Below are 54,025 nucleotides of genomic sequence, written 5' to 3'. Positions count from 1 at the left end.
CGCAGGGTCAGCCGCTCGGTGGTCAGGGTGGGGATCACGCTGCATCCCCTTCGTGCCGCCAGACCTGCGCGTCGTCGTTCAGTTCGGCCTCGGCCTGCGGGTCGCGCTTTGCGCCCATATGGCCCATCATCGTGATCGCGCGGGTATTGGCCGGGTCGATATAGCTGACCAGCGACGTCAGCCCCAGCGCCAGACCGGCCCAGTCGCGCGCGGCCAGCGCAGCTTCTTGCGCGAAACCGCGCCCCTCGGCCGCTTCGGTGAACAAAAAGCCCAGCTCGACCTCGTGATCGCCCGGTTCCAGCCCAAGCAGGACAAAGCCCAGCACCGCGCCGGTCTCTTTCGACGTCACGGTCCAGCCGCCATGCCCCTGCAGCATCCATCCCGCCGCCATCTGAACGAAATCCAGCCACGCCTCGTCGCGGTCCATCGGACCGCCAACATACACGCCGCGCGCCCCGCAAACGATGCCCGCATAGACGTCGAAATCGCCCACCTGCGGCGCGCGCAGGTCAACGCGCTCGCCGCTCAGGCTGGGAACCAGCGCCGCGAAGTCCGCAGCGAAATCGGCCTTGGCGCCAACGGGCGGGGTCTCGTAATGGGCGGCCATCACAGATCCTCCGGCGACGGGTGGCGATAAACCAGGCACGGGGTGTCAAAGGGCGGCGTGACGGTATCATCCAGTACACAGCCCAGCCGTTCGGCCAGCGCGCGCGAGCGGGTGTTTTCCGGCACGATATACGAGATCGCCGTGGTCCAGCCCAGCGTGCCATAGGCGTGCAGCCGCGCGGCGGTGGCGGCCTCGAACGCGTAACCTTTGCCCTCGGCATTGCCATACATGGCCCAGCCCAGCTCGGGCTCGTTCCAGGTTTCGGGGTAATGCGGCCCGATCAGCCCGATCGGCGTGTCGTCGCCCTTCCGCGTCACGGTCAGCATCGAGAACCCACGCGTGGCCTGGCTGCCCCAGCGCGCGGTGAACTTGCGCCACGCCTCCATCCGGGTGTTCGGCCCGCCCATGTATTTCGACCGGTCCGTGCCCAGAAACGCCGCCTCAACCTCGAAATCCTCGGGCTTGGGGCCGCGCAGGATCAGGCGTTCGGTCTCGATTTCGGGGAAGTCCAGAACCACACGCATCACGCAGCCCCCTTGTTGTGGCGGAAAACGGCGGTGTCTTCCACGGTGTCGCCATCGGCGCGCGGGGCGGCGTTGTCTTCCACCGCGCCCAGCCGTTTGGCCAGCGCCTGCGAGCGTGCATTGTCGCGGTGGATATAGCTGACCATCATGTCCAGCCCGCCCGGCCCAAACGCCCAGTCGCGCACGGCCTTGGCAGCCTCAAAGGCCAGCCCCTTGCCCTCGTGATCGGGATAGATCATCCAGCCCAGCTCGATCTCGGGGAAATGCACTGGTTTGTTCACGCCAACCTGGCCGATATTTTCGCCGGTGTCGCGCAGGTCCACCGCCCAAGCGCCAAAGCCCAGCAACGGCCAGCTGCCCACATCTGCGGCAAACATGCGCCACGCCTCGTCGCGGTCAAACGGCCCCCCCATATAGCGCGCCCAGCTGTCGCCCAGCCAGCGCTGCATCGGGGCGAAATCATCAACCCGATGCGCGCGCAGCGTGACGCGGTCGCAATTTATGGTGGGGGCAAGGGTCATTTCTTTTTACCAAACCCGCTCAGCCCCGGAGGCAGTGCGCCGCCGCCCAGCCCGGGCAACCCACCTGGCAGACCGCCGGGCAATCCGCCGCCCGCGCCCATCTGCTTGGCCGCTGCTTCCAGCGCCTTGGGGTCCATCGACGACGGGTCCATACCCGCGGGCATCTCGGGGCCGCCCTTGCCGAACATCGCCTTCATGGCCTGTTTCAGCATGCCGCCCTTGCCCATCTTCTTCATCATATCCGCCATCTGGCGGTGCATTTTCAGCAGCTTGTTCAGCTCTGAAACCTCCAGCCCCGCACCGCGCGCAATCCGCTTCTTGCGGCTGGCCTGCAGCACCTGCGGATTGGCGCGCTCCAGCTTGGTCATCGACTGGATCAGCGCAATCTGGCGCTTCAGGATCTTGTCGTCGAACCCGGCATCCTGCACCTGCTTGGCCATCTTGCCCATGCCGGGCATCATGCCCATCACGCCTTCCATGCCGCCCATCTTGATCATCTGTTCCAGCTGCATGCGTAGGTCGTTCATGTTGAACCGGCCCTTCTGGAACCGTTTCATCATGCGCTCGGCCTGCTCAGCCTCGATGGTCTCCTGCGCCTTTTCCACAAGGCTGACAATGTCGCCCATGCCCAGAATGCGGCCCGCGATCCGTTCCGGGTGGAACTCTTCGATCGCGTCCATCTTCTCGCCCAGACCGACAAAGCGAATGGGCTGGCCGGTCACGGCCCGCATGCTCAGCGCCGCACCACCGCGCCCGTCGCCATCCATCCGCGTCAGCACCACGCCCGAGATGCCAATCCGGTCGTCGAAATTCTGCGCCGTGTGCACCGCGTCCTGACCGGTCAGCCCGTCCACCACCAACAGCGTCTCGCGCGGGGTGGCCACATCGCGCACCGCCTCAACCTCGGCCATCAGCTCGTCGTCAATCGACAAACGGCCCGCGGTGTCCAGCATATAGACGTCATACCCGCCCATCGCCGCCTGCTGCTTGGCGCGCTTGGCAATGTCGACAGGTTTCTGGCCGGCCACAATCGGCAGGGTATCTACCCCGATCTGCGCGCCCAGAATGGCCAGCTGTTCCATCGCCGCCGGGCGGTTCACGTCCAGCGAGGCCATAAGCACCCGCTTGCCGTTCTTTTCTTTCAGCCGCTTGGCCAGCTTGGCGGTGGTTGTCGTCTTACCGCCGCCCTGCAGCCCCACCATCAGGATCGGGGCGGGCGGGTTGTCGATCTTCAGCGCGCCGGGGTCTTCGTCGCCGGTCAGGAAATGCACCATCTCGTCATGCACGATCTTGACGACCTGCTGACCCGGCGTGACCGACTTGGTCACCGCCTGCCCGGTGGCTTTCGCCTGCACCGCCTTGATGAAGTCGCGCGCCACCGGCAGCGACACGTCCGCCTCCAGCAACGCCACCCGCACCTCGCGCAGCGCGGTTTTCACATCGTCTTCGGACAGAGCGCCCTGCTTGGTCAGGCGATCAAAGACGCCTGACAGGCGTTCGGATAGATTTTCAAACATGCCCGGGCCTCCTTACAGCCGTTGACCTTTGCCCGTCCAACCTAAGAACGAACGCTCCAAACGCCAATCTCCCCCGTGGGCGCAACGCGCTGACGGGGGGCGATCCCTGCATAGGCAATGGGACCGGAAGCATGGCAACTTCCGTGAATTTGGTCGCGATTTAGGCGGGTTCGCGCGCAGAGTCAAGCCAAGGGACGGTTGAACCCACCACCGGCCCTGCGGCAGCTCGCAGCAGAGAGACCTGCCGTAGGTATCCCACAGAACCCACTGTCCACGATTGTTTTGCGGCGAAAAATTAGCAAAGAGCCCAAATGTCTGGCTCCGCGATGCCTGCAGATGGCAGTTTTTTTGATGAGGTTGTCTTCGACGCCAATATCTGTTGTAAGTTGCGGCGAGAGCCCCACCTGTTTGCCCCAGAAAAACAAGAGGTCTGGCGATGCTTCTTTTTCGACTGACTGCCCTTGCGCTTGTTTTTGCGTCCTCCGTTCATGCTGAAACCTACGAGGTCAAGACAACAGGGTACGGGAAGGCAAATGACTTTTTCGACCCGCTGAGCGGTGAACTCCAACGGTACAAATCTGAGCTTTCCTATGACCGTTTTGACGGTACTGACGAAAATGCGCCATTGGTGCTCGTAGGTGGGCGTTGCTTTGGTAGTTTCGTTATCGTTAGAGGCGAACCGCGAGGGGGCGGTAACTGTGTATTTGTCGACAAAAACGGCGACAAAGTCCTCCAAGAATGGCGTCTCGACGAGGTTGACTTGGGGATAGGCCGAGGTACGTATTATTTTGTCGGGGGTACAGGCGCACATGTCGGGATTTCCGGTCGAGGGTATTATACCAACGAAGCCGTTGCACGAACCGGAGAAACAAAAACGACAATCGTCGGTACAGTTTCTTGGCCGGACGATTGATTGCTTTAACAAGTAACAAACTCACCTTTGCACGAATGAGTTGAGCACCACCATCACGCGAAAGCTGACATTGGCTCGCGCCGCCCAAATGGCGGGTTTGACCCGCATAGCTGACCAAACGCACAGCCTCTTCACCCCCGCTCCTTCCGTGAATTTGTGGAAATCCGCCGTCTTGCCTCGCCTTTTCAACGGCATTCAGAGACGAAGGTCTGAACGCGGCTCGCGATGACTGGTGGCCAAGGCAGCATCGCCGCCGCCGATCTTGTGGCACGAAAATTGTAACCCGACAACGCCTGCAAAAGCTTGGTCATTTGACACCCAGAGGAACCGAGATTGCAGGCAAACCGATGCAAACCTTTGCAGAAGTCGGCGATAAGATCTTGAAGCCAAATTCAGAAAGCGAACGAAAACACTCTAACGCTTGCTCGTGAAGGTGTTCTAAGGGCGCTTTCCCCAAGCGGCCATTCGGGTGCGGCGCGAATTGGTTGTTTCGATGCGCGGTCTGGCATTGTTCTACGTTGTAACCGACGGAAAACATGCGTGAAACTGTGTTGGCCGGGGTCAAATCACCCAAGAGGTTTTCTTGCCGGTTCATGTTCCCAAGCCGGTTCTGCGCCCGATTTGACCGATGCAACGGCGTGTACCAATGGCCGCACATCTCCTCACTTCGTCCTCTTTGTGTCTAGATTTCCATCAAAACCTGAGGGAATGTTGACGGCACGAAGCTTTGAGCCTCAGGCCTTGACAATTGATAAGGGCGCCGTCTAGTAGAAGTAGTTGTGCGACGATGCACACCAAATTCACCAAGCGACTCAGCTGGACGTTGACGCCCTTTCGGGTCGCTTTTTGATTCCTATACTCAAGCTTCTCGCATGGACCTGCGTTCGGACTGGTTCTCATAAGGGAGCTTATTCACATGAAAAATACTCTGAAAGATGTACTGGGCAGGTTGAGCCTGACATCCGTAATTGCGCTGGCCTCGTCTGCCGCCTTTGCAGATGTGAAGGTCGGCGCGATCTTTGATCTGACCGGTGGTCTCAATATCTATGGCATTCAGCAAAACAATGCGCTGAACCTCGCCATCAAGAACGTCAACGCCGCGGGTGGCGTAAATGGCGAAACCGTGACTGTCGTGGGATATGACGCGCAGTCTGAACTGTCCAAATACACTCAGTTTGCCCAGACCTCCGTTCTGCGGGACGGTATTTCGGCCATGTTTGCCGGGCTTACCAGTTCGTCGCGCGAAGCCATCCGCCCGATCTTCCGCGAAGCCAACATTCCCTATTTCTATTCCTCGCTTTATGAGGGCGGCGCATGTGATCGGCAGACTTTTGTGACCGGGTCATCGGCGTCTCAGCAGTTGAATGTCCTGATGAATTGGGCCGTCGAAACCTACGGGCCGAAAATCTATATCATGGCCCCTGACTACAATTTCGGGACCATTTCCGGCCACTGGATCCACAAATTTGCGGCGGACAACGGCGCAGAAGTGGTGGGCGAAGACTACCTTGCACTGTCGGTGACGGACTATGCGCCGACAATTCAGAAAATTCAGGCTGCAAGCCCGGATGTGGTTGTGGCGCTGCCGGTGGGCGCAGCGCAGACCGGGTTTTTGGAGCAGTTCGCCGCGGCCGGACTGAAAGACACGATTGGCGTTGTGTCAACCAACTATGGGTCGGGCAACCAGCAGGTGGTTGTCTCTCCTCAGGCCGGGGAAGGGTTGGTTTCGGCAATGGGGTATTTCCCATCGGTTGAAAGTGACGCCAACGCCGCTTTCAAGGCGGCATGGGAGGCCGAATACGGCAGCGATACACCCATTGTGGCGGGTGCCGTTGACGTTTGGAACGCCGTGCACCTTTGGGCGGCGGCTGTAAACAAAGCTGGAACTGCGGACACGGAAGAGGTCATCGCCGCGCTGGAAAGCGGGCTGACTTTCGAGGCGCCAAATGGCACCGTGACATTGGAGCCGGGCTCGCATCACCTGCGTCAGGACGTCTACATCGCGCGCGGCAACGCCAACAGCGGGTTCGACATCGTGCAGACGTTTGAGGATTCCGCGCCGACCTATGAGAACGAGATGTGTGACCTGATCGAAAACCCCGATCTGGCAGAGCACTTCATTCCTGAAGGCTAATAAACAACAGAAACATAGAGGTGCGCCTGTGACAGGCGCGCTCTCTTTGGGAGGTTTTTATGGAACCCGATTTTTTGGCGACGGTCTTGCTGTCGTCTTTGTCCAGCGCATCCATTCTGCTGATCGCGACACTTGGCCTTGCGGTTGTCTACGGCTTGATGGGCGTCATCAACTTGGCGCATGGCGAGTTTCTGATGGTGGGGGCCTATTCGGCACTGACGGCGACGCAGATTGGCCTGCCATTTCTGCTTGCTATCCCCTTTGCCGTTTTCATGACGATGCTGATTGGCGCGGTGGTTGAGCTGTTGATTATCAGGCGTCTGTATGGGCGGATTTTTGATACGATGCTGGCCACTTGGGGGCTTGGCATGGTGTTCAACCAAACCGCCGTGCTGTTGTTTGGCACGGTCTCCCCCGGCATCGGAATGCCGCAGTGGAATTTCCGGATCGGTGACTTCAGCCTGGCGGTCTACCCTTTGACGATGATCGTGGTGGCCGCCCTTCTGCTGGCATTTGTTTATGTTCTGATGACCAAGACGGTCTACGGCATGAAGGCGCGGGCCTCAATTCAAGAGCCGCAAATGGCGCAGGCCATCGGCATCGATTCTGCGCGGGTCAACACGCTGACCTTTGCCATCGGATGCGGATTGGCCGGGTTTGCGGGCGCGATCCTGTTGCCGATCATCCCGGCGACCCCTTCGATGGGGCTGTTCTTTGCGGTCAAGGGCTTTCTCACCGTGGTTGTTGCCGGTCCGGTCGCGCTCACGGGCACCGCGCTTACGGCGCTTGGTCTGGGCGGCGGGGCCTCTGTCACGGCAAGCTTCATGACCTCTGTCATTGGCGACGTCTTCTTCTTCTTTGTCACCGCTCTTTTGCTTTGGCTGTACCCGCTGGGTATTTCGTCAAAGTGGCGCCGCAAACTCTGAAGGGCGCGTCACGATGTTTGAAAAACTCTACAAATCATCTGGCCTGATCTTTCCGGCCCTTGCCACCATTGCCGCACTCGCGGTTTCAGGATCACTCGACGCGTATCTTGCATTTGTTGCGACGTCCTGGATCATTTTTGGCCTGCTGGGGCTGAGCCTCGATGTGATCTGGGGGCGGGGCGGGCTGCTGAGCCTGGCGCAAACCGCCTTTTACGGTCTGGGCGGATATTTTGGCGCGGTTGTTGCCATTAATATGGCGCCCACATACGGGATGTCGCTGGTCTGGGCCCTGCCTTGCAGCGCGCTCTTTGGGGCGCTGATTGCGGCGGCGCTCGGCTATGTCATCTTTTACGCCCGTATGGGCGCGCTGCAGAGCACCATCCTGTCCTATACGCTGACGCTGCTTTTGTGGTCGGTCACGCAGACCTTCAAGCTCGACGTGGGCGCGGCGACGATTGGCGGGGACAATGGGCTCTCTGGCATTCCCGGCTTTGTTCTGGGCTTTGGCGAAGAGGCGAAAAAGCTCAAACCAAACGCGGCCTTTGCGCTGGTTGTTTGCATCAGCGCCGCTGTCTACTTTGTCACCTACTGGCTGATGCGCAGCAACTTTGGCAAGATCGTCGATTGCATCCGCATCGACATTCAGAAGACCGAGCTGCTGGGCTATGACATTCGCAAAGTGCAAGTCCTGAACTTTGCCTATTCGGGGGCGGTTGCCGGGATTGCCGGGGCGCTGTTTGCACTTTGGGCGAACTATCTGAATCCTTCGATATTCTCGGTCCAAGAGGCGCTCTTGGTGCCGATTTACGTCCTGGTTGGCGGTCTGGGCACGCTGGCGGGGCCGTTTTTAGGCGCGCTGATCATCGGAGGCTTGTCCTTCTGGCTTGGCGGCGGTGCCGCGGGAGGGCAGACCACCCTGATCCTTGGGACCGTGTTGATCCTTTTGGTGCTTTTCCTTCAGAACGGTGTCCTGGGCGCGCTCGGCAGCCTCTGGCGCCGTTTTATGCCTGATCCCAACAACGCCGCGCGCCTGACCGGCGCTGTGCAAATCGACACAGAGGTGCTGGAGGACATCCTTGTCGAGGCAGAAAAAACTGCTGGACCGGCCAAAAACCTGTCCACGGACGAGGCCTTTAAAAGGTTTGGCGGCGTCATTCCCGTCAATAAAGTCAGCCGCGATTTCACGCCCGGCGAACCTCATTCATTGATTGGCCCCAACGGGGCTGGGAAAAGCTCGTTTCTCAAAACCTGCGTGGGGCTTTATCGGCCAGAAGGCGGCACCATCAGCCTGGGCGACGAAGACATCACCAAGGCCCCGGTCTTTGCACGTGTGCGCAGTGGCATGGGCATGAAGAACCAAAAACCGCAGGTTTTTGGCGAGAAAACTGTCCGCGAAAACCTGTGGATCGCCGCATATGCGCGCACCAAAGACAGCGCCAAGTCGGATGCCATCAGCGCGCAGATTTTGGGCATGCTTGGGTTGGGCGCACAAAGCGGCGTTCAGGCCTCTGCCTTGTCGCATGGCCAACAACAATGGCTGGACATTGGCATGGTGCTTTGCCTCGCGCCGCGGGTGGTTTTGTTGGATGAACCGGCCGCGGGCATGACGAATGAGGAAACGCGGGAATTGTCCGTGTTGGTCAGGACATTGGCAAAACACACAACGGTGGTGGTGGTCGAACACGACATGGAGTTTGTCCGCACCCTCGAAGGTCACGTGACGGTGCTGCACCAAGGAAAGCTGTTTGCCGAAGGCGACATCAAGACCCTTCGGGCCAATGACGCGGTCCTCGACATTTATCTTGGGAGGGGCGAACATGTTTAAAGTCTCGGGTGCAACGGGCGGTTACGGCAAAACCACCATCATTCGCGACGTGTCGCTTGAGGTTCAACCCGCTGAGATCGTCGCGCTTTTGGGCCGCAACGGTGTGGGGAAATCCACGCTGATGCGCTTTGCGACGGGGCTGGTGAAAGCACAAGCCGGAACCGTAGAGATCGCAGGCGTGGCTGCGCCGCCCGCGCCCTCAAAACGGGCCAAGATGGGCTTGGGCTATGTGCCACAGGGCCGGTTTGTGTTCCCACGTATGACGGTGATCGAAAACATCTCGGTCGCTGCTGCCTCAAACGGGTTTGACGCAAAACAAGTCGTCGCAGAGCTGTTCGAAGACTTCCCGCTTTTGGTTCCCAAGGCACATGATCTGGCGGGGGGGCTGTCTGGCGGCCAACAGCAGGTTTTGGCCTTGGCACGGGCGCTGGCCATTCGGCCAAAAATCCTTTTGCTGGATGAACCCACCGAAGGGGTGCAGCCGTCGATCATCGACGAAATGGCGGGCGTTCTGAAACGCGTCAATCAAGAGCGCGAGATCGCGATCCTGGTTGCGGAACAGAACCTCGATTTCTGTCTTTCAATCGCTGAACGCGCCTATGTCATGGAAAAAGGCGCAATCCGAATGGAAACGGACCGCGACAGCCTGCTGGCGGACAAAGTCCTTCAGCAAGAGCTTCTGGGGGTATGAGATGACAAAGTCGCTGACAGAAGATCAGGAAAAGCGCATCGCAGCCACGCTGAAACGCATCCGCGCCGGCTTGTCCGGTGCCGCAGGTGATCATTTCGGTGAACCAAGCCACCTCTTTGATCCGGAGGCCCACGATGTCGCAAAACCTCGATAGTCTTACGGATCAGATCAGGGATTTGGCGGAAGGGCGGCAAGCGCCCGTCTCGTTGGCCGAACGGGCGCTGGCCCGGGTGCAATCACACGCCGAGCTCAACGCCTTTGTCGCCATCGACGAGGAGATCGTCATGACACAGGCCAAAGCGGCCCAGCTGCGATGGCAAAACGGCGCGCCGCTCAGCCCGATTGACGGCATTCCGATTGCCGTCAAAGACAACTACCTGACGCGCGACTACGCGACGACCGCATGTTCGGACGCGGCGCCTTTGGAACCTGCCGGCGTTGATGCCACGGTTGTTGCAAACCTGCGCGCCGCGGGCGCAGTGATCTTCGGAAAGACCAACATGCACGAATGGGCCTATGGCGCGACCAACACGACATCGAATGTCGGCGTCACAAAAAACCCGCATAACCCGGCCCATATCACCGGGGGCAGCAGCGGCGGATCAGGTGCCGCTGTCGCTGCTGGCGTCGTTGCGGCCGCATTGGGCAGCGACACGGGCGGCTCCGTTCGGATCCCCTCAGCAGCCTGTGGGATCTATGGTTTCAAGCCCAGCTATGGTCGCGCGTCGCGTCATGGCGTTTTGCCCCTGAGCTGGTCGCTTGATGCGCCCGGACCAATGGCCACAGAGCTGCAAGACATCGTTCATTTGATGCCGTATTTTCTGGGCGCCGACCCCAAAGACCGCTCAACCGCGCATGCCAAGCCCTTCGGCAGCTTGCCTGACGTGGGGCCGTTGAAACTGATCAACCTGACTGGCGCGGGATTGGAACGCTCGGCCGAGGTGGATGGTGCTGTCAACGCGGCTCTGCGCCAGAGCGCGGCACAGGTTGAACAGAGAACGCTCCAAGACATCGACCGCTACTTTGCCGCGTGGGAAGCGATACTGCATTGCGAGGCGTCTGCCTATCACCAGCCCCTTCTGCAAACCCGGGCCGAGGGGTTCAGCCCAGTGACCCGCGCCCATCTAGAGGCCGGAACACGGCTGACCGGTGTTGAGCTGTTGACGGCGCAAAAACTGCGCGGAGACCTGATCAGGTATCTCACCACCGACCTTGGCGATTGGGACGCCTTGGTGCTGCCAACCCTCCCGGTGCCCGCACCTGCACATGGCGAGGACTGGCAGGAATTTGGCAACCGGCGTGTGACAACGCAAGACAGCATGACCTGGTTTTGTTGGCTCGGAAACCTCTCGGGTCTTCCCTGCGTGACACTGCCCATTGCCAAATCATCCAAGGGTTTGCCGATCGGGATGATGCTGATGGGTCGCCCCGGCGCAGACGAGGCCCTGCTTGCGGCGGCCCTGCGGATTGACCACACTCTCAAGAGCAAGGGGTAAGAAATGGAGACGGAGACTGTGAAAGTCGGTGTGCTTTTCTCCCAAACCGGGAAGATGGCGGTGACAGAGATGGCCCATATCAACGGTGTTTTGCTTGCTATTGAGGAAGTGAACACCAGCGGTGGGATCCTGGGCCGGGCAATTGAGCCGATTTTGATGAACCCCGACGGGGACGATCGGAACTATGCAAAAATGGCGACCGATCTGTTGGTCAATTATGGAGCCAAGACAATCTTTGGCTGTTGTCTCTCCACCAGCAGAAAGGCCGTTTTGCCGCTCATTGAACGGTTCGACGGCGTATTGTTCTACCCTTCGGTCTACGAGGGATTTGAATATTCGCCCAATGTGATCTACGGCGGGGCAACCCCAAATCAGACCGTGCCACCGCTTTTGGATTTTGTGTTTCAAAACCATGGTCGCCGCATTGCCCTGATCGGGTCGGACACGCTTTACGCGCGTGAGATCAACCGGGTCGTAAAGGAGTTTCTTGATGAAAGTGATGGAGAGGTTGTGGTTGAAACCTACCTGCCGTTCTCTCCGTCCGAAGGCGAGATTACCGCAGCCATCGCGCAGTGCCGTGCACAGGACACAGACGCCATTTTGTCAACCGTCGTTGGTGAGGACAGCGTGTCGTTCTACCGGCTTTATGGTAAAAGCGATCCGCGTGCAAAGGGCATCCCGATTGCCTCGTTGACGACAATGGAAACCGAATTATTGAAAGTCCCGCCCGAAGCGCGCGGTGGCCATTTATCGGTCGCCGCCTATTTCAACGCGGCAGAGACTCCGCAGAATACGGCCTTTAAACAGGCCTTTGGCAAGAAATATGGCGATGATGTTGTCCCAAGCGTTTACAGCGAGGTGGGCTATGCCTTGGTTCATTTTTATGCCAATGCGGTGCGCATGAGTGGAAAGACAGACACGATGAGCGTGCTTCAAGCCTTGTCTGGCGCCGTTTTTAAAGCCCCTGGTGGTGATCTCTTCATCGATGTGGAGACAAATCACTTGACGTTGCGACCTCATATTGGTCGGTCCCGAACGGATGGAACCTTTGAAATCGTGTGGAACAGCCCAAAGGCGGCAGCCCCTGATCCCTATCTCGTGGCCTATGACCGGTCGGTGACCTCAAGAGGCCTCGTTTGACCGGAGACGCGAGCAAAAGCCAGAACCTCATCCGCCGCCTTCGGCGGATGCGGATCCTTGTCATTCACCCCGATGACGCGGATCGCGAAGTGTTTGTTGCACATCTGAAACGGATTGGCTGTCAGGTTGAACTCATGTGGCCGTCGCCCGAAACACTCCCTTCGCACGCGGACGTGGTGCTGTTTTTGTTGGGGCAAGAGCGTGATCCCAACCTGCTGACGTGGATGGCAACCGCGGACACAATTGCACGGATCGCAATCATCAATTTTGAGACCCCGGAAATCTTGGGCGAGTTAGAGCGCCTGAACGTCCATGGTGTCATCTCTAAACCCATTCGGCCCTTTGGCGTGCTCGCGGCTCTGACGACGGCGATTGGGGCGGCGCGTCACGAGATGACCTTGAAAAACCGGATCAAGTCCCTGGATGAAAACCTGCGGTCCCGGCGAAAAGTTGAACAGGCCGTTGCCATCCTGTCAGAGCTCAAAGGCATCGACGAGCAAGCCGCCTACAAGCGGTTGCGCGACAAATCGCAAAACTCTCAAACAAGCATCGGCGAAATCGCGAGCGCACTTATTGCGGCGCACGACGTTTGATATTTGGGGGCATTGAACGGGAGGGATGCCGTTCAATGCCCCGATCCCCTCCCGAAATCCGCCGTCCTCCCTTGTCTTGCCGACAAATTGTGTCACATACCCCCATCAGAGAGCTTTGACACTGGAAGGACCCGATCATGACGATAACCAATGATGATCTTGCCGCGGCCCGCAATGCGTGGGGGGCAGGGCTGATTGCAATTGCCAAAGCTTATGACCAAGGCGGCATCGACGCCGCCCGCCCCGTGGCCGAAGAGGTGATCGATGGCGCCTATGGCTACAATCTGGGCCCGGTTCTGTTCAAACCCACTATGGCGTCGGGCGATCAGACGTTCCGGCCCACGCGCGAAGGGGCGCTGGCCTATTTTGTCGGCCACGATGCCAATTACCCGCTGGATGGCGGGTTCGGCCTGAAGGGCTGGCGGTCGATGGACAGCGTGACCTCGGCCAGTTTCATCGACGGCGATGTCGGCATGTGGATGGGCTGGATCAAGCTGACCGACAAGGACGGCAACCTGACCCAGGTCGACAAAAGTTTTGGCTACAAGAAAGACGCCGACGGCGTGCTGCGCATTGTGCTGCACCATTCGTCATTGCCCTATCAGCCCTAAGCGCAAGGAAGGACGCGCCGCGATCAGGCGGCGCGCCACTTTTCAGGCTGCAAGCGCGTTCAGCGAGGCCTGCGCGTTTTCCAGCGCCGCGTCGCGGTCCGCGAACATGGCGTCCGCGGCGACATAAGTCACATCGGTGATCCCGACAAAACCCAGCATGTGGTTCAGATAGGTTGATGCAAAGTCGATGGGCGAGTTCACCTTGGTGCCGCCCGAGGCCAGCACCACGATTGCCTTGGTATCTTTAATCAGGCCCTCGGGGCCGTTTTCGCCATACTGAAAGGTCACCTTGGCACGCGTGATCTGGTCGATCCACGCATTCAGCTGCGTGGGGATGGTGAAGTTATAGACCGGCACCCCAATCACAACCACATCGGCGGCCTGCACTTCGGCGATCAGCTCGTCCGACAGGTCGGCAATGGCGTTTTGCGCGTCCGAGCGATCCTCGGCGGGCGTGTTCACCGCAGCCAGCCACGCGTTATCGATCATTGGCACGGGGTTCTTGGCAAGATCGCGGGTTGTGACCTGCGCGTCGGGGTGGGCACCAAGAAGCTTGGCGATGGTCTGATCTGTCAGTTCGCGCGACTGCGAAGCCGCGCCGTTGATCGAGCTGTCGAGGCGAAGAATGGAAAGGCTCATGTTGGGTCTCCTGAAACTGTCCTTTCCATCAAGGTGGATACAGCCATTCAGAACACAATTCGGCAGCCGGGAACGGACTTTGTGCCTGACTGCACATCCAATTGTGCGGTTTTGCCGGCCCTAGCGGTGGCTTGGGGCGCCGCCCGTTAGGTTTCGCGTTTTGCCGGGTCAATCGCATTGGGCGCGCCCCAATCGGCCTGCAAGGCCGCGCGCAACTGCTTGGCGGCCTCGGCCCCGATCCGGTCGGCCAAGCGCAATTCAAGCGCGGCAAAAACCTCGGCTGCGGCCGTGATGTTGCGCAAACCCGCCGGGGTCAGCCGAGCAATACGGGCGCTGGCGTTGGTGGGGTCGGGCGCGGTTTCCACCAGCCCGGCGCGTTCCAGCGCGGCCACCGATTTCTGCGCCGCCTGACGGGTGGTGCCCACGCGCCGCGCCAGTTCCGAAATGCGGATACCGTCGGCCTGCAGATGCGCCATCAGCAGCGATTGCGCATGGGTCAGCTCGGGCAGACCGCGCGCGGCCAGCGACGCGCGCAGCGCGGTATCGAACCACGTGAACGCCGAAAGCAGCAGACGGGCGAGGGACGGATCGGTCATATGAGTGTCTACCATGTTGACACTTGCGACGAAAGCCCCTAAGTGACAACCTAATTGACACTTAGGGAGACGATCATGAAACCACTCTTTGCCTTCGCCGCCGCCTGGGCGGCCTGCCTTGTATCTGGCACCGCGATTGCCATCGCCATGCAACCGTTCATCGCGCCGCTTCTGGCGCCGCATATCCGCACCGAAGAGATGGGGCTGCACTTTCCCGCGCTTTTGTCGGGCTATGTGGTGCTGGCGCTGGGCATGGTCGCGCTGGCGGTGCTGACCGATGCCGCGTCGCGCAGCTGGGGCTGGGTGCTGCAAACCGGCGCGGTGCTGGGCCTGACGGTGTTTCTGGGCGATCACCTGATCACCGCGGGCTGGTCGCAGCTGGCGGCTGGGCCCATGGCGGTGTCGGGCGTGCTGGACGCGCTGTCGGTGCTGGCGGGGTTTGTCGCCGGGGTTTGGGTATTGAAACGGCAGCCCGCCGCGCATCCGGCCTGAACGCTTGTGCGCGTGGCCGGTCCGGCCTAGCCTTCGGGCAAGCGAAAGGACCGGCCATGCATGTTGTCGCGGATACCGACCAGTTGATCGCCGACGGGGTGATCACCCAGCCCCAGGCCGACGAGATCCGCGCCCGGGCGCGCGATACGATGGTGACGCTGGCAGTGAATACCCTGCTTTGCGCCGGGATCATCGCCGCCACCGCCGGGTTCATCTTTTGGCTGGCCGACGCGCTGTCGGTGGCGGTGCTGGGCGGGCTGATGCTGGCCGGTGGAATCACCATTCTGACCCGTGGCAGCGACAATTTCGCCATGTTCGGAAACGCCTCGGCCCTGATCGGGGCGGGGATGCTGATCGGCGGGGCGGCGGCCGAGTTGCTGAACAAATACGACGACATTGCCGGGCAGGTCATGGCCCTGGGCGGCGCCGTGGTGGCGGGGGTCTTTGCCTGGGCGCTGCGCAGCCCGAAATTTCCGGCAAAATTTGTGGCTGGCTCGGCGCTGCTGATGGGGCTCGCGCTGCATCTGGGCGGCGTCGCGATCGAGATGATGGACCATCAGGTCACCGGCCTGCCCAAGGCGTTGTTGCTGTTTTATGCTGCGGCGCTGGTCGCGGTGGCGGGCTGGCTGACCGATGTGCGGCTGGTGACGGCATTGGCGATTGTGCCCTTTGCCCAGATGCTGGACACCGGCACCTTTTATTTCCACGCGGCTTACGTGTTCTATTCGCCCGAGCCCACCCTTTCGATCCTGCAGATGTCGGCCCTGATCGCACTGTGCCTCTGGACAGCGCGACGCTGGCCACCGCGCCATGGCCGCCACGCGCTGATCGCGATGATGCTTGCCTTTGTGGTGGCCAATCTCTGCGCGCTGGTGGGTTCGCTTTGGGGCGACGTGGTGGGGCAGACCATGTGGGGGCCGGGCCGATGGTCGCGCAGCGAATACGATGACTGGGAAGACTATCAGGCCGCGCGTGACGCGTTCGAGGCGCAGGCGCTTGTGATCTCGGAACACGTCTTTTCGGTTCTGTGGGCCGTAGTCCTGATCGCGCTGGCCATCTGGGCCGCGCATTCCAACCGGCGGGGACTGTTCAACGCTGCGATCACCTTTGGCGCCATTCACGTTTACACGCAGTTCTACGAGAGCTTCTTTGACGAACCGCTCGCCTATGTCATTGGCGGGCTTGCCGCGATCCCCCTGGCCTGGGGAATGTGGCGGCTGAACAAATGGTTCGTGGCCACTCGCGATACGGCGTAATTCCCGTCTATCAGTACTTGATTGGTCCGATAACCGCACACGCGCCCTTGCAAAAATGAACATCGTAAGCAAGTAATTGGCTTCGGATGTGAGAGGGTGCACAGCAAATGGATATTGATAACTGGGATGAAGTGCGGACAGCCTTTCAGGTTGCGCGGCTTGGAACAGTCAGCGGCGCGGCCGAGGTTCTGGGCGTGCACCATGCCACGGTAATCCGTCATATCGACTCGCTCGAAGGGCGTTTGGGCGTGAAGCTGTTCCAACGCCACGCCCGCGGTTATACCCCGACCGAGGCCGGGCTCGACCTTTTGCAGGTTGCGCAGGCCACCGCCGATCAGTTCGAACAACTTGCCGGGCGCCTGCACGGCGCTGGCGCCGCCATGACCGGTGAGCTTGTGGTCACTTCGGTCGACAGTTTCTCGCCTATCCTGTTGCCGGTGATCGCCGAGTTTCAGGATTCGCATCCCGAGCTGAACGTGCAATACATCACCGACACCCGCGTGTTTCGCCTGGAATATGGCGAGGCGCATGTGGCCATCCGCGCTGGCAAGAAACCCGAAGACCCCGACAATATCGTGCAGCCGCTGGCCAATATCGAGGTCACCATGGGCGCCACCCGCGACTATGTTGCGAAATACGGGCCGCTGAACGGCCCACAGGATTTCCACAAACACCGCTTTGTCGGGCCAACCGACGAAAACCACCGCGCGACGTTTTACCAGTGGATGAAAGACAACCTGCCCAAGGATCGCATCTCGCTGCGCCTTTCTGATCTGCGCGACGCCTTCCAGGCCGTGCGCGCGGGGGGCGGCATCGGGTTCCTGCCCAGCTGGCGTTTTGCCGAAACGGACGAGCTGGTACCCCTGTGGGAGCCAAAGCCCGAATGGTCGGTGCCCCTGTGGCTGGTCACCCATGTCGACCTGCATCGTACCGCCAAGGTGCAAAGCTTTACCAACGACCTGAAAGCTGCTGCGAAGAACTGGCCGTGACGGCCCGCACCGAGGCGCTCAGGGGCCATGCAGCGATGCTGGCCTTCTCGGCGCTGATTGCGGGATCCTTCAGTTTCGGGGGGCGGATTGCCAACCTGATCGATCCGGTGGCGCTGACAACTGTGCGTTTCGTGATTGCCACGGCCATTATCGCCGCCGTCGTCGCGATGCGTGGCGGTATCCGCCGCGCGGATCTGGCGGCACCATGGCGCTATGTGGTGATCGGCGGCCTGATGGCGATCTATTTCGTGCTGATGTTCGAGGGGCTGAAAACCGCCTCGCCGGTCTCTACGTCGGCTGTCTTCACCCTTGCCCCGATCTTTGCCGCCGGGTTCGGCTGGCTGCTGTTGCGGCAGGTCACCACCGCACGCATGGCGCTGGCGCTGACCATTGGCGGGCTGGGGGCGCTGTGGGTGATTTTCCGGGCCGATATCTCGGCGCTTCTGGCGCTGGAGCTGGGCCGGGGCGAGGGCGTCTTTCTGATCGGGGTGGTGGCCCACGCCGCCTATACGCCGATGGTCAGGCGGCTGAACCGGGGTGAAAGCCCGCTGGTCTTTACGCTGGGTATGCTGATCGCCGCGCTGGTGGTCCTGATCGCCTATGGCTCGGACCGCGTGATGGCCACCGACTGGGCCGCGCTGCCTGCGGTCGTCTGGGCGGTCACGCTGTACCTTGCGGTCTTTGCCAGCGCGACAACCTTCGTTCTGGTGCAATACGCGACGCTGCGCCTGCCCTCGGCCAAGGTCATGGCCTATACCTATCTCACCCCCAGCTGGGTCATCGGGTGGGAGCTGATCCTTGGCGCAAAACCGCCGCCAACGCTGATCCTTGCGGGCATCGCCCTGACGCTTGTCGCACTCTGGCTGCTGCTGGCCGAGGATTGAGCCCCCTGCGCTGCCGCTGATGCAGGCAGAAGGCGCCCCGTGACCAAAGGCCCTGGTTCCCCGGTCAAAGATGCCCGGTTTTGCAGTACAGGATCGCACCGTCCCCGTCGGCAGAAACCTCGATCCGGTCGCGCCCATGCAGCCGCAGCCAGCCGCCTGCATCAAACGGCCCGTGATCGGTGACCACAGACCCCGCCAGTATCAGCAACTCGGCCCCGCGTTCCGGGTTCGGCAGCGTCAGGGTGTCGCCCGCCGGCAGGGTATAAACCGTCACAACCTCGTCGCCAAATTCGTGCAGCGTCAGGCTTTTGAACGCGGTCGGTGCGGTCGCCAGATCCCCGGCGGCAAAGGCCTGTGCCCGGAACTGCCGCGTATCGTCCTCGTCAAACTGATGCAGCTTCACGAATATTGTCGTGCCGTCCGGCCCGGCCCACGGGGTATGCTGCGTGCCGATGGGGTTGCGCGCATAGGTCCCCACCGGATAGGCGCCGTCCTCGTCATTGAACACACCCTGCAGAACCAGGAACTCTTCGCCGCCCGAATGCGTATGGGCCGAAAAGCGCGAATTGGGGGCATACCGCACGATCGAGGTCGCATGGCCGCTTTCCGCACCCATCCGGTCCAGCATCACCCGTTCCACACCTGCCATCGGCGAGGGGTGCCAAACCCGGTCCGCGGATTTGACCATCGCGTCCTTGTCAAAGTCTGCATTGATCAACATAGTTCAGAATCCTTCCGACTGGGGCCGCAGGTCCAGCTCCAGCGTCCAGCAGGATCGGGGCTGTTGCGTGAGGTTCAGGTATTGCATGGCCACGTCCTCGGGCAACAACGCGGTGTCCTCTGACCCGCCAAACCGTTCGACCGAGGGCGTGCCAAACATCAGCCCGTCAAGGATCACATGCGCCACATGCACGCCCTGCGACTGATACTCGCGCGCCAGCGATTGCGACAACCCGCGCAGCGCGAACTTGGTCGCCGCAAAGGCACCAAACCGCCCGCCGCCCCGCACAGCCGCCGTTGCGCCCGAAAACAGGATTGCCCCGGCCTGCGCGTCAATCATGGGCGGCAAGACCTGCTGCGTGGCGTGTACCGCCGACATAACGGCGCGCTGCCACAGATCGTCGAAGGTCTCGGCGCTGGTTTCAAGGAACGGCCCGATATGCAGGGCCGCCACGTTGTGAATATAGACGTCGATCCGCCCATAGGTCTGCAGGACCTGCGCAACGCTGCGGGCGACATCGGCCGCAGCGGTCAGGTCGCAGGCGATGTTCAACGCCCCCGGATGCGCCGTGCCCCGCCGTGACAGGGTCACCACCTGATACCCGGCTTCTGCAAAAACCGTGGCCAATCCACGGCCCAGACCGGGGCCGTAACCGCCGATCACTGCAACAGGTTTCTCCGTCATGCCAATCCTCCTATTTGCGCGATGACAAAGACCGTGGCGCCCCAACCGCCAAAGAAGGCAAGCGTGCGGATCACCGGAATTCCCATCGTATAGACGATATAGTGCACCACCCGCGCGACCAGGTATAACGATGCCGCGATGGCCGTGGCCCCGTTGGCCAGCCCGGTGGCCTCAACCGCCAGCAGCGCGGGGGCAAAGACCACAAGGTTCTCGATCGCGTTGCCATGGGCCGCCTTGGCCCGGTCGGCCCAGGCGCTCAGCGCCCGGTCCTCGGTGCCGGGGTTGGCCATGGCACCTGCCAGCCCCCGAACAGCGATACGGTTCAGGACGTAAGGAAAGGCCATCAACGCGGTGGCCAACAGAATAAGCGTCAAAAGTGTCATCGCGTTGGTCATTCCGTGCCTCCGTTTGCCACGTCAGAAACCGAGCCTCCCGCCTTGACGGCCTTGGCCATCGCCAGATGGTGTTCGAATGCCGGCAGAATGTCCTGGAAATGGGATTTCAGCGCCGGGTTGTCCGCCGCAGGCAGCAAAACCGTGCGCACGGCGTCAATCGCGGCTTCGTGGAAGGCCACGTCATGTTCAAGAAACGCGCCGTCAAACCTGTCGCATTCCAGCTCGGACAGGCGCGCCATTGTGGCGTCATGGGTGATCTGCGCCTCGATCCGCGCCGCGGGCAACGTGTAGGTCAGCCCGTTCTCAACCGCCAGGTCCAGTACCGTCCGTCGCACCCAAAGGTGGTCGGTTGACAGGTGCCGGGCCAACTCGGTTGTTGAGGCCGCGCAATCTTTGGAAATGGCCAGAAACGCCGTTTCGATGTCAAAGCTGTTGACCTGCGCGTAAATTGCCAGGATCTCGCTGTCCTTCAGGTCGTCGGTGCCTGCCGCCATGACCGGTGATGCCAGCAGGGTCAGCGCTGCGACAGTATACTTTCCAAATGCCATTGGGTCTCTCCAGTTGATGTCTGCACTGGATTTACTGTCGCTGATTTCCATATATAATCCGGATTAATCAAATACATTGATAGGTAAACCCTATAAATGAACCCAACCACTACACAGTTGCTGCACGCGGTCGCCGTGGCCGAGTGTCGATCATTCAGCGCCGCCGCGCGGCAATGCAAGGTCGCGCAGCCGACGATCTCGAACAGCGTGTCCGATTTGGAAGAGCTGCTGGGCAAACGCATTTTCCGCCGTTCGACCCGCAAGGTCGAAACCACCCCGTTCGGTGACGCGATCCTGCCCGCAATTGCCGAGGCCGTCGCCGCCATCGACCGCGTGACGGTCGAAGCGCAGGCCCTGATCAATCCCGCCAACCGCCTGTTGCGCGTTGCCTTCACCCCGCTTCTGGATATCGGCACCATCGACCCGCTGTTCTCGGCCTATCGGCTGAAACACCCCGACGTAGAGATCGTCTATAAGGAATGCACCCACGAAAGCCTTGCCGAACGCCTGACCCTCGAACAGATCGACGTGGCCTTCGCGCATGACATGCCCCGCCATGCCGATCTGCGCCGCTGTCCCCTGTTTGCCGACCCGTTACACTACGTTCCTGCCAATGGGCTGACCGGCGACGAAGGGGCGACAGTCACCGTCGATGCCTTTGGCGACACGCCGCTGCTGCTGACAAATGGCTCTTGCGGCCTGGCTCCCACCACCTTGCGGCTGTTTCAGCAATCGGGCACCGACCCGCACCTTTACGCAGGACGTGCGATGACCCATGCCGCGCTGAAAGACTGGGCCGAGCTGGGCCTGGGCGGCGCCATCCTGCCCAGCAGCAAGTTGGGCCCGGACCCGTCGAGGTATCCACGGGTAGTGGTGGGCGGCGCACCCCAGCGGCTGGAGTATCAGGCGGTGTGGGCCAAGTCCTCCGAGGCCACAGATCACCTCGCCATGTTCTTCCGGCAACTGCCAAAAGTATCGGCCGCCATTTTTCACCAAAACGTGGCATGAGGTCAGGCAAAGGCGCTTGCCTTTGGCTGCGTCTGCGACAACGATAAAAACCGGAGGTACGCCCATGACATTCGAGATCTGGACCATCTACGTGGCCGCCATTCTGGCAATGATGAGCACGCCGGGACCCAGCCAATTGTTGATGCTGTCCAACTCGGCCGCGCACGGGTTTCGCCGCGCGCTTGCAACGACGGCAGGGGACCTGACGGCAAATGCGTTGCAGATGCTGGCGGCTGGTCTGGGCCTTGCGGCACTGATCGCGGCCTCGGCCACGGCGCTGTCGGTGATCAAATGGGCCGGCGTGGCCTACCTGATCTGGCTGGGCGTCCGCATGATCCGGCGGGCCAAACCCGATGACCCGGATCTGACGTCGGAAAAACCGGCCGTTAGCCTGCGGAACCTCTGGATGCAGGGCTTTCTGACCTCGGCCGCGAACCCAAAGGCGGTGGTCTTCTTCGCCGCGCTTTTCCCGCAATTCATTTCCGCCGACGCGGCGTTCTGGCCACAATTCCTGATCCTTTCCGTGACCTACATCGTGGTAGATGGGATGTTCCTGTCGACCTATGGCCTGAGCGCCAGCTGGATCGCCAAGCGATTCAAGGGCAATGCCCGTGTCTGGATCGAACGGGCCGGCGGCGGGTTCATGATCCTCGCGGCCATTCTTCTGGGCCTGAAAACCCTAACACAGCGTTAGGCGTCGTCCGAAGCTTCGCGCAGTTCCCCTTCGAGGAACCGCTCGAACGCGTCCAGGTTCACGGCCTCGAATTGCCCAAAGCTCTGCATCCAGACCGATGCGTCTTTCAGCGCGTCCGGTTCCAGCTTGCACCACTTCACCCGCCCGCGCTTTTCCTGGCTGATCAGCCCGGCGCGGGTCAGGATCGTCAGATGCTTGGAAATAGCCGCCAGCGACATTTCGAACGGCTCGGCCACATCGGTGACGGCCATGTCATCCTCCAGCAGCATGCTGAGGATTTCGCGCCGGGTCGGGTCGGACAGGGCGGCAAAGATTGTGTCCAGGCTCATGTTTCGGGCCTAGCCGCGCGATAGGGGCGGGTCAAGCACGCCATTGATTGCATAATACAACTGTTGTATATAACAACCATGATGATTCCCGAAAACCTGCCCGCCTATTGGGTCAACCACCTGTCGTTTGCGATGCGCCGCGCCTTGGTGCAACGGTTCTCCGCCGCCGGGCACGATGTCAGTGCCGAGGAATGGGCGGTGCTGCTGATCCTGCAGGCCCATCCCGGCCTGACGGCCTCGGCCCTATCGGACAAGGCCTTTCGTGACAAGACAACCACCACCCGCATGGTGGACCGTCTGGCGCGCAAGGGCATGGTGACCCGCGCCCGCGATACCGACGACCGCCGCGTGGTGCACATCACGCTCAGCCCGCAGGGGCAGGCGCAGTTCGATGCGCTGGCCGCCATCGCGCAGCAGATGCTGGCGCAGGTGATGCAGGGGATCAGCCCCGCGGATCTGGCCATCGCCACGCAAACCCTGCGCCGCATGACCGACAACCTGAAAGGAGATCCGGCATGAGCTACAATTACGCCAAGTTCCAAGCCTCCGACTATGACCTCGCACATTTTCGCGGCCCGCTGCCCGGCACCAAGGCGCCCGACGCCACGCTGGATCTGGCCAGCGGTGGCCGGTCGCGCCTGCTGGATTTCGACGGGACGTTTCTGGTGCTGGAAATGGGCAGCATCACCTGCCCGTTGTTCCAGGGCCGCCGGCCGCATATGGACCGGCTTGACCTGCAGCACCCCGATATCAGCTTTGCCGTGCTTTATGTGCGCGAGGCCCATCCCGGCGCCTCGATCCCCGCGCACCAGACCCAGGGGGACAAAGCCGCCTGCGCTGCCTCTTTGTTGAGCGATGGCGAAAACCGGCGCGTGCTGGTGGATGGCATCGACGGGCAGGCCCATGACGCCTATGGCGGCTACCCGAACTCGGTCTTCGTGATCAACCGCAACGGCTGTGTTGTCTATGCCAGCGACTGGAACAACCCCACCGTCACCGCCCGCGCGCTGCAACGCCTGAAGGCGGGACAGCCGGCGGATGTTCGTGCGTGGTTCAAACCGGTGCCGCCCAGTGTCAGCCTGCGGGTGCTGGGGGCGGGGGGCAAGGGATCGATGGCCGACTTTCTGCATGGGCTGCCCCGCCTGATCTGGAACAACCTGATCCGGCGCAACCTGCGGCTGGCCCTTGGCCGCCGCGCCGGTATAGCACCGGACGCCGAGTGCTAAGGCCATTCCCTTCGCTGATACGAAATATCAGGAAATGGAATTGGCAGAAGGTGAGGTCTGACAGTAGGGTCGCACCGTAAACCCGATCACAGGTGGTGCAATGCTCAACTGGGCGCTGATCTTTGCCCTGGGCATGGCCTGGGGCTCGTCTTTCTATTTTAATGCCGTGCTGCTGCGCGAACTGGGGCCGCTGACGGTGGCGCTGGGCCGGGTGGGGGTTGGGGCGCTGGCCTGCTGGCTGTGGCTGATCTTGGCGCGCAAGTCGTGGCGGATCCCGCCGGTGTTGCTGTTGCCCATGTCGGTGTTCGCGCTGGTGCAATATGCAATCCCGCTGGCGCTGTATCCTTATGTGCAGCAATACATCACCTCGTCCGCCGCCGGTATCGTCAACGCCATGACCCCGATCATGGTGGTGATTGTCAGCCAGTTCTGGCCGGGTGGCGAGCGCGCGACATGGACGAAATCCATCGGCGTGGCGCTGGGCTTTGCCGGGATCGTCGTGCTGGTCTCGCCGGCCTTTGCAGGGCAGGGGCCGTCAAATCCCTGGGCGCTGCTGGCCACGATGGGCGCGCCGCTGTGTTATGGCATCGCGTTGAACCTGATGCGCCGCTTCGATGGCATGGACCGCACGGTACTGACGGCATGGTCGCTGTTGCTGGGTACTGCGTTTCTGGTGCCGGTGGCGCTTGGGTCCGAGGGCATGCCCGTGATCACCCGGGCCGAAACCTGGGTGGCCTTGTTCGTGATCGGCGCAATCCTGACAGCCGCTGCCTTTATCCTGCTTTTCTGGTTGATCCCTCGCGTGGGGGGCACTACCGCGTCGACCATCACGCTGATCGCGCCGGTATCGGCGGTGCTGCTGGGCGCTTACCTTTTGTCCGAGGACGTGAGCCTGCCGCAGTTGGTCGGTATGGGCATCATTCTGCTGGGCTTGTTGTTTGTGGACGGCCGCTTGTCGGCGCTGCTGCGGGGGCACCGCAATGTGCCCCCGGTGCGCTGAGAAACCGGAACGACGCGTGTCCTTCCTGTCGCCCTCTCAGCGCGGCAGATACGATTTTTCACGTGCCGTCCGTGGAATGCGGGGCGCGCAGCGGAACAGACGCCGCGCAATCATCAACCGATTGGTTGAATATGGTAACTGGGCCGCATTTGCCCGCCGGGGCGTGTGCAGGTCCGTGGGCATCCTGCCGCACCAATGGGAAACCTAAATAATATCAGTGACTTGAGGCCGGAGGATTTCCACCTCCATCCGCTTGACTCATGCGCCCACCCTTCCTAGGTTGCCGCCGAAAGTCCAAGGGGGCATTTCGCGCATGGCAGAGAACGGGAAACAAGAGCAGCTCAAGGCGCTCGAAGCCCGGATCGAGGCGGCCAAACAGGCCACTCAGCCCGCGAAACCGCACCAGGAGGAACATTATTCTCAGGCCCAGATGGCCTGGCGGATGGTGATAGAGCTTGTGGCCGGTCTGGGGATCGGCTTTGGCATCGGATACGGGCTGGACGCCCTTTTTGGTACGCGTCCTTTCCTGATGGTGCTGTTCATATTGCTGGGTTTCGCGGCCGGCGTGCAGACGATGATGCGCACCGCCAAAGAGATCCAAAACACGAATTCGGCCGCGGCCGACAAAGACGAAGAGGGCTGAGACGTGGCATCTGATGCACATGGCGACGAAGGCGGGCTGGTTTTCCACCCGATGGACCAGTTCATCGTGAAACCGCTGTTTGGCGGCGGCACTGATGTGGGGCTGTTCACCATCACCAACGTGACGCTGTGGATGGCGCTGGCCGTTGTTGCCGTGTTCGCCCTGCTGGTTGTCGGCACCAAAAGCCGCGCCATGATCCCCTCGCGCGGTCAGTCGATCGCCGAGATGGCCTATCTCTTTATCTACAAGATGGTCGAAGACGTCGCTGGCAAAGACGCGGTCAAGTTCTTCCCCTATATCATGACGCTGTTCATGTTCATCGTGATGGCCAACTTCCTTGGCCTTCTGCCGATGTCGTTTACCACCACCTCGCATTTCGCCGTGACCGCGGTGCTGGCGCTGGCGGTGTTCCTGACCGTCACCATCACCGGTTTCGTGCTGCACGGCGCCAAGTTCCTGGGCCTCTTCTGGGTCAGCTCGGCGCCCCTGCCGCTGCGCCCGATCCTGGCGATTATCGAGCTGATCTCGTATTTCGTGCGCCCCGTCAGCCACTGCATCCGTCTTGCCGGTAACATCATGGCCGGCCACGCGGTGATCAAGGTGTTCGCCGGCTTTGCCGCCATCGCCGCCGTGTCGCCGCTGGCCATTGTCGCCATCACCGCGATGTACGGGCTCGAAGTTCTCGTGGCCTTCATCCAGGCCTACGTGTTCACCATCCTGACCTGCGTGTATCTGCACGATGCGCTGCATCCCAGCCACTAAGGTCCCCGCAAACAACACTTATCTTATCTTCCAACCGTAAGGAGAATTCACAATGGAAGGCGATCTCGCACATATCGGCGCAGGCCTGGCAGCAATCGGCTCGGGCGCCGCAGCTATCGGTGTGGGCAACGTGGCCGGCAACTTCCTGTCGGGCGCACTGCGCAACCCTTCGGCCGCTGGCGGCCAAACCGCGACCCTGTTCATCGGTATCGCATTTGCAGAAGCTCTGGGCATCTTCGCATTCCTGGTTGCTCTGCTGCTGATGTTCGCCGTTTAAGCTTCCAATAACCGATCCTTACGGCCGGGTGGGCGCGCGCCGCCTTCCCGGTGTAACCCCGGTTCCTGGAGGACGACATGGCTACTGACGCACCCAAAGACGCCCACGGCGCGGCCGACGCGGCCCATGCAGCGGAATCCGCTGGCATGCCGCAGCTCGACTTTGCGACCTATGGCAACCAGATCTTCTGGCTGGTGATTGCCCTTGTGGCGATCTTCTTGATCCTGTCCCGCGTGGCCCTGCCGCGTATTGCGTCGGTTCTGGCTGAACGTCAGGGCGCGATCACCAAGGATCTCGCCGCTGCCGAAGAGCTGAAACAACAAGCTGTTGAGGCCGAAGAGGCCTATAACAAAGCGCTGGCTGACGCCAAGGCCGAGGCCGCCAAGATCGTGGCCGAAACCAAGGCCGAGATTCAGGCAGAGCTGGACGAGGCCACCGCCAAGGCGGATGCCGAAATTGCCGCCAAGGCTGCTGAATCCGAAAAGGCCATCGCGGTGATCCGCGAAGGCGCCAAGGACAGCATTGCCGCCGTGGCCAAAGACACCGCCGCCGAAATCGTTTCGGCGCTGGGCCAAAACGCCGACGAGGCCGCGCTTGCCGCCGCCATCGACGCACAGCTGAAAGGGTGAAGGACATGAAAAAGCTTTCCGTTCTCTTTGCCCTGATGGCCAGCCCCGCGTTTGCGGCGTCGGGTCCGTTCTTCTCGCTGGGCAATACCGACTTTGTCGTGCTGATTGCCTTCATCCTGTTCATCGCCGTGCTGGTCTACTTCAAGGTGCCCGGCATGATTGGCGGGATGCTGGACAAGCGCGCTGACGAGATCAAGTCCGACCTGGACGAAGCCCGCGCCCTGCGCGAAGAGGCGCAGACGCTGCTGGCCAGCTACGAGCGCAAGCAGCAAGAGGTTGCCGAGCAGGCCGACCGTATCGTTGCCCATGCCAAGGAAGAGGCCAAGCAAGCGGCTGAGCAAGCCAAGGTGGATCTGCAGGAGTCGATCGCGCGCCGTCTGGCCGCGGCCGAGGATCAGATCGCTTCGGCCGAAGCGTCCGCTGTGAAAGAGGTCCGCGACACGGCTGTCACCGTGGCTGTCACCGCCGCCGGCGACGTGATCGCCAAGCAGATGAACGCAGCGGCTGGCAACAAGCTGATCGATGCGGCCATCGCCGAGGTCGAAGCCAAGCTGCACTAAGCACTGGCGTCTTTGAAAGTTTAAAGAACCCGGGTTTCGCGACCCGGGTTTTTTAATGTCCGCGTTAAACTTTGCCGAAGGTTGTCGGAACGTTAAGACAGGCGCGGTCAACTGAGCGCGCCAATTTCCGTTGCGTCTTGGTTAAGGCTGTTTGCGCGCCGCCTCGTGCTCCAGCCGCAGCTTCGCAACCTCTTCGTTGCGGTCAGCCGCCTGCTGGTTCTTCAGCGACGCCTCGACATAGCTCAGATGCGCCGCCACCGCCTTGCGCGCCGCCGCCGGATCGCGGGCCTGCAGCGCCTCGTTGATGGCGCGGTGTTGGGCCAACAGGTCGTCGCGATTGGTGCGCTGTTTGAACATCATCTGGCGGTTATAGAACACGCCCTCGCGCAGCAATTCGAACATCGACCGCATCATGTGCAGCATGATGACATTGTGGCTGGCCTCGATGATGGCCATGTGAAACTCGGCATCCAGCCACGCCTCGTCCTTGGGGTTGCGCTTGGTGTGGGCGGTTTCCATCTTGTCGTAAACCGCTTGAATCACGGCCAAATCCGTGTCCGAAGCCTGCGTGGCGGCGCGTTCGGCCGCCAGGCTCTCCATGTCGCGGCGGAACGAGATATAGTCGAACAGTGCGGCGTCATGCTTGGCAAACAGGCTGACCAGCGCGTCTGAAAAGGCGGATCCCAGAACGTCGGCCACAAAGATGCCGGCGCCCGCGCGGCTGACCAGAAGGCCGCGATCCTGCAACTCGGCCACGGCCTCGCGCAGGCTGGGGCGCGACACGCCCAGACGGTCCGAAAGCTCGCGCTCGGACGGCAACCGCTCGCCCGGGCGCAAGATACCCTGCAGGATCAGCAACTCGACCTGGCGCACCACGGCGCCCGCCAGTTTTTCCGGTTGAACAGGTTGAAACGGCACATCCGCCCCCTTGGCAATCTGGTCTGTCAATCTGACCACATTGCCGGGGCAGGAGCAACCGTCACCCCCGCGGCCTGATCACAATGTCCACCCGCCGGTTCTGCGCACGCCCTTCGGCGGTTTGGTTCGTGGCCACCGGTTCATCTTCACCACGACCAAAGGCCCGGATACGGTTGGGCGCAACACCCTCAGAGATCAGGATCGACGCAACGCTTTGCGCCCGCTCCGAAGACAGGCGCTGGTTATAACCGGCCTCGCCGTCGCTGTCGGTATGACCAATCACTTCTACCGTTGTGTCGGCATAATTGTTTAGACTTGCGGCCAAAATCTTAAGATCGGATGTCAGCCCCGGGCTGACCTGCGCGCTGTCGAAGGCGAACAGGATGTCCTGCGGCATGGTCACGATCAACTCGTCACCGACGCGCCGTACCACCACCTGGTTGCCAAGGCTGGCCTGCAGCTCTCGTGCCTGCCGGTCCAGATCCGCGCCGACCAATGCACCGCCACCGGCCCCGATGGCAGCGCCGATCAGGATGTCCTCGGCGTCGTTGCCAACGATGGCGCCGGCAATCGCGCCCAGCGCCGCGCCCACTGCCGCACCTTCCTTGGTGCGCTTGTTCGGGTCGCTGGAGAATTCCGATGGTTCCGTACAGGCTGTTAAGCCCAAAAGCCCGGCCATGGCCAGGCAGGTGATCTTCGCTCGCATATGTTTGCGCCTCTTTCTTGGGTCCTTTCCCGAACCGTTCCCTTGCATAGTAAAGGCGCGGCAAGGGTCAACCCAAGGGGAAAAACCGGCGTCGGGCGGCAAACCGCCGATTTGTCAGCTGGCCTTGGCATCCGCTTGGGCAGCTTCCCATGCCAACATCGCGCGCTTTACCGGCAGGCCCCAGTGATAGCCGCCAAGGCCGCCGGACTTGCGCAACGCCCGGTGACAGGGGATCAGAAAGCTGACCGGGTTGCGGCCCACTGCGGTGCCCACGGCGCGCATCGCCTTGGGGTGGCCCACGGTGGTGGCGATCTCGGAATAGGTGGTCACGTGCCCGGTGGGGATGCGCAACAGCGCCTCCCACACTTTCAGCTGAAACGGCGCGCCGATCAGGTACAGCCGCGGCGCATCGGTGGTTTCGCCAAAAGCCGCCCGCGCCATGGGGCGCAGAAACGCGACATCCTCGACAAATTTGGCCTTTGGCCAGCGACCGGTCAGATCCGTCATCGTGGCTTCGGCCCCGGTTTCGGCGGCAAACCCGATACCGCAAATCCCCTTGTCGGTGCCCATCACCAGGGCCGGGCCAAAGGGGCTTTCGAACCAGCCCCAGCGGATCGTCAGCCCGGCACCTTGCCGGGCGTATTCGCCTGGGCTCATCGCCTCCCATTTCATGAACAGGTCGTGCAGGCGGCCGGGGCTGGACAGGCCGGTCTGATAAGCAGTGTCCAGCGTGGTGAACCGGTCATCCAGCAGCGCCTTGGCATGGCCCAGCGTCAGGTATTGCTGCAGCCGTTTGGGCGACACGCCTGCCCATTGACTGAACACGCGCTGGAAATGTGCAGGGCTCATTGACACGTCGGTGGCCAGTGCCTCCAGCGACAGGGGCGCACCACCGGCGTTGTCGATCGCTTCGATCGCGCGGCGGATAACCTGATAATGGTAACCTTGTTCCAGATTTGGTTCTGCGTTCATGTCGAGCCTCCGATTGATCCCCAACCTAGCCGCGCCCGCTGCCACAAACGAACCGTTTCTTGCGCATTGAATGTGAACCGGGGTGGATCGCCGGGCCCAACCCCCCTTGTCCACGCAGCGTCAAGCGGGCATATCCCCCTGTATGGCAAAGCAGCTTGGATATCATACGATCCACGAGATCTTTTCGCGCTTTCAGGCGCAAGAGGCCGAACCAAAGGGCGAGTTGGAGCATGTGAATGCCTTCACCCTTGTGGTGGCGGTGGCGCTGTCGGCGCAGGCCACTGACGTGGGCGTGAACAAGGCCACGCGGGCGCTGTTTCAGATCGCCGACACGCCCGACAAGATGCTGGCGCTGGGCGAAGAGGGGCTGATCGAGCATATCAAGACCATCGGGCTTTATCGCCAGAAGGCCAAGAATGTCATCAAGCTCAGCCGCATCCTTTCGGAACAATATCTGGGTCAGGTGCCGTCATCGCGCGCCGCGCTTGAGGCGCTGCCGGGTGTGGGGCGCAAAACCGCCAACGTGGTGCTGAACATGTGGTTCAAACACCCCGCGCAGGCGGTCGACACCCATATCTTTCGCGTTGGCAACCGCACCGGCATTGCGCCGGGCAAGGACGTGGTGGCGGTGGAACGCGCCATCGAAGACAACATTCCGGTCGAGTTTCAGCAGCACGCGCATCACTGGCTGATCCTGCATGGCCGCTATACCTGCAAGGCGCGCAAGCCGTTGTGCAATGCGTGCATCATCCGAAATCTCTGCCCGTTCGAGGAGAAGACCCCGTGAGCAAAACCTATCAGGTTGTCGGTATCGGCAACGCCATTGTCGACGTGTTGACCCAGTCCGATGACAGCTTCCTGGAGCTGATGGGCATCCAGAAAGGCATCATGCAGCTGGTCGAGCGCGAGCGCGGCGAGATGCTGTATGGCGCGATGAAGGACCGCACGCAGGCGCCCGGCGGCTCGGTTGCCAACACGCTGGCGGGGTTGGGCAATCTGGGGCTGAAGACCGGGTTTATCGGCCGGGTGCATGACGACGCGCTGGGCCAGTTTTATGCCCGCGAGATGGCGGTGGGCGGCACGGATTTTGTGAACCCGCCGGTGCCGGGTGGCGAGCTGCCGACCTCGCGGTCGATGATCTTTGTGTCGCCCGATGGCGAGCGGTCGATGAACACGTATCTGGGCATCTCGGCCGAGCTGGGCCCGGAAGACGTGGCCGATGACGTGGCCGGGCAGGCCGAGATCCTGTTCCTAGAGGGTTATCTTTACGACAAGCCCAAAGGCAAAGAGGCGTTCGAGCGCGCAGTAAAAGTGTGCCGCGATGCGGGCGGCAAAACCGGGATCGCGCTGAGCGATCCGTTCTGCGTGGACCGCCACCGCGACGATTTCCGCCGCCTGGTGCGCGAGCTGGATTACGTGATTGGCAACAGCCACGAATGGGAATCGCTGTATCAGACCGATCTGAGCAGCGCGTTGGAGCAGGCGGCGGCCGATAGCGGGCTGATTGTCTGCACCCGGTCGGGCGATGACGTGGTTCTGGTGAAAGGGGACGAGCAGGTCTCGGTCCCTGTCAACAAGGTGGTGCCGGTGGATGCGACGGGGGCGGGCGACCAGTTCGCCGCAGGGTTCCTGTACGGCTATGCCACAGGGCAAGAACTGGCGATCTGCGGCGCCATGGGCAATGCCGCGGCGGCCGAGGTGATCAGCCATTTTGGCGCCCGGCCCGAAACCGACCTGAAGGTATTGTTCCAGCAGAAAGGTCTGATCTAGGCCGCAAGGGGCTCCCGCCCCCGGAACAGCGCGGCGAAGCCGCTTGCCCGGCGTTGGGCGTGGCACGCCCTTGCGGGCGTGCGGTGGTGTTCAGGCGGCAATGGCCAGCGCGGATTTGCGGACACGGCGGCGGGAGGGATCGCCTTCCTCCAGCATGATACGGTCAGCGATGGCCGGTGACACCCGCCAGATCACCCTGAGCAGTTTGGTTTTGCCCACCCAGATCTCGGCTTTGCCGCGTTGCAGGCCCGACAGGATTGCGGCGGCGGCCTTGTCTGCGGGCATTTTGTTTTCCGGGGCGCCTTGCGACAGGGACGTGTCGACAAGGGTCATGATCGCCTCGCTCACCAGCATGGGGTCGCGGCGCTTCTGGTGGCGCAGCACCTTGGTGAAATGGCGCAGGCCCGCCTTGGTGGCGCAATAGACCGCCGCATTGCCCAGGGGCGCGATGGCCAGCCCCGAGGTCACGTTGACAATCGCGGGGGTCGGGTGACGTTCCAGTGTCGGCAGCATCAGCCGGGTCAGCGTGATGGCGGCGGTCAGGTTGATCGTGACCTCGTCGCTGATCTGCCCCTCGTTCAGGTCGCGGATCATTCCTTGATGCATCACTGCGGCATTGTTGATCAGCACGCTGCATTCGGGATGCTGGTCGGCGGTCCAGTTGGCAACGGCCCGCGCCATGCCCGGCTGGCCGAGATCGGCGGCCAGCCCGAAGACGCGGCCGGGATGGCAGGCCTCCAGCGCACACAACGCCTTGTCGTCGCGGGCAATGGCCAGCACCTTTGCCCCCCTGGCCACCAATTGGTCCGTCATCTTGCGGCCAATGCCGCGCGTGGCGCCAGTCAGCAGGATCGTGCGGCCTTTCAGGTCAATCTTCATGGCAGTTCCCGTTTTGAAGCTGTTTGATCTGCTGTTAGGGTGCCGCGACCCGGCCATCAGAAAAACTCGCGTTCCATGCTTGATCCGAAACAGGCGATTTTCCCAAGAAAACAACCGCGACAGGGGCGGTCGGCGGCGACTTATGAGGCGATCCTGGAGGCTGCGGCTCGCATTCTGGAGCGCGAAGGCCCCGAGGGACTGACGACGAATCTGGCCGCCGAACTGGCCGGGGTCAGCGTGGGATCGCTGTACCAGTATTTCCCGTCGAAAGAGGCCATTATTGCCGAGTTGATCCGGGCCATGCGCGACCAGATGCTGGCCGATTTGACCGACGCGGCCGCATCGCTGCAGGATGCACCGATCAACGTGGCGGTAGAGCGGCTGGTGGCGGCCTCGATCCGGCACCATGCCGACCGCCCCGCGTTAGCGCGGGTGTTGGAGGCGGCGCAGCCGATGTTGCCCCTGCATGCCGAAACCGCCGCGCGCGAGGCTGAGATTCAGGCGCTGATCATGCGCACCCTAAAGGGATACGGCGTGGCCGACCCGGACCAGGTGGCCTTTGACCTGATCGCGCTGACCAAGGGGATGGTCGATGCCGCCGCGCAGGCCGGCGCACAGGATTTTGCCGCCGTGCAGGCGCGGGTGGTCCGCGCTGCGCGCGGGTATCTGGGCTAGCCGAACTTGCCCGAGATAAAGGCCCTGGCCTGCGGGGTGTCGGCGTGGGTGAACATCGTCTCGGTTGGCCCGATCTCCAACAGCCGGCCAAGGTGGAAATAGGCCACCCGGTCGGCAATGCGGCGGGCCTCCATCATCGAATGGGTGATCACAACGATGGCGTGATCCTGTTTCAGGCTGGACATCAGCGCCTCGATCTTGGCCGTGGCGATCGGGTCGATCGATCCGGTGGGCTCGTCCATCAGCAACACGTCGGGCTCGGTCGCCAGCGCGCGCGCGATGCACAGGCGTTGCTGCTGACCACCCGACAGGTCGGTGCCGGTCTTGCTGTGCAGGTGGTCCTTGACCTCGTCCCACAGATGGGCGCGGCGCAGGCAGGATTGCACATGCGCGTCCAGTTCGGGGCGGTTGCGGGTCAACCCGTGCAGCCGCGCGCCATAGGCGACGTTTTCGAAGATCGAGGAGGCAAAGGGGTTGGGTTTCTGCGCAACCCAGCCAAAGCGGCGCCGGTGCAGGGGCGGGTCGATATCGGGCGCGTGGATGTCGTGGCCATCCATCAGAACCTGCCCGGTCATGCGCACGCCGCGGGTGGTGTCGTGCATGCGGTTCAGCACCTTCAGCGCGGTGGATTTCCCGCATCCGGACGGGCCGATAAAGGCCAGGATCTCGGACGGGTACAGGTCGAAATCCACATCAATCAGCGCATGTTTCTGATCGTACCAGAAATTCAGGTTCTGCACCTCGATCAGCGGGTCGGTGTTATTGCCCACCGGATGATGGATCGAGGCGGGAAGAGGGGGGTGGTCAAGCATCGCGGTCTCCGTCTATGGGATGCCGCAATTGTCGCTCAGACCGCGCGGGTGCGGTTCGATCTAGATCAAACCGGCGCGATTGTCACAAAAAGTTCACGTCAGGCTGTCGCCCCACCCGGCCTCCAGCGCCCGGCGCAGAGCGGCAGTGTCGGCGGGGCCGATACGGTTGGCCAGCTCGGCCTCGATCTCGGCCAGAACGGCGCGGGCGTCGGTAACCAACGCGTTGGCTTTGTCGGTCATCACGATCAGCTTCTGATTGCGTTTCACCGGATCGGCCTGCAGCTCCAGCAGCCCCAATTCCGCCATTTCGCGCACCGTGCGATAGACGGCCTGCCGCGAGATGCCCATGCGGTGCGCCACGGCCGAGGCATAGGTGGTGCCGCAATCCAGGTTCGAAAGCAGCGCCGTCTGCGCCTCGGTCAGCGACGGGTGGCCGCGCGTGGCCAGCCGCGCGTCCAGGCTATGCACCACCCAGGTCTGCGCGGTTTGCAACAACAACGTCATCGGCGCTGGCGGGTCCAGCTGCATTGGGCTTCTTGTAAACGAAGTTGACAAGTTGAGTGACTCCGCGCATTGTAAGCAAAGTTGACAAGTTTCGGAGGCTACCATGCCCACACTTCGCCACGTCATGCAAGTTAATGCGGCCTCGTGCCTGGGTTTTGGCGCGCTTTTTGCTGTGGCGCCCGGAGTGGTTGCGCAGGCGCTGGGCACGCCGCCGGTCTGGCTGATACTTGCGCTTGGCGTGGGTCTGATCGGTAACGGGCTGCACCTGATCCTTGCCTCGCGCCGCGCCAAGCTGCGCCCGGACGAGGTGATCTGGTTCTCCATTGGCGATCTGGCGTGGTTTTTGGGCTCGATGGGCCTGCTGGCGGCGCAGCTTTGGGTGACCACGCCGCTGGGAGTGGGGCTGACATGGGCCGTGGCGCTTGGCGTTGTAACGCTGGGCCTGACGCAACTATGGATGTTGGGACAGGGCGCGGCCGGGGTGTCATCCGGCATTTATCTGCGGCAGATCCTGCGCACATGGCTGTCGATGAAACTGTGGGTCAAGATCTGGCTGTTCTTCCTGAACGGCGTATTCTTGTGGGCCTTCACCCTCGTGCCGTCAGATTTCGCCCGCGTGACCCTGATCGGCTATGTCGCCTGCGGCCCGGTCCTGCTGGCCTTTGCCTTCCGCATGGGCGGGCTCAGCCGCGCGGCGGGCTGGGGGCACCTGATCCCCTGGGTGCCGATGGTGGCCTGGTGGCTGATCGACGGGATCGACACACCCTACAAGGCGCTGCTTCTGGCCAGCACCCTGATCTGCCTGGCCTTCGACCTGTTTGACGTCGCGCGCTACCACAAGGGTGACCGGGCGCTGATCGGGGCGCTAGCGTAGCTCTTTGCGGATCACCAGTTTCAGGCCCGACCACACGCCGTCCACCGCGCAGACTTTCACGTCGACCAGGCCCATTGGCAGGCAAATTTCGCGAATGACATCCTCGGTCACTTCGGTGGGGCGTTTGGATGCCTTCTTCGGCCACGAGACCCACACCATGCCGTCGCGTGCCATCACCGCCCGGGCGCGGGTCAGGTGGGCCTGAAGACCGGCGCGCGAGGTGGTGAAGAGGTGCGTGAACTCTGCCCCGTCAGGAATGTCATCAACGGCGGCAACTGGCGCCGCGTCGGGGCCCAGAAGCGCGGGGTAGTCATCCGGTGCGTCAATGCAAAACGCCGCCATGCCCGGTTTCAGGCCCAGCTTGGCGGCCAGGGGTCTGCCGGAATACCCGGCCATCAATCGCCCAGCTTGGCGTGCACCTCGTCCAGGTCGATCTCGCCGATGGGCAGCTTGTTGCCCGGATTCTCGAAATCGTATTTGAACAGGTCGAAATCCTTTTTGTAGATCTCATAGACCAGATGCTTGGACAGATCGTCGAAGTAATCTTCGATCGGGTGAGCGCGCTTGGGGCCGTGGCCCTCGGATTCGTTGAACCGCGGGATCTCGGACAGCACCACGTCGTGCTTGGTCTCGACCGCGTCCAGCACCGATTGCATGCCTTCGTTGAATGTCTCGGTGTAAAAGATGTTGTTGTAACGCCCGCCATTCACGATGAAGGTCGAGATATGGCCCGCCATGGCCGACCAGTGGATATCGGGCTCCATCGGACGGCGCCAGCGGATGGTGTCGCGGGCAAACAGCAGGAACCGGCGGAACGACGCGATCTGGTCGAACTCTTCCTTGCCGTCGTCGCCGCCCACTTCGATCCCGTATTTCTGGATCAACAGCGGCACCAGATTGCCGCGATACCGGCGCCCATTGCGCTGAATGCCGCAGATCTTGTCGAAAAACGAGCTCAGGATGCGCGAGTAGGGGTTGCGCACGCAGGTAAAGGCATAGGTCTCCTGCGCCTTCACGCGGCGTTCGATCACCGGCTGGCTGGTGTCGATGGCCCATTTGTGGATGCCATAGGTGGCATCGTGAATGTCGCCGTCAAAGAATTCGCCGTGGTCGGCGTAGAACATGATCTGGCCAATGGTCGAACACGCGCATTTCGGAACCACGCGGTAGACGACGCTTTCGCTCTCGGTCATCCAAGTGCCGGGAAAACCCATAAATAAATGCCTCCTAAACCATCGGTTCGCGCCGATGGCTGTTTGATGCACACAAAATTGCAAAGAAATACTGTTTATTCAACGGCTGTTCACGTTAATTAGTCTCAATAGCGGCACAACAAACAACAAGAGCGGACACGAGTTTTGGCCCGAATTGCCTTCATCCTTCTTTGCCACAAGGATCCCGACGCGATCATTCAACAGGCGCGGCGGCTGACCGAGGCCGGGGACTATGTCGCGATTCACTTCGATGCGCGCGCAAAACGCAGCCACTTTGACAAGATTATCGACGGTTTGGGGGACAACGAAAACGTTGTCATGGCCAGGCGTCGGATCAAGTGCGGCTGGGGCGCGTGGTCTTTGGTGCAGGCAACGCTTTACGCGGTCGAGGCGGCGGAAAAGGCCTTTCCGAAAGCCACGCATTTCTACATGCTGTCCGGCGACTGCATGCCGATCAAATCCGCCGCGTATACCCACGCCTTCCTTGACGGCCAGGACAAGGACTTCATCGAAAGCTTCGATTTCTTCGAATCCGACTGGATCAAGACCGGGATGAAGGGTGACCGGCTGCATTACCGGCACTATTTCAACGAGCGCACGCAAAAGCGACTGTTCTATGGGGCATTCAACCTGCAGAAAAAGCTGGGCCTTGACCGCAAAGTACCGGCCGATTTGCAGATCATGATTGGCAGCCAATGGTGGTGCCTGCGCCGCCGCACCATCGAGGCGGTGCTGAAATTCACCCGCGACCGGCGCGACGTGATGCGCTTTTTCGCGACGACGTGGATCCCGGATGAAACCTTCTTTCAGACGTTGGTGCGCCATCTGGTCCCCGAGGCCGAGATCGAGACGCGCACGCTGACATTCCTGATGTTCTCGGACTATGGCATGCCGCTGGTCTTTTATAATGACCATTACGATCTGCTGCTGAGCCAGGACTACCTGTTTGCCCGCAAGATCTCGCCTGAGGCGCGCGAGCTGCGGCGGCGGCTGGGGGCGCTTTACACCACCGATGATGCGCAGTTCACGATTTCGGGCGAGGGGCCCAGCCTGTTCAAGTTCCTGACCGGGCGGGGCCGGATCGGCCGCCGGTTTGCCCAAAGGTTCTGGGAAACCGAATCGAGCCTGGGCCGCGAGCGCGAGCTGATGATCATCACCTGCAAGAAGTGGCACGTGGCCAAGCGCCTGCTGGATCAGGCGCGGCAAGCCACCAACGTTCCCGGCATCGAATACCTGTTCAACGAGGAAGGCACCGCGCTGCCGGATCTGGGGGGCATCCAGACGACGCTGGAAAAACGCACCCGCCACCGCCGGGCGCTGATGCGGATGCTGTTTGATTATTACGACACCAACCGGTTGATGATCTGTCTTGACCCGTCGAACCTGGACCTGATGCATGATTTCTATTCGGACCGGTCGGTGACAAAGCTGTTAGAGATCAAGACGGATTTCAGCGACGATTACCTGATCGGCCACGCCAAACGGGTTGGCCTTGCAGGCGAACGCACGCCGCAGGAAACCGTGGACCGGCTGCTGCCGACCATCCGGTACGACGTGGTGTTTGAAAGCGACCGTATCCGGGATGCGAATTTCCCGCATCTCTATCGCATTCACGAAAGCCGGACAGCCGAAGAGAATACCGAAGCGCTGGCAGAATTTCTGGACGTGCCGCCCGAAAAGGCGCATGAGATTGCGTCGACCCACTATCTGTTTGTCGATTGAGGACCGCCATGGCGTATGACTACGACACCCAAAACATCTTTGCGAAAATCCTGCGGGGCGAAATTCCGAATGATACGGTTCTGGAGACAGAGCATTCGTTGGCGTTCCGGGATATCGCGCCGCAAGCGCCTGTGCATGTGCTGGTGATCCCCAAGGGGGCTTACGTGAACTATGACGACTTTGCGCAGAACGCCAGCGACGCAGAAATCATCGATCTGACCCGCGCCGTGGGGGAAGTGTGCCGCATGACCGGAGTGCAGCCCGGCGAAGGTGGCGACGGCTGGCGTTTGGTCGCCAACGCGGGTGAAGCGGCCATTCAGGAAGTTCCGCATATGCATGTGCACGTGCTGGGCGGTCGAAACCTGGGCCGGATGTTGCCGAAGATGGATTAAACGGTGCGCCTTGCGGCGCGCATGATGTCTCGCTGCTCGGCCATTCGGCCTGCGCGCTCGGGCGGGCGCGTGGGGCAGGCGGGGCTTTTGCACAGGATCCGGGTCGCTTGGGGCAACCGGGGGCAATAGGTTGGGTTGGATTTCCAAGGGGAGCCTTCCATGAACCTGACCTTTTTGCCCGTTCCAACGGACAGTGTTGACGGTTACCGCCGTGGTGCGGCGGATGCCAATGGGCAGAGCCCAGAGCGTTGCACGATCACCAGCGACGGGTTTCAGTGCCGCCATTGCTTGTCATACATTCCCGTGGGCGCGCCGGCGCTGGTGCTTGCGCACCGCCCTTTCGCCGACATACATCCCTATGCCGAATGCGGGCCGGTCTTTGTCTGTGCCCAGGACTGCGCCGCTTTTTCCGGCCCGGGTCTGCCCGAGATTTTCGCCGAAAGCGAGATGTTGGTGCGTGGCTATGGGGCCGATGAGCGGATTGTCTATGGCACGGGCCAGATCGCCCCGGCCGGCGGGTTGCAGGCGGTCTGTGCCGCCATTCTGGCAGATGAGGCCGTTGCCTTTGTGCACGTTCGGTCGGCGCGCAACAATTGTTACCAGGCGCGGGTGGAGCGTGCGGGTTAACCGCGCGACGAGGTCAGGGCGACAAACACGTCTTCCAGATCGGCCTCTTCGGTGGCCACGTCGCGAATGGCAATGCCGGCGTCGCGCGCTGCGTCCAGCACCTTGCCGGTGGTGATCTGGCCGCGCCGATAGGTCAGCGCCAGCGCGCCGTCGGGGCGGCGGCACTGGCTGACGCCCTGCGGCAGGTCCAGCGCCGCGGGCACCGCGCCTTCGGGGTGGATGACCAGCGTTTTGCTGTCGATCCGGCCCACCAGCGCCTCGGTCTTGTCCTGCGCGATCAGTTCGCCGTGGTTGATGATGGCGATCTCGTCGCACATTTCTTGCGCTTCTTCCAGATAGTGGGTCGTCAGGATGATCGTCATGCCGTCGCGGTTCAGCTGCCGCACGTTTTCCCACAGCATCTGGCGCAGCTCGATATCGACCCCGGCGGTGGGCTCGTCCAGCACCAGCACATGCGGCGTATGCACCAGCGCCTTGCCCAGCAAAAGCCGCCGCCGCATGCCACCCGACAGCGAGCGCGCATAGGCATCGGCCTTGTCGGTCAGCCCGATCATCTCCAGAATGCGGTCGGTCTGGCGTTCGGCCCGCGGCACGCCGTAAAGACCGGCCTGCACGTCCAGCGCGGCGCGGGGGGTGAAAAACGGATCAAGGTTCAGCTCCTGCGGCATCACCCCGATCGAGGCGCGCGACTGGCGCGGGTTTTCGTCCTGATCAAACCCCCAGATGCGCACGCTGCCGCTGTCCTTGACGACAAGCCCGGCCAGAATGTTGATCATCGTCGATTTGCCCGCGCCATTTGGCCCCAAAAGGCCAAAGATCGACCCGGCCCGAATCGCCAGATCAACACCTTTAAGGGCCTCTTTGGGGGGCTGATTGCCCGCCGGCCGGTAGGTTTTGCGCAAAGCCTGTATCTCAATCGCGTTTCTGGTCATTTGGGCACCCCCTTGGCCTTGCTCATGGCTGCGCTTTCGCTATCATGCCCGACCGAAATAGGCGAGCGTTTAGCGGAGCGAAAGACCCATGACCACCCAGGCCCAAGAGATCGAAATCACCGACCAATGGCGCGTGGCCTGCGATGGCGGCGAGGGCGCATTGGGCCATCCGCGCGTGTGGCTGACCATCCCCAAGGATGTGGGTTTCGTAATCTGCCCCTATTGCGACAAGAAATACATCCACACGTCGTTCGCTGACAAATTGCAGTGATACGCCGGGCGCTGCGATGGCTCGCGGCGCTGCTGTCTCTTCCCATTCTCTACGTTCTGGCGGGGTTTGGCGGTGCGCTGATCCCGGCCGGTGGCGGTGCCGCTGACGGGCCGCCCGCGATGACGGTTGGCCTGATCTCGGGGCCGATCCACTATGATTTCCTGCTGCCGCTGACGCCGGAGACGCGCGAAACCTTCGGGTTTCTGGCCGATGGCGGCGTGTTTGTCGGCGATCCGCGGGCCGAGTGGCTGATCATCGGCTGGGGCGCGCGCGACTTCTACACCACCGTCGGCACCTATACCGATGTCAGCCTGCGCGCCACGGCCAAGGGGGTGTTTGGCGACACCTCGGTGCTGCGCGCGTCAACTTTCGGTGCCATCGACGTGACGCAAGGTATCGACTCGCTGGCGCTGACCACTGACCAATACACGCGCCTTCTGGCCGCGATCCGTGGCAGCTTTGCGCCCGATGCCGGGGTGCTGCGGGCCTATGACGGGCAATCGGCGTTTTATCACGCCGCCGGGCGGTTCAATATCTGGCGCACCTGCAACGTGTGGGTGGGGGATATGCTGCGCGCGACGGGTCTGCGCTTTGGCGTCTGGACGCCCACACCGCAGGCGGTGCGGCTGTCGCTGCGCCGCTTTGGCCATCTGTCACCATAGGTCAGCTTCCGGGTGGAAGCGCGCCGCGATCCGTGCCATCAATTGCGGGCTGTCGCGAACATCAAAGGGGGCTGACATGAGCGAAGGATTCGGCAAGGGCTGTCATCTGCATTTGATCGACGGATCGGCCTTTATCTTTCGCGCCTTTCACGCGCTGCCCCCGCTGACACGAAAATCCGACGGGCTGCCAATCGGCGCAGTGGCCGGGTTCTGCAACATGATCTTCAAGATGGTCGAAGATAACAAAGGCCCCGACGCGCCTACCCATGTGGCGGTGATCTTTGACTATTCCGGCAAGTCGTTCCGCAACGACATGTATGACAAATACAAGGCCAATCGCCCCCCCGCGCCCGAGGATCTGGTGCCCCAGTTCCCCCTTACCCGCGAGGCGACCAAAGCGTTCAACATCGCCTGTATCGAGCGCGAGGGGTATGAGGCCGACGACATCATCGCCGCCTATGCCCGCGAAGCGCGCGAGGCTGGTGGCCGCGTGACCATCATCAGCTCCGACAAAGACCTGATGCAGCTGGTCGGCGGCGGGGTCGAGATGTTTGATGCCATGAAAAACAAGCGCATCGGCGTGGAACAGGTCGAGGAAAAGTTCGGCGTGGGCCCCGACCGGGTGATCGACGTGCAGGCGCTGGCCGGTGACAGCGTCGATAACGTGCCCGGCGCGCCGGGGATCGGGGTGAAAACCGCGGCCCTTCTGATCAACGAATATGGCGATCTGGAAAGCCTTCTGGACCGCGCCGAAGAGATCAAGCAACCCAAGCGCCGCCAGACCCTGATCGACAACCGCGCGCAGATTGAGCTGTCGAAAAAGCTGGTGACGCTGGACGACCAGACGCCGCTGGACGTGCCGCTGGAAGCGCTGGAGGTCAAAGACCCCGACGCCGAGGTTGCGATGAAATTCCTGGCCGAGATGGAGTTCCGCACGCTGACCAAACGCGTGGCCGACATTCTGGGTGTCGAACCCCTGGTCATCGCCGAGCCTGAGAAGACTGCCGATCAGGCCGAGGCCCCCGAACTGCCCCCCATCGACGCCGACAAATACGAATGCGTGCGCGATGCCGCAGCCCTGCAACGCTATATCGACCAGGCGCATAAACGCGGCTATGTGGCCGTGGATACCGAGACAACCGGCCTGGACGAAATGCGCGCCGATCTGGTGGGCGTGTGCCTGTGTGTTGAACCGGGCGATGCCTGTTATGTGCCGCTGACCCACAAGGATGGCAGCGACGACCTGTTTGGCAGCGACCAGCTGGCCGAAGGCCAGATGGATGCCGATCAGGCTCTGGCCATGCTGAAACCCATGCTGGCCGACCCCGCCATCCTGAAAATCTTTCAGAACGCCAAATACGACGCCAAGATCTTCGCCCGCCTCGGCCTTGACGTGGCGCCCTGCGATGACACGATGCTGATGTCCTACGCGCTGAACGCAGGCATCCACAATCACGGCATGGACGTGCTGTCGGAACGCTACCTAAGCCACGCGCCCATCCCGATCAAAACCCTGCTGGGCACCGGCAAATCCGCCATCACCTTCGACCGCGTCCCGGTCGACGAGGCGGTCAAATACGCCGCCGAAGACGCCGACATCACCCTGCGCCTGTGGCAGATCTTCAAGCCGCAACTGCACCGCAAACAGGTCACCACAGTTTACGAGGTGATGGAACGCCCCCTGATGCCGGTTCTGGCCAAAATGGAGATGTCGGGCATCAAGGTTGACCGCGACACCCTCAGCCGCATGTCCAACGCCTTCGCCCAGAAAATGGCCGGGCTCGAGGCCGAGATACACGAACTGGCCGGCGAAACCTTCAACGTCGGCAGCCCCGCGCAGGTGGGCGAAATCCTGTTCGAGAAAATGGCCCTGCCCGGCGGCAAAAAGGGCAAAACCGGCAAATATTCTACCCCCGCGGATGTGTTGGAGGATCTGGCCACCGAACACGACATGCCCGCGCGCATCCTCGACTGGCGCCAGCTGTCCAAGCTGAAATCGACCTATACCGACGCGCTGCAGGAACATATCCACCCCGAAACCGGCCGCGTGCATACCTCTTACGTGCAGACCGGCGCCAATACCGGGCGCCTCGCCTCGACCGACCCGAACCTGCAAAACATCCCCGTCCGAACCGAGGATGGCCGCCGCATCCGCGAGGCCTTCGTGGCCGAACCCGGCAATGTCATCGTCTCGCTCGATTACAGCCAGATCGAGCTGCGCATCCTCGCCCATGTCGCCGGCATCGACAGCCTGAAACAGGCCTTCCGCGAGGGCCAGGACATCCACGCCTCAACCGCGTCCGAAATGTTCGACGTGCCGCTGGACGAGATGACACCCGAAATCCGCCGCCAAGCCAAGGCGATCAATTTCGGCGTGATCTACGGCATCTCGGGCTTTGGCCTGGCGCGCAACCTGCGTATCCCCCGGGCCGAGGCGCAGGGCTTTATCGACCGCTATTTCGAACGCTTCCCCGGCATCAAGGAATACATGGACGACACCGTCGCCTTCGCCAAGGAACACGGCTATGTCCAGACGCTCTTTGGCCGCAAGATCCACACGCCCGAGATCAACGCCAAGGGCCCCCATGCGGGCTTTGCCAAACGCGCCGCGATCAACGCGCCCATTCAGGGGGCGGCTGCCGACATCATCCGCCGCGCCATGATCCGCATGCCCGCCGCCATCGAGGGCCTGCCCGCCAAGATGCTGTTGCAGGTGCATGACGAATTGCTGTTCGAAGTGGCCGAGGACGGGGTGGAACCCACCATCGCCCGCGTCCGCGACATCATGGAAAGCGCCGCGCACCCCGCCGTGCATCTGGACGTGCCGCTGGTGGTTGATGCCGGGCAGGGCGACAACTGGGCTCAGGCACATTGATTTAGTTAAGAGGTTGATTTGTTTTTCAAGTTTGACGTTGAGGCCGACACACGCGACTGGGTATTTGACCAGTTTGAATGGGCGATTGCCGAGGGCATCCTTTCGGCGCAAACCCCGCTGATCCTGCCAAACGCCTCTTTTTTCCCATCCGGATCGGGCACGCCCGACGAAACGGTTCTGGGTCTGGTGCGCTCCATCCAGGACCACCTGAAGATACCGGATGCCGTCATCCACGTTGCCCAAGCCGATGTGTTGCCGGCGGAATACCGGCATAATTACCAGGATTTGGCCTCGGTCGCGGGCACATGGCAGGGCGATGACGAAGGCGGCGCGATGATCCGCTATGACCCCGCACTGATGAACGCAAAAATCGGATTCCTCTCGATCCTTGTGCACGAGGTTTTACACCATCGGCTGAACAACGCTGAAACCCCTTTGGACATGGACCCGGCGGAAGAGGAACTGGCCACCGACCTGCATTGCATAACCTCTGGCTTTGGCGTGATCTCGATGTCGGGGGCCGAACAATTGGGATGGCAGGGGTATATGCGGCAGGAAACGCGGGCGTTTTGCCTTGCCCTTTTCTGCCAGATCACCGGGACACAAGACGTCGCTTTGGCCGAGATTGCGCCGCGTTCCCGCAAGCTGTTGAAACGTGCGTTGAAATACTGCGCGTCGTTCAGCGATGATCTGAATGCGCTAAAGGCTGCCGCATCCGGCGCCCCGGCACACTGACCCTGCGTTCCTGTTGCGCGCGGGGCGGGCTGCCAACATAGTTGGCCCATGACCGATATCCTGACCCTGACCGAGGCTGACGGAATTGCCACCGTCAGCCTGAACCGTCCCGACCGCAAGAATGCCTGGGTGTGGGACACCTTTGATGGCCTGGCCGACATGGCCGCCCAACTGGCCACGCGCGACGGCTTGCGCGCGGTGATCCTGCGCGGGGCTGGCGGGTGTTTCTCTTCGGGGCTCGACACGTCGATGTTCATGGAATTCGCCGGCGATATGGACGCGGTCAAGGCGCAGATGGCCGTGGGCAACGGCCCGCGCGGGGCCAACCGGTTTCAGGCGCCATGCGTGGCATGGCAGGATCTGCCGGTGCCGGTGATCGCCGCGATTGACGGCGTGGCCTATGGCGCGGGCATGCAGCTGGCGCTGGCGGCCGATTTCCGCATCGCCGCACCCGACGCCCGCCTGTCGATCCGCGAGGCGAAATGGGGCCTGATCCCGGATATGGGGCTGACCCAAAGCCTGCCGAAACTGCTGCGCGCCGATTTGGCCAAAGACCTGATCATGACCGGCCGGGTGCTGGACGCGGATGTGGCGCTGGGCATGGGTCTGATCACCCGCATCGCCGACGATCCGCACGCCGCCGCGCAGGCGATGGCGGCCGAGCTGTCGGCGCGTTCCCCCGATGCGGTGCGCGCCACCAAGACGATGGTCGAGGCCGCCTGGGCCACGCCCGATGCACTGGCGCTGGAGGCCGCGTTGCAGGCCGACCTGATCGGCAGCCCGAACCAGGTCGAGGCCGTGATGGCCGGCATGCAAAACCGCCCGCCCAAGTTTCGCTGACGCCAGCGCCGAACGGGTCGGCCGCCGGTGGTGAAACTTGCAAATTCAGCGAAAACGGCGGGGGCAAAGTTTAACCTTCGCGGTTTTGGGTCCGTCAAACTTTAAACAAAACCTGCAAGTTTCTGCACGTGGTCCCGGCTGCCCGGTTTTTCGGCGCTGCACCGCGCGCTGCGTGCATGGTTTGGGAACCGTGATTCTGTGCGAATGCAGTGGATTGGCGAGAAAATTGTTTTAAATCAGCTCACTAACCGGAATGAACGGGAAAAAGGTGCCGTTTGACCAAATGCCGAACTGACCGTCGTGTTCCACGCCCAGGTCGATCAGCCGGTAGAAGCTTTTGCGGTCGATCAACGCCTCCAGATTCGCGCGGATCAGAACATAGGGCGACGGCTCGCCGGTTGTGCGGTCGCGTTCCACCCGGATGGGGTTGTCGGGGCCCGCAGAGGCGGTGTCGCCGACATGGGTGGTGAAGGTGACAACCTGGTCTAAGCCATTGCCAGTGATCGAGAAATCCTGCGCGACAAAGGGGGCGTCGTCGACGGTGATGCCCACTTTTTCGACCGGCGTGACCAGGAAGAAATCGTCGCCATCCTTGCGCAGAATCGATGAGAACAGCCTGACCAGGCCCGGCCGTCCAATCGGGGTCCCAAGGTAAAACCACGTCCCATCGCGCGCGATCCGCATGTCCAGATCACCGCAAAAGGGCGGATTCCAAAGATGCACAGGCGGCGGCCCCTTTCGAGAGGCGTCTTTCGCAGCTTTCGCCAGGCTCTCGGTACCGGGTTTCACGATCATTTGTCCTTTCTTGCATTTTGCCCTTTGTGCGGGCGGGCATACTCGCCTTTAATGTAGGTATATAAACAGGGCAGGGAGATATGTCATGAGTGACGACGCGCAACTGGTTGCTGACATTGAAGCATTGGGCGGCAAACTGGCCGAGGCCCGCGACAGTATTGGCAAGCGTTTCATCGGACAGCCGCGCGTTGTGGATTTGACACTTGGCGCCTTGTTGTGCGGGGGGCACGGCTTGCTTGTTGGCCTTCCTGGCCTGGGCAAAACGCGACTGGTGCATGCGTTGTCGACGGTTATGGGGCTGAACGGTGCACGCGTGCAGTTCACCCCCGACCTGATGCCCGCCGACATCCTTGGCTCGGAAGTACTGGAAACCGGCGAGGACGGCGCGCGCGCCTTTCGTTTTGTAAAAGGCCCGATCTTTTGCCAATTGCTGATGGCCGACGAGATCAACCGCGCCAGCCCGCGCACGCAATCCGCGCTGCTGCAGGCGATGCAGGAAAAGGCGGTGACGATTGCCGGGCAGGAACACGCGCTTGAGGCACCGTTCCACGTTCTGGCCACGCAGAACCCAATTGAACAGGAAGGTACCTATCCGCTGCCAGAGGCGCAGCTGGACCGGTTTTTGGTGCAGATCGACGTCCCCTACCCAGATCGCGCAACCGAGCATGACATCCTGCTGGCGACCACTGGCGCGTCCGAGGCCGAGGCTCATGAAGTTTTCACCGGCGAGGAATTGCTGGCTGCACAGACTGTTCTGCGCCGGATGCCCGTGGGCGATGACGTGGTGGCCCTGATCCTGGATCTGGTCCGTGCCTGCCGCCCCGAGGCTGATGACGCCCCCGCAGCGATCCGCGAGAATGTCTCGTGGGGGCCGGGGCCACGCGCGGCGCAGGCGCTGATGCTGATGGTGCGCGCACGGGCGCTGCTGGATGGCCGGTTGGCCCCATCGCCCGATGACGTACTGGATATGGCCGCACCGGTTCTGAAACATCGCATGGCGTTGAGCTTTGCCGCGCGGGCGCGGGGCGAGGACCTGACCGAGATCCTGTCCACCGTCACCGCAACCTTGCGCCGGGCCGAGGACGCCGCGTGAGCCATCCCGCCGCGGCATCCCTGAGGTCAGACGCGCAAGCGCTGGCCGCGACGCTTCCACCGCTTCTGGCCGAAGCGCGGCATCTGGCGGCCACGGTCCTGATGGGTGAACACGGGCGGCGACGCGCCGGGCAGGGCGACGAGTTCTGGCAATACCGCCCCGCCATGCCGGGCGACCCGCTGCGGCGGATTGACTGGCGCCGATCGGGCCGTTCGGATGCGCATTACGTACGTGAAAAGGAGTGGCAGGCGGCGCAGAGCGTTGTTCTGTGGGTAGACAATGCTCAATCCATGCAGTTCAGCGGCGACAATGCCCGGCCTAATAAATCGGCCCGAGCGCGACTGCTGGCGATGGCAGCGGCGGTGTTGTTGATGGATGGGGGCGAGCGCGTGGGCCTGGCGGGCCTGGCCCTGCCGCCCCGGCGCGGTAGCCTGCAACTTTTGCGTCTGGCGGAAACCCTCAGCGAAGATCAAACATCGGATGACTATGGCGCAGCAGAATCGCGCGCGCTGAGGCCTAATTCGCGTGCTCTGTATCTGTCTGACTTTCTTGGTGATATTGCGCCGCTGGAACTGGCGTTGGCCAAGGCAGCGGATCGCGGAGTGGTTGGTGCATTGGTACAGGTTCTTGACCCCGTCGAAGAGGCCTTCCCCTATGATGGCCGCACGATTTTCGAAAGCATGGGGGGCGGTCTGCAGCATGAAACGTTGAAGGCAGGCGACCTGCGTGGGCGCTATCTGGAACGGCTGGCTGAACGCCGCGATCAGATCGCAACACTTGCCCGCGCCGCGGGATGGCAGTTCGAAACGCACCATACCGGCGATCCGGCCCTGCAGGCGTTGCTGTGGATCTATCGCGCGTTGGAGAAAGTGCACTGATGTGGATCATTGGCCCCATAGGTTTCACGACGCCGCTGATCCTTCTGGCGCTGGCTGTATTGCCCGTTCTGTGGTTGTTGTTGCGGGCAGTGCCGCCCGCCCCGATCCGCAAACGGTTCCCGGGCGTGGTTCTGTTGCTGGGCCTGCGCGATGATGACAACACGTCGGACCGCACACCTTGGTGGCTGTTGCTATTGCGGTTGCTTGCAGTGGCGGCGGCGATTGTCGGCTTTGCCGGGCCGGTATTGAACCCCAAACCGCCGGTGGACGGGCGCGGTCCGCTCTTGGTGCTGATCGACGGCGGCTGGGCGGATGCGCGCGACTGGGCCGGGCGTATGGCACGTGTGGATGCAATTTTGGAGGACGCGGCGCGTAAGGGCCGCGCGACTGCCGTGGCGTTGGCGACAGACCTGCCTGCGGATGGGGCGCCGTTCCAGTCCGCCGCAGAATGGCAAACCCGTCTGCCCAGTGTACAGCCGAACCCATGGCGGCCCGATTTGATTGCGTTGGCCGAATGGGTCGAAGCGCAAGAGGGCGCGTTCGACACGTTCTGGGTCGCCGATGGCCTGTTTCACGAGGGCCGCAACGCGGTGGTTCAGGCATTGTCGGATCGCGGTGAACTGACCGTATTTCAAAGTGCTACCCCTGTTTTTGCCCTGCGAGGCGCGGCCTTTAGTAGCGGCGCGATCGAGGTGCCGGTGCTGCGCAATTCCGTTGAAAATGCCGACGAGGTAAGCGTGGTTGCCACGGGGCTGGACCCTTCGGGTGCGCGGCGCGACCTGGCCCGTGTAACAGCGGTATTCGAGTCGGGCGACGCGATGGCCACGGCTCGGTTCGAACTGCCGCCCGAGCTGCGCAACCGGATCAGCAGGTTCTCGCTGCCCATACAACGCAGCGCGGGCTCGGTCGCTTTGACGGATGACAGTTTGAAACGGCGCGAGGTTGCGTTGCTGTCGGGGCGGGATGAACGCGAAGGGCTGCAATTGTTGGCGCCGCTCCATTATCTGCGACAGGCATTGGAAGTCAGCGCAGATCTGATCGATGGCGATTTGCTGGACGTGTTGCTGGCCAATCCTGACGTTGTTGTTCTGGCCGATGTGGCGCAGATGGCGGGGGGCGAGCAGGCAGCGTTGCTGGACTGGGTGGATCGGGGTGGCTTGTTGGTGCGCTTTGCCGGGCCACGTCTGGCCGCCAGCGACATCAGCCGCGCGACCGAAGATGCGTTGATGCCCGTCCGTCTGCGCTCGGGTGGGCGCACGGTGGGTGGCGCAATGAGTTGGGGTGCACCAAAGACCCTGCAGGCCTTCCCCGAGGGGTCGCCCTTCTTTGGGCTGCCCGTGCCTGATGAGGTTACCGTCACCGCGCAGGTGCTGGCGCAACCGGGGCCAAATCTGGCTGAACGCACCATCGCCACGTTGCAGGATGGTACACCGCTGGTCACGCGAAAGAAGATTGGTCAGGGGCAAGTGATCCTGTTCCATGTCACGGCAAATGCCGAATGGTCATCGCTGCCCCTGTCGGGGCTTTATGTGCAGATGCTAGAGCGGCTGGCCGTGTCCACCCGTCCGCCGCAGCCAACCGCCGAGGACCTGGCTGGTGCAGTGTTTCAACCACAGCTGGTGTTGGATGCTTTTGGCGAGGCCGGCGATGCCGCAACCCTTGCCGGGGTTGCTGGTGAAACCCTTGCCGGAGCCCAACCCGGCCCTCTCAGCCCACCGGGGCTGTATGCGAGCGGCGAACGACGCATCGCGCTGAATACTTTGGGGCCAGAGGATACAATCGAAACGGCTACGTGGCCCGCAGGCACAGTGGTTGAGGGGTTGGCCGTTGCCAGTGAAACCTCGTTGAAAGGTCCGGCTTTGGCGTTGGCGGCTTTGCTTTTGATGATCGATATTCTGGCCAGCCTGCTGCTGACCGGGCGGCTGCGTAATGCGATGGCTGTTGTGGCTGTATTGGCAGTAACGCCCATAGAAACCCACGCACAGACGTCTGACGATCTGGCGATCATCAATGCCGCGTCCGAGGTGGTTCTGGCATATGTTTTAACGGGCGACGCGCAGGTGGATCGCGTATCGCAAGCAGGGCTGTTGGGCCTGTCACAGAAGCTGTTTCAGCGGACATCGGTTGAGCCGGTCGAACCCGTTGGACTGGATCTGGAAACGGCTGACCTGTCGCTTTATCCCTTTCTTTACTGGCCTGTCACCCTTTCGCAAAACGTACCTTCGGCCGAGGCCTATGCCCGCCTGAACAGGTATCTGCGCAGCGGCGGCATGATCATGTTCGATACGCGCGATGCCGATATCGCCCGCTTCTCAGGCAACAGTCCCGAAGGGCGGCACCTGCAGGAACTCGCCCGCCCGCTGGACATTCCACCTTTGGAGCCGATCCCCGAGGATCATGTCCTGACACGGGCCTTTTACCTGCTGCAAGATTTCCCCGGTCGCCATAACAGCCGCGATGTTTGGGTCGAGGCGGCGCCGCCAGATGCCGAAAAGGTCGAGGGCATGCCCTTTCGCAACCTCAATGACGGCGTGACCCCGGTGGTTCTGGGCGGCAACGACTGGGCAACGGCGTGGGCCGTCGACGAGAACGGGTTCCAGATGTTCCCGGTCGGTCGTGGCTATACTGGCGAGCGGCAGCGCGAAGTTGCTTATCGGTTTGGCATCAACCTGATCATGCACGTGCTGACCGGCAACTATAAATCGGATCAGGTGCATGTGCCTGCTCTGCTGGACAGGTTGGGCCAATGAACGGCGACATCGTCTTTGATCCACTTTTGCCGTTGGCGGTTTTGGCCGTATTAGCGCTGTTCGCGCTGGCGATCCTTGCGCTGGGCTTTTGGCGCGGGATTGCAGGGCGGTGGTGGCGTCTGGCCTCGGCGCTGGCTCTGGCACTGGCGCTGGTCAACCCATCGCTGCAACACGAGGAGCGTCAGGCCCTCAGCGACATCGTGGTGTTGGTTGTGGACGGCAGCGCCTCGCAACGTTTGGCGGATCGGCCGGCGCAAACGCAGCAGGCGATCGAGCGGGTCGAGGCGCGGATTGCCGCGCTGCCAAACACCGAGCTGCGGATCGTTCGCGTAGGGGATGACCCGGGCGACGGGGGCAGTCTTGTTCTAAGCGCCTTGGCCGCACAGATGGCCGAACTGCCACGCGGGCGGGTGGCCGGTGTGCTGTTGCTGACCGATGGTCAGGTGCATGACCTGCAGAACGCCCCGCAACTGCCGGCCCCGATGCACACGCTCTTGACCGGGCAAGACAGCGACTGGGACCGTCGCCTTGTTCTGCAAAACGCGCCTGCCTTTGCCATTCTTGATGAAGAAGTGATGCTGACGCTTCGGGTCGAAGATCAGGGCAATGCGCCCAAAGACAACACCTTTACCCAGTTGGCCATCAGCATAGATGGCGAGACACCAACGATTGTCCAGGTGCCGGTGGGCCAGGAAATCGAATTGCCGCTGACCCTCAGCCATGGCGGGATTAACGTGATCCGTTTCGAGGTGCCCGAAGCTGAGGGCGAGCTGACAGGGCGCAACAATGCCGCCGTGGTGCAAATTAACGGTATTCGCGATCGGCTGCGGGTGCTGCTGGTGTCGGGTGAACCGCATGCGGGCGAGCGGACATGGCGCAACTTGCTGAAATCCGACAGCTCGGTTGATCTCGTGCATTTCACCATTCTGCGCCCGCCGGAAAAGCAGGACGGCGTGCCGGTCAGCGAACTGTCGCTGATCGCGTTTCCAACGCGGGAACTGTTTCTGGAAAAGATCGACGAGTTCGACCTGATCATCTTTGACCGTTACAAACGACGAGGCATTCTGCCGGCGATCTACTTGGAGAATGTTGCCGAGTATGTCCGCAGTGGCGGCGCGGTTCTGGTCGCGGCGGGGCCGGATTTTGCGTCGGCGGACTCGATATATCGCTCGCCATTGGCCGAAATACTTCCCGGTGCACCGACAGCACGTGTCGTAGAGCAGGGATTTCGCCCGCAGGTTTCGGAATTGGGCCAACGGCACCCGGTGACCGAAGGGCTGGACGCGGACTGGCCGGCAGAGCCCGGGCAGTTGGGCCCCGGCTGGGGCCGTTGGATGCGGCTGGTCGACGTGGCGCCGGAACGCGGCCAACTTGTCATGACCGGGATCGAGGACCGGCCGTTGTTGTTGCTGGACCGGGTGGACGACGGGCGGGTGGCGCTGTTGGCCTCGGACCATGCATGGCTGTGGAGCCGCGGTTTCGAAGGCGGCGGGCCGCAACTGGAACTGCTGCGGCGGCTGGCGCATTGGATGATGAAGGAACCCGAGCTGGAGGAAGAAGCCCTGACCACCAGCGCGGAAGGCCAGCGGCTGACGGTTTTGCGTCGGTCGCTTTCCGAGGACCCGCGCGAGGTTCAGATCACCGGACCCGACGGTACGGTCACCGTCATGCCATTGGAAGAACAGCGGCCGGGTCTATTCACCGGTGTGTTCGAAGCGCCCGAGGATGGGCTTTACCGGCTCAGCGATGGCGATCTGACCGCCGTGGCAGGGCTTGGTCCCAGCGCGCCGCGAGAGTTTGTTGCAACCGTGTCCACCGGCGATGTCCTGGCCCCGGCGGTTGATGCGACCGGCGGTGGAATAATGCGGCTGGCAGATGGGATGCCGGATCTGCGGCAGGTGCGCGAGGGACGAGTGGCTGCCGGGCGCGGCTGGCTGGGGATCACACCGCGCAACGCCTATTTGACCACCGATATCACGCTGAACGCTCTGGCGCCGGCCTGGCTGATGCTGTTGCTGGCCGCTGGATTTGCCGTGATGGCGTGGCTGCGCGAAGGGCGACGTTGATCAGCGGGGCAAAGTGAGCGTCAGGGTTTCCTCGGCCCAGCCATGCACATTGTCATGGGCACGGATCGTTACCTCGGTCACGCCACCGGGGATCTGCACGCCATTGAGCGAGCGGGTAAAAGGTTGCTCGTTCACATGTGGATGCAACAGCTCGCGAAAGCCAAGGCGGTTTCCATCGGGGCCCAAAACTTCCCACCCGTCGGCATAGTGATCCCACCCGGTGTCGGCATGGC

63 protein-coding genes (2 of these 63 running past the window's edge) are annotated in these 54,025 nt (G+C 62.0%); 40 read left to right on the top strand and 23 right to left on the bottom strand.

Translation table 11 applies throughout. The annotated features are described in order from the left end of the window. The 5 genes in view from ACMU_RS14515 to ffh are tightly spaced (each overlapping or abutting the next) and all read right to left on the bottom strand, a layout consistent with a single transcriptional unit that may run on beyond the window. On the bottom strand, positions 1 to 38 hold the 5' end (the start) of the coding sequence (locus tag ACMU_RS14515) for a GNAT family N-acetyltransferase (protein ID WP_035260905.1). It extends 466 nt beyond the left edge of the window; only the first 38 of its 504 coding nucleotides appear in the window; its start codon is at positions 36 to 38; the stop codon falls past the left edge of the window. Further along, a complete protein-coding gene (locus ACMU_RS14510; RefSeq protein WP_035260904.1) occupies positions 35 to 607 on the bottom strand; it encodes a GNAT family N-acetyltransferase in 573 nt (190 codons plus the stop codon). Before ACMU_RS14510 ends, ACMU_RS14515 begins: the two co-directional genes overlap by 4 nt. After that, on the bottom strand, positions 607 to 1,131 hold the full coding sequence (locus tag ACMU_RS14505) for a GNAT family N-acetyltransferase (RefSeq protein WP_035260903.1): 525 nt from the start codon (positions 1,129 to 1,131) through the stop codon (positions 607 to 609). The genes ACMU_RS14510 and ACMU_RS14505 overlap by 1 nt, the downstream gene beginning before the upstream one ends. Then, entirely contained in the window at positions 1,131 to 1,652 is a 522-nt protein-coding gene (locus ACMU_RS14500; protein ID WP_035260901.1) for a GNAT family N-acetyltransferase, read from the bottom strand. Before ACMU_RS14500 ends, ACMU_RS14505 begins: the two co-directional genes overlap by 1 nt. Further along, positions 1,649 to 3,169: a signal recognition particle protein gene (ffh, locus tag ACMU_RS14495; RefSeq protein WP_035260899.1), complete on the bottom strand. Its 1,521-nt coding sequence runs from the start codon at positions 3,167 to 3,169 to the stop codon at positions 1,649 to 1,651. Before ffh ends, ACMU_RS14500 begins: the two co-directional genes overlap by 4 nt. A 436-nt stretch (positions 3,170 to 3,605) precedes the next feature. Here ffh and ACMU_RS19345 point away from each other — a divergent pair, with 436 nt between their 5' ends. The 10 genes from ACMU_RS19345 to ACMU_RS14450 all read left to right on the top strand — a co-directional run bounded on the left by ACMU_RS19345 (position 3,606) and on the right by ACMU_RS14450 (position 13,498). Continuing rightward, positions 3,606 to 4,082 carry a hypothetical protein gene (locus ACMU_RS19345; protein WP_152544632.1) on the top strand — a complete coding sequence of 159 codons (477 nt, stop codon included), beginning with the start codon at positions 3,606 to 3,608 and terminating at the stop codon, positions 4,080 to 4,082. Positions 4,083 to 4,998: 916 nt separating this feature from the next. After that, the gene (locus ACMU_RS14485) at positions 4,999 to 6,216 is read left to right on the top strand and encodes an urea ABC transporter substrate-binding protein (protein ID WP_035260895.1); all 1,218 of its coding nucleotides are present in this window, start codon (positions 4,999 to 5,001) and stop codon (positions 6,214 to 6,216) included. 59 nt (positions 6,217 to 6,275) lie between these two features. After that, positions 6,276 to 7,142, top strand: a complete 867-nt coding sequence (locus ACMU_RS14480; RefSeq protein WP_035260893.1) for a branched-chain amino acid ABC transporter permease — start codon at positions 6,276 to 6,278, stop codon at positions 7,140 to 7,142. A gap of 13 nt (positions 7,143 to 7,155) precedes the next feature. After that, positions 7,156 to 8,967, top strand: coding sequence for an ABC transporter permease subunit (locus tag ACMU_RS14475; protein ID WP_035260890.1), 1,812 nt, complete (start codon positions 7,156 to 7,158; stop codon positions 8,965 to 8,967). Beyond that, complete coding sequence (locus ACMU_RS14470) at positions 8,960 to 9,658, top strand: ABC transporter ATP-binding protein (protein ID WP_035260888.1); 699 nt, start codon at positions 8,960 to 8,962, stop codon at positions 9,656 to 9,658. The genes ACMU_RS14475 and ACMU_RS14470 overlap by 8 nt, the downstream gene beginning before the upstream one ends. A gap of 1 nt (position 9,659) precedes the next feature. Further along, entirely contained in the window at positions 9,660 to 9,812 is a 153-nt protein-coding gene (locus tag ACMU_RS19520; RefSeq protein ID WP_161635689.1) for a hypothetical protein, read from the top strand. Beyond that, positions 9,793 to 11,154: an amidase gene (locus tag ACMU_RS14465; RefSeq protein WP_035260886.1), complete on the top strand. Its 1,362-nt coding sequence runs from the start codon at positions 9,793 to 9,795 to the stop codon at positions 11,152 to 11,154. Before ACMU_RS19520 ends, ACMU_RS14465 begins: the two co-directional genes overlap by 20 nt. Before the next feature lie 3 nt (positions 11,155 to 11,157). Continuing rightward, the gene (locus ACMU_RS14460; protein ID WP_035260884.1) at positions 11,158 to 12,294 is read left to right on the top strand and encodes a transporter substrate-binding domain-containing protein; all 1,137 of its coding nucleotides are present in this window, start codon (positions 11,158 to 11,160) and stop codon (positions 12,292 to 12,294) included. A gap of 47 nt (positions 12,295 to 12,341) precedes the next feature. Further along, positions 12,342 to 12,887: an ANTAR domain-containing response regulator gene (locus ACMU_RS14455; RefSeq protein WP_051588364.1), complete on the top strand. Its 546-nt coding sequence runs from the start codon at positions 12,342 to 12,344 to the stop codon at positions 12,885 to 12,887. A gap of 137 nt (positions 12,888 to 13,024) precedes the next feature. Next, positions 13,025 to 13,498, top strand: a complete 474-nt coding sequence (locus ACMU_RS14450; RefSeq protein ID WP_035260882.1) for a phosphoribosyl-AMP cyclohydrolase — start codon at positions 13,025 to 13,027, stop codon at positions 13,496 to 13,498. 42 nt (positions 13,499 to 13,540) lie between these two features. Here the strand turns inward: ACMU_RS14450 and ACMU_RS14445 are convergent, their stop codons facing one another. Both ACMU_RS14445 and ACMU_RS19335 read right to left on the bottom strand, forming a co-directional pair. Beyond that, entirely contained in the window at positions 13,541 to 14,137 is a 597-nt protein-coding gene (locus tag ACMU_RS14445; protein WP_035260879.1) for an FMN-dependent NADH-azoreductase, read from the bottom strand. 146 nt (positions 14,138 to 14,283) lie between these two features. Continuing rightward, positions 14,284 to 14,748, bottom strand: coding sequence for a MarR family winged helix-turn-helix transcriptional regulator (locus tag ACMU_RS19335; RefSeq protein ID WP_236626274.1), 465 nt, complete (start codon positions 14,746 to 14,748; stop codon positions 14,284 to 14,286). Between the two features lie 60 nt (positions 14,749 to 14,808). Between ACMU_RS19335 and ACMU_RS19330 the strand changes: the two genes are divergently transcribed. The 4 genes from ACMU_RS19330 (at position 14,809) to ACMU_RS14420 (ending at position 18,354) form a co-directional block, all read left to right on the top strand. After that, positions 14,809 to 15,225 carry a hypothetical protein gene (locus ACMU_RS19330; RefSeq protein ID WP_035260872.1) on the top strand — a complete coding sequence of 139 codons (417 nt, stop codon included), beginning with the start codon at positions 14,809 to 14,811 and terminating at the stop codon, positions 15,223 to 15,225. A 56-nt stretch (positions 15,226 to 15,281) separates the two neighbouring features. Further along, positions 15,282 to 16,481 carry a DUF2157 domain-containing protein gene (locus tag ACMU_RS14430; protein ID WP_035260869.1) on the top strand — a complete coding sequence of 400 codons (1,200 nt, stop codon included), beginning with the start codon at positions 15,282 to 15,284 and terminating at the stop codon, positions 16,479 to 16,481. Between the two features lie 113 nt (positions 16,482 to 16,594). Next, positions 16,595 to 17,470, top strand: a complete 876-nt coding sequence (locus tag ACMU_RS14425) for a LysR family transcriptional regulator (RefSeq protein ID WP_035261100.1) — start codon at positions 16,595 to 16,597, stop codon at positions 17,468 to 17,470. Between the two features lie 35 nt (positions 17,471 to 17,505). Next, positions 17,506 to 18,354 carry a DMT family transporter gene (locus ACMU_RS14420; protein ID WP_035260868.1) on the top strand — a complete coding sequence of 283 codons (849 nt, stop codon included), beginning with the start codon at positions 17,506 to 17,508 and terminating at the stop codon, positions 18,352 to 18,354. Positions 18,355 to 18,418: 64 nt separating this feature from the next. Here the strand turns inward: ACMU_RS14420 and ACMU_RS14415 are convergent, their stop codons facing one another. Genes ACMU_RS14415 through ACMU_RS14400 form a run of 4 tightly spaced genes read right to left on the bottom strand, consistent with a single transcriptional unit; the run spans position 18,419 to position 20,702 of the window. Next, on the bottom strand, positions 18,419 to 19,075 hold the full coding sequence (locus ACMU_RS14415; protein ID WP_035260867.1) for a cupin domain-containing protein: 657 nt from the start codon (positions 19,073 to 19,075) through the stop codon (positions 18,419 to 18,421). Between the two features lie 3 nt (positions 19,076 to 19,078). Then, positions 19,079 to 19,759: an SDR family NAD(P)-dependent oxidoreductase gene (locus ACMU_RS14410; protein ID WP_035260865.1), complete on the bottom strand. Its 681-nt coding sequence runs from the start codon at positions 19,757 to 19,759 to the stop codon at positions 19,079 to 19,081. Next, complete coding sequence (locus tag ACMU_RS14405) at positions 19,756 to 20,154, bottom strand: MAPEG family protein (RefSeq protein ID WP_035260863.1); 399 nt, start codon at positions 20,152 to 20,154, stop codon at positions 19,756 to 19,758. Before ACMU_RS14405 ends, ACMU_RS14410 begins: the two co-directional genes overlap by 4 nt. Next, positions 20,151 to 20,702, bottom strand: a complete 552-nt coding sequence (locus ACMU_RS14400; RefSeq protein ID WP_035260861.1) for a DUF4142 domain-containing protein — start codon at positions 20,700 to 20,702, stop codon at positions 20,151 to 20,153. Before ACMU_RS14400 ends, ACMU_RS14405 begins: the two co-directional genes overlap by 4 nt. A gap of 96 nt (positions 20,703 to 20,798) precedes the next feature. Here ACMU_RS14400 and ACMU_RS14395 point away from each other — a divergent pair, with 96 nt between their 5' ends. Next, positions 20,799 to 21,710: a LysR family transcriptional regulator gene (locus ACMU_RS14395; RefSeq protein ID WP_035260859.1), complete on the top strand. Its 912-nt coding sequence runs from the start codon at positions 20,799 to 20,801 to the stop codon at positions 21,708 to 21,710. A 64-nt stretch (positions 21,711 to 21,774) separates the two neighbouring features. Next, positions 21,775 to 22,404 carry a LysE family translocator gene (locus ACMU_RS14390; RefSeq protein ID WP_035260857.1) on the top strand — a complete coding sequence of 210 codons (630 nt, stop codon included), beginning with the start codon at positions 21,775 to 21,777 and terminating at the stop codon, positions 22,402 to 22,404. Here ACMU_RS14390 and ACMU_RS14385 read toward each other — a convergent pair. Beyond that, positions 22,401 to 22,733 carry an ArsR/SmtB family transcription factor gene (locus tag ACMU_RS14385; protein ID WP_035260855.1) on the bottom strand — a complete coding sequence of 111 codons (333 nt, stop codon included), beginning with the start codon at positions 22,731 to 22,733 and terminating at the stop codon, positions 22,401 to 22,403. The two genes, ACMU_RS14390 and ACMU_RS14385, sit on opposite strands and share 4 nt — an antisense overlap. A 78-nt stretch (positions 22,734 to 22,811) precedes the next feature. Here ACMU_RS14385 and ACMU_RS14380 point away from each other — a divergent pair, with 78 nt between their 5' ends. From ACMU_RS14380 to ACMU_RS14345, 8 genes are all read left to right on the top strand, one after another. Further along, positions 22,812 to 23,252 (top strand): MarR family winged helix-turn-helix transcriptional regulator, encoded by a 441-nt coding sequence (locus tag ACMU_RS14380; RefSeq protein WP_051588363.1) that lies wholly within the window; start codon positions 22,812 to 22,814, stop codon positions 23,250 to 23,252. Continuing rightward, positions 23,249 to 23,959, top strand: coding sequence for a deiodinase-like protein (locus tag ACMU_RS14375; protein ID WP_035260853.1), 711 nt, complete (start codon positions 23,249 to 23,251; stop codon positions 23,957 to 23,959). Before ACMU_RS14380 ends, ACMU_RS14375 begins: the two co-directional genes overlap by 4 nt. Before the next feature lie 100 nt (positions 23,960 to 24,059). Further along, positions 24,060 to 24,959, top strand: a complete 900-nt coding sequence (locus ACMU_RS14370; protein ID WP_035260850.1) for a DMT family transporter — start codon at positions 24,060 to 24,062, stop codon at positions 24,957 to 24,959. A gap of 313 nt (positions 24,960 to 25,272) precedes the next feature. Next, positions 25,273 to 25,602, top strand: coding sequence for an AtpZ/AtpI family protein (locus tag ACMU_RS14365; protein WP_035260848.1), 330 nt, complete (start codon positions 25,273 to 25,275; stop codon positions 25,600 to 25,602). A gap of 3 nt (positions 25,603 to 25,605) precedes the next feature. Next, positions 25,606 to 26,364 carry a F0F1 ATP synthase subunit A gene (locus ACMU_RS14360; RefSeq protein WP_035260847.1) on the top strand — a complete coding sequence of 253 codons (759 nt, stop codon included), beginning with the start codon at positions 25,606 to 25,608 and terminating at the stop codon, positions 26,362 to 26,364. A gap of 52 nt (positions 26,365 to 26,416) precedes the next feature. Continuing rightward, on the top strand, positions 26,417 to 26,641 hold the full coding sequence (locus ACMU_RS14355) for a F0F1 ATP synthase subunit C (RefSeq protein ID WP_009806291.1): 225 nt from the start codon (positions 26,417 to 26,419) through the stop codon (positions 26,639 to 26,641). A 77-nt stretch (positions 26,642 to 26,718) separates the two neighbouring features. Continuing rightward, positions 26,719 to 27,270: a F0F1 ATP synthase subunit B' gene (locus ACMU_RS14350; protein WP_035260845.1), complete on the top strand. Its 552-nt coding sequence runs from the start codon at positions 26,719 to 26,721 to the stop codon at positions 27,268 to 27,270. Between the two features lie 5 nt (positions 27,271 to 27,275). Beyond that, positions 27,276 to 27,830, top strand: a complete 555-nt coding sequence (locus tag ACMU_RS14345) for a F0F1 ATP synthase subunit B (RefSeq protein WP_035261096.1) — start codon at positions 27,276 to 27,278, stop codon at positions 27,828 to 27,830. Between the two features lie 141 nt (positions 27,831 to 27,971). On the opposite strand, the gene ACMU_RS14340 is transcribed toward ACMU_RS14345, so the two are convergent. The 3 genes from ACMU_RS14340 to ACMU_RS14330 form a co-directional block, all read right to left on the bottom strand. Continuing rightward, positions 27,972 to 28,748: a FadR/GntR family transcriptional regulator gene (locus tag ACMU_RS14340; protein WP_035261094.1), complete on the bottom strand. Its 777-nt coding sequence runs from the start codon at positions 28,746 to 28,748 to the stop codon at positions 27,972 to 27,974. A 61-nt stretch (positions 28,749 to 28,809) separates the two neighbouring features. Beyond that, positions 28,810 to 29,454, bottom strand: coding sequence for an OmpA family protein (locus ACMU_RS14335; RefSeq protein ID WP_035260843.1), 645 nt, complete (start codon positions 29,452 to 29,454; stop codon positions 28,810 to 28,812). A gap of 114 nt (positions 29,455 to 29,568) precedes the next feature. Further along, complete coding sequence (locus ACMU_RS14330; RefSeq protein ID WP_035260841.1) at positions 29,569 to 30,426, bottom strand: bifunctional helix-turn-helix domain-containing protein/methylated-DNA--[protein]-cysteine S-methyltransferase; 858 nt, start codon at positions 30,424 to 30,426, stop codon at positions 29,569 to 29,571. A gap of 142 nt (positions 30,427 to 30,568) precedes the next feature. Between ACMU_RS14330 and nth the strand changes: the two genes are divergently transcribed. Together nth and ACMU_RS14320 are read left to right on the top strand one after the other, a co-directional pair. Then, entirely contained in the window at positions 30,569 to 31,213 is a 645-nt protein-coding gene (gene nth / locus ACMU_RS14325; RefSeq protein ID WP_035260840.1) for an endonuclease III, read from the top strand. Further along, on the top strand, positions 31,210 to 32,196 hold the full coding sequence (locus ACMU_RS14320; protein ID WP_035260838.1) for an adenosine kinase: 987 nt from the start codon (positions 31,210 to 31,212) through the stop codon (positions 32,194 to 32,196). Before nth ends, ACMU_RS14320 begins: the two co-directional genes overlap by 4 nt. Before the next feature lie 90 nt (positions 32,197 to 32,286). Here ACMU_RS14320 and ACMU_RS14315 read toward each other — a convergent pair whose 3' ends face one another. Beyond that, positions 32,287 to 33,075 (bottom strand): SDR family oxidoreductase, encoded by a 789-nt coding sequence (locus ACMU_RS14315; protein ID WP_161635688.1) that lies wholly within the window; start codon positions 33,073 to 33,075, stop codon positions 32,287 to 32,289. A gap of 75 nt (positions 33,076 to 33,150) precedes the next feature. On the opposite strand from ACMU_RS14315, the gene ACMU_RS14310 reads away from it, so the two are divergent. Then, positions 33,151 to 33,750, top strand: a complete 600-nt coding sequence (locus tag ACMU_RS14310) for a TetR/AcrR family transcriptional regulator (RefSeq protein WP_035261092.1) — start codon at positions 33,151 to 33,153, stop codon at positions 33,748 to 33,750. Here the strand turns inward: ACMU_RS14310 and ACMU_RS14305 are convergent. Together ACMU_RS14305 and ACMU_RS19515 are read right to left on the bottom strand one after the other, a co-directional pair. Continuing rightward, a complete protein-coding gene (locus ACMU_RS14305; protein ID WP_051588362.1) occupies positions 33,747 to 34,562 on the bottom strand; it encodes a phosphate ABC transporter ATP-binding protein in 816 nt (271 codons plus the stop codon). The genes ACMU_RS14310 and ACMU_RS14305 overlap by 4 nt on opposite strands. A 93-nt stretch (positions 34,563 to 34,655) precedes the next feature. Further along, entirely contained in the window at positions 34,656 to 35,090 is a 435-nt protein-coding gene (locus tag ACMU_RS19515; RefSeq protein WP_051588361.1) for a MarR family winged helix-turn-helix transcriptional regulator, read from the bottom strand. Between the two features lie 79 nt (positions 35,091 to 35,169). Between ACMU_RS19515 and ACMU_RS19510 the strand changes: the two genes are divergently transcribed. After that, positions 35,170 to 35,940, top strand: coding sequence for a hypothetical protein (locus ACMU_RS19510; protein WP_161635687.1), 771 nt, complete (start codon positions 35,170 to 35,172; stop codon positions 35,938 to 35,940). Here ACMU_RS19510 and ACMU_RS14290 read toward each other — a convergent pair. Together ACMU_RS14290 and ACMU_RS14285 are read right to left on the bottom strand one after the other, a co-directional pair. Further along, on the bottom strand, positions 35,932 to 36,336 hold the full coding sequence (locus ACMU_RS14290) for a DUF3052 family protein (RefSeq protein ID WP_051588360.1): 405 nt from the start codon (positions 36,334 to 36,336) through the stop codon (positions 35,932 to 35,934). The genes ACMU_RS19510 and ACMU_RS14290 overlap by 9 nt on opposite strands. Next, a complete protein-coding gene (locus ACMU_RS14285; RefSeq protein ID WP_035260827.1) occupies positions 36,336 to 37,154 on the bottom strand; it encodes a sulfotransferase family protein in 819 nt (272 codons plus the stop codon). Before ACMU_RS14285 ends, ACMU_RS14290 begins: the two co-directional genes overlap by 1 nt. A gap of 144 nt (positions 37,155 to 37,298) precedes the next feature. Between ACMU_RS14285 and ACMU_RS14280 the strand changes: the two genes are divergently transcribed. From ACMU_RS14280 to ACMU_RS14270, 3 genes are all read left to right on the top strand, one after another. Beyond that, a complete protein-coding gene (locus tag ACMU_RS14280; RefSeq protein ID WP_035260825.1) occupies positions 37,299 to 38,876 on the top strand; it encodes a DUF5928 domain-containing protein in 1,578 nt (525 codons plus the stop codon). An 8-nt stretch (positions 38,877 to 38,884) separates the two neighbouring features. Further along, positions 38,885 to 39,268 carry an HIT domain-containing protein gene (locus ACMU_RS14275; RefSeq protein ID WP_035260824.1) on the top strand — a complete coding sequence of 128 codons (384 nt, stop codon included), beginning with the start codon at positions 38,885 to 38,887 and terminating at the stop codon, positions 39,266 to 39,268. A 159-nt stretch (positions 39,269 to 39,427) separates the two neighbouring features. Then, the gene (locus ACMU_RS14270) at positions 39,428 to 39,895 is read left to right on the top strand and encodes a DUF1203 domain-containing protein (protein ID WP_035260823.1); all 468 of its coding nucleotides are present in this window, start codon (positions 39,428 to 39,430) and stop codon (positions 39,893 to 39,895) included. Here ACMU_RS14270 and ACMU_RS14265 read toward each other — a convergent pair. Next, positions 39,892 to 40,827 (bottom strand): ABC transporter ATP-binding protein, encoded by a 936-nt coding sequence (locus tag ACMU_RS14265; protein ID WP_035260821.1) that lies wholly within the window; start codon positions 40,825 to 40,827, stop codon positions 39,892 to 39,894. The genes ACMU_RS14270 and ACMU_RS14265 overlap by 4 nt on opposite strands. 88 nt (positions 40,828 to 40,915) lie before the next feature. On the opposite strand from ACMU_RS14265, the gene ACMU_RS14260 reads away from it, so the two are divergent. The 5 genes from ACMU_RS14260 to ACMU_RS14240 all read left to right on the top strand — a co-directional run bounded on the left by ACMU_RS14260 (position 40,916) and on the right by ACMU_RS14240 (position 46,210). After that, positions 40,916 to 41,098 carry a zinc-finger domain-containing protein gene (locus ACMU_RS14260; protein WP_035260819.1) on the top strand — a complete coding sequence of 61 codons (183 nt, stop codon included), beginning with the start codon at positions 40,916 to 40,918 and terminating at the stop codon, positions 41,096 to 41,098. Beyond that, positions 41,095 to 41,760: a TIGR02117 family protein gene (locus ACMU_RS14255; RefSeq protein ID WP_051588359.1), complete on the top strand. Its 666-nt coding sequence runs from the start codon at positions 41,095 to 41,097 to the stop codon at positions 41,758 to 41,760. Before ACMU_RS14260 ends, ACMU_RS14255 begins: the two co-directional genes overlap by 4 nt. Positions 41,761 to 41,836: 76 nt before the next feature. After that, positions 41,837 to 44,635 (top strand): DNA polymerase I, encoded by a 2,799-nt coding sequence (polA, locus tag ACMU_RS14250; RefSeq protein WP_035260818.1) that lies wholly within the window; start codon positions 41,837 to 41,839, stop codon positions 44,633 to 44,635. A gap of 18 nt (positions 44,636 to 44,653) precedes the next feature. After that, positions 44,654 to 45,370, top strand: coding sequence for a hypothetical protein (locus ACMU_RS14245; RefSeq protein ID WP_035260816.1), 717 nt, complete (start codon positions 44,654 to 44,656; stop codon positions 45,368 to 45,370). Between the two features lie 48 nt (positions 45,371 to 45,418). Then, positions 45,419 to 46,210, top strand: a complete 792-nt coding sequence (locus ACMU_RS14240; RefSeq protein WP_035260814.1) for a crotonase/enoyl-CoA hydratase family protein — start codon at positions 45,419 to 45,421, stop codon at positions 46,208 to 46,210. 231 nt (positions 46,211 to 46,441) lie between these two features. Here ACMU_RS14240 and ACMU_RS14235 read toward each other — a convergent pair whose 3' ends face one another. Then, positions 46,442 to 47,005, bottom strand: a complete 564-nt coding sequence (locus tag ACMU_RS14235) for a DUF1285 domain-containing protein (RefSeq protein ID WP_035260813.1) — start codon at positions 47,003 to 47,005, stop codon at positions 46,442 to 46,444. Between the two features lie 85 nt (positions 47,006 to 47,090). Between ACMU_RS14235 and ACMU_RS14230 the strand changes: the two genes are divergently transcribed. From ACMU_RS14230 to ACMU_RS14215, 4 genes are read left to right on the top strand one after another with little or no spacing between them, the layout of a single operon-like run. After that, positions 47,091 to 48,098 (top strand): AAA family ATPase, encoded by a 1,008-nt coding sequence (locus tag ACMU_RS14230; RefSeq protein WP_035260810.1) that lies wholly within the window; start codon positions 47,091 to 47,093, stop codon positions 48,096 to 48,098. Next, positions 48,095 to 48,976 (top strand): DUF58 domain-containing protein, encoded by an 882-nt coding sequence (locus ACMU_RS14225; RefSeq protein ID WP_035260807.1) that lies wholly within the window; start codon positions 48,095 to 48,097, stop codon positions 48,974 to 48,976. The genes ACMU_RS14230 and ACMU_RS14225 overlap by 4 nt, the downstream gene beginning before the upstream one ends. Beyond that, on the top strand, positions 48,976 to 51,726 hold the full coding sequence (locus tag ACMU_RS14220) for a DUF4159 domain-containing protein (RefSeq protein WP_035260805.1): 2,751 nt from the start codon (positions 48,976 to 48,978) through the stop codon (positions 51,724 to 51,726). Before ACMU_RS14225 ends, ACMU_RS14220 begins: the two co-directional genes overlap by 1 nt. Next, positions 51,723 to 53,792 carry a membrane protein gene (locus ACMU_RS14215; protein WP_035260803.1) on the top strand — a complete coding sequence of 690 codons (2,070 nt, stop codon included), beginning with the start codon at positions 51,723 to 51,725 and terminating at the stop codon, positions 53,790 to 53,792. Before ACMU_RS14220 ends, ACMU_RS14215 begins: the two co-directional genes overlap by 4 nt. On the opposite strand, the gene ACMU_RS14210 is transcribed toward ACMU_RS14215, so the two are convergent. Beyond that, a protein-coding gene (locus tag ACMU_RS14210) for a hypothetical protein (protein ID WP_035260801.1) crosses the window boundary here: on the bottom strand, positions 53,793 to 54,025 show its 3' portion. The gene runs 121 nt beyond the window's last position; the window shows 233 of its 354 coding nt (coding positions 122–354); the start codon falls outside the window, past its right edge — the gene reads right to left on this strand; it ends in the stop codon at positions 53,793 to 53,795.

The sequence above is a fragment of the Actibacterium mucosum KCTC 23349 genome (assembly GCF_000647975.1).
Classification (GTDB): Bacteria; Pseudomonadota; Alphaproteobacteria; order Rhodobacterales; family Rhodobacteraceae; genus Actibacterium; species Actibacterium mucosum.
The sequence above is the reverse complement of the archived record's forward strand: the minus strand, read 5'-3'. Positions and strand labels throughout refer to the sequence as shown.

Coding starts and splice junctions, on each gene's coding strand:
- ACMU_RS14510 (WP_035260904.1), bottom strand. CDS start 607: ATGGCCGCCCATTACGAGACCCCGCCCGTTGGCGCCAAGGCCGATTTC.
- ACMU_RS14505 (WP_035260903.1), bottom strand. CDS start 1,131: ATGCGTGTGGTTCTGGACTTCCCCGAAATCGAGACCGAACGCCTGATC.
- ACMU_RS14500 (WP_035260901.1), bottom strand. CDS start 1,652: ATGACCCTTGCCCCCACCATAAATTGCGACCGCGTCACGCTGCGCGCG.
- ffh (WP_035260899.1), bottom strand. CDS start 3,169: ATGTTTGAAAATCTATCCGAACGCCTGTCAGGCGTCTTTGATCGCCTG.
- ACMU_RS19345 (WP_152544632.1), top strand. CDS start 3,606: ATGCTTCTTTTTCGACTGACTGCCCTTGCGCTTGTTTTTGCGTCCTCC.
- ACMU_RS14485 (WP_035260895.1), top strand. CDS start 4,999: ATGAAAAATACTCTGAAAGATGTACTGGGCAGGTTGAGCCTGACATCC.
- ACMU_RS14480 (WP_035260893.1), top strand. CDS start 6,276: ATGGAACCCGATTTTTTGGCGACGGTCTTGCTGTCGTCTTTGTCCAGC.
- ACMU_RS14475 (WP_035260890.1), top strand. CDS start 7,156: ATGTTTGAAAAACTCTACAAATCATCTGGCCTGATCTTTCCGGCCCTT.
- ACMU_RS14470 (WP_035260888.1), top strand. CDS start 8,960: ATGTTTAAAGTCTCGGGTGCAACGGGCGGTTACGGCAAAACCACCATC.
- ACMU_RS19520 (WP_161635689.1), top strand. CDS start 9,660: ATGACAAAGTCGCTGACAGAAGATCAGGAAAAGCGCATCGCAGCCACG.
- ACMU_RS14465 (WP_035260886.1), top strand. CDS start 9,793: ATGTCGCAAAACCTCGATAGTCTTACGGATCAGATCAGGGATTTGGCG.
- ACMU_RS14460 (WP_035260884.1), top strand. CDS start 11,158: ATGGAGACGGAGACTGTGAAAGTCGGTGTGCTTTTCTCCCAAACCGGG.
- ACMU_RS14455 (WP_051588364.1), top strand. CDS start 12,342: ATGCGGATCCTTGTCATTCACCCCGATGACGCGGATCGCGAAGTGTTT.
- ACMU_RS14450 (WP_035260882.1), top strand. CDS start 13,025: ATGACGATAACCAATGATGATCTTGCCGCGGCCCGCAATGCGTGGGGG.
- ACMU_RS14445 (WP_035260879.1), bottom strand. CDS start 14,137: ATGAGCCTTTCCATTCTTCGCCTCGACAGCTCGATCAACGGCGCGGCT.
- ACMU_RS19335 (WP_236626274.1), bottom strand. CDS start 14,748: ATGGTAGACACTCATATGACCGATCCGTCCCTCGCCCGTCTGCTGCTT.
- ACMU_RS19330 (WP_035260872.1), top strand. CDS start 14,809: ATGAAACCACTCTTTGCCTTCGCCGCCGCCTGGGCGGCCTGCCTTGTA.
- ACMU_RS14430 (WP_035260869.1), top strand. CDS start 15,282: ATGCATGTTGTCGCGGATACCGACCAGTTGATCGCCGACGGGGTGATC.
- ACMU_RS14420 (WP_035260868.1), top strand. CDS start 17,506: ATGCTGGCCTTCTCGGCGCTGATTGCGGGATCCTTCAGTTTCGGGGGG.
- ACMU_RS14415 (WP_035260867.1), bottom strand. CDS start 19,075: ATGTTGATCAATGCAGACTTTGACAAGGACGCGATGGTCAAATCCGCG.
- ACMU_RS14410 (WP_035260865.1), bottom strand. CDS start 19,759: ATGACGGAGAAACCTGTTGCAGTGATCGGCGGTTACGGCCCCGGTCTG.
- ACMU_RS14405 (WP_035260863.1), bottom strand. CDS start 20,154: ATGACCAACGCGATGACACTTTTGACGCTTATTCTGTTGGCCACCGCG.
- ACMU_RS14400 (WP_035260861.1), bottom strand. CDS start 20,702: ATGGCATTTGGAAAGTATACTGTCGCAGCGCTGACCCTGCTGGCATCA.
- ACMU_RS14395 (WP_035260859.1), top strand. CDS start 20,799: ATGAACCCAACCACTACACAGTTGCTGCACGCGGTCGCCGTGGCCGAG.
- ACMU_RS14390 (WP_035260857.1), top strand. CDS start 21,775: ATGACATTCGAGATCTGGACCATCTACGTGGCCGCCATTCTGGCAATG.
- ACMU_RS14385 (WP_035260855.1), bottom strand. CDS start 22,733: ATGAGCCTGGACACAATCTTTGCCGCCCTGTCCGACCCGACCCGGCGC.
- ACMU_RS14380 (WP_051588363.1), top strand. CDS start 22,812: ATGATGATTCCCGAAAACCTGCCCGCCTATTGGGTCAACCACCTGTCG.
- ACMU_RS14375 (WP_035260853.1), top strand. CDS start 23,249: ATGAGCTACAATTACGCCAAGTTCCAAGCCTCCGACTATGACCTCGCA.
- ACMU_RS14370 (WP_035260850.1), top strand. CDS start 24,060: ATGCTCAACTGGGCGCTGATCTTTGCCCTGGGCATGGCCTGGGGCTCG.
- ACMU_RS14365 (WP_035260848.1), top strand. CDS start 25,273: ATGGCAGAGAACGGGAAACAAGAGCAGCTCAAGGCGCTCGAAGCCCGG.
- ACMU_RS14355 (WP_009806291.1), top strand. CDS start 26,417: ATGGAAGGCGATCTCGCACATATCGGCGCAGGCCTGGCAGCAATCGGC.
- ACMU_RS14350 (WP_035260845.1), top strand. CDS start 26,719: ATGGCTACTGACGCACCCAAAGACGCCCACGGCGCGGCCGACGCGGCC.
- ACMU_RS14345 (WP_035261096.1), top strand. CDS start 27,276: ATGAAAAAGCTTTCCGTTCTCTTTGCCCTGATGGCCAGCCCCGCGTTT.
- ACMU_RS14335 (WP_035260843.1), bottom strand. CDS start 29,454: ATGCGAGCGAAGATCACCTGCCTGGCCATGGCCGGGCTTTTGGGCTTA.
- ACMU_RS14330 (WP_035260841.1), bottom strand. CDS start 30,426: ATGAACGCAGAACCAAATCTGGAACAAGGTTACCATTATCAGGTTATC.
- nth (WP_035260840.1), top strand. CDS start 30,569: ATGGCAAAGCAGCTTGGATATCATACGATCCACGAGATCTTTTCGCGC.
- ACMU_RS14315 (WP_161635688.1), bottom strand. CDS start 33,075: ATGAAGATTGACCTGAAAGGCCGCACGATCCTGCTGACTGGCGCCACG.
- ACMU_RS14310 (WP_035261092.1), top strand. CDS start 33,151: ATGCTTGATCCGAAACAGGCGATTTTCCCAAGAAAACAACCGCGACAG.
- ACMU_RS14305 (WP_051588362.1), bottom strand. CDS start 34,562: ATGCTTGACCACCCCCCTCTTCCCGCCTCGATCCATCATCCGGTGGGC.
- ACMU_RS19515 (WP_051588361.1), bottom strand. CDS start 35,090: ATGCAGCTGGACCCGCCAGCGCCGATGACGTTGTTGTTGCAAACCGCG.
- ACMU_RS19510 (WP_161635687.1), top strand. CDS start 35,170: ATGCCCACACTTCGCCACGTCATGCAAGTTAATGCGGCCTCGTGCCTG.
- ACMU_RS14290 (WP_051588360.1), bottom strand. CDS start 36,336: ATGGCCGGGTATTCCGGCAGACCCCTGGCCGCCAAGCTGGGCCTGAAA.
- ACMU_RS14285 (WP_035260827.1), bottom strand. CDS start 37,154: ATGGGTTTTCCCGGCACTTGGATGACCGAGAGCGAAAGCGTCGTCTAC.
- ACMU_RS14275 (WP_035260824.1), top strand. CDS start 38,885: ATGGCGTATGACTACGACACCCAAAACATCTTTGCGAAAATCCTGCGG.
- ACMU_RS14270 (WP_035260823.1), top strand. CDS start 39,428: ATGAACCTGACCTTTTTGCCCGTTCCAACGGACAGTGTTGACGGTTAC.
- ACMU_RS14265 (WP_035260821.1), bottom strand. CDS start 40,827: ATGACCAGAAACGCGATTGAGATACAGGCTTTGCGCAAAACCTACCGG.
- ACMU_RS14260 (WP_035260819.1), top strand. CDS start 40,916: ATGACCACCCAGGCCCAAGAGATCGAAATCACCGACCAATGGCGCGTG.
- polA (WP_035260818.1), top strand. CDS start 41,837: ATGAGCGAAGGATTCGGCAAGGGCTGTCATCTGCATTTGATCGACGGA.
- ACMU_RS14240 (WP_035260814.1), top strand. CDS start 45,419: ATGACCGATATCCTGACCCTGACCGAGGCTGACGGAATTGCCACCGTC.
- ACMU_RS14235 (WP_035260813.1), bottom strand. CDS start 47,005: ATGATCGTGAAACCCGGTACCGAGAGCCTGGCGAAAGCTGCGAAAGAC.
- ACMU_RS14230 (WP_035260810.1), top strand. CDS start 47,091: ATGAGTGACGACGCGCAACTGGTTGCTGACATTGAAGCATTGGGCGGC.
- ACMU_RS14220 (WP_035260805.1), top strand. CDS start 48,976: ATGTGGATCATTGGCCCCATAGGTTTCACGACGCCGCTGATCCTTCTG.
- ACMU_RS14215 (WP_035260803.1), top strand. CDS start 51,723: ATGAACGGCGACATCGTCTTTGATCCACTTTTGCCGTTGGCGGTTTTG.